This window comes from Gynurincola endophyticus, from assembly GCF_003991195.1.
Classification (GTDB): Bacteria; Bacteroidota; Bacteroidia; order Chitinophagales; family Chitinophagaceae; genus Gynurincola; species Gynurincola endophyticus.
This window is the reverse complement of sequence record NZ_RCWL01000004.1, coordinates 115343-173013: the sequence shown is the minus strand read 5'-3', so window position 1 is coordinate 173013 and position 57671 is coordinate 115343. Positions and strand designations below refer to the sequence as shown.

46 protein-coding genes (2 of these 46 running past the window's edge) are annotated in these 57671 nt (G+C 37.6%); 35 read left to right on the top strand and 11 right to left on the bottom strand.

Annotated elements, in window-relative coordinates:
• The 3 genes from D9O48_RS09695 to D9O48_RS09685 all read right to left on the bottom strand — a co-directional run.
• Nucleotides 1-514, bottom strand: partial view of a DUF4199 domain-containing protein gene (locus tag D9O48_RS09695; protein WP_126972771.1) — the 5' portion only. Its footprint begins 65 nt before the window's first position; the window shows 514 of its 579 coding nt (coding positions 1-514); it begins with the start codon at nt 512-514; its stop codon lies off the left edge, out of view.
• 9 nt (nt 515-523) lie between these two features.
• Nucleotides 524-1789, bottom strand: a complete 1266-nt coding sequence (locus D9O48_RS09690; protein WP_126972770.1) for a dihydroorotase — start codon at nt 1787-1789, stop codon at nt 524-526.
• A gap of 98 nt (nt 1790-1887) precedes the next feature.
• Nucleotides 1888-2754 (bottom strand): alpha/beta hydrolase, encoded by an 867-nt coding sequence (locus D9O48_RS09685; protein WP_126972769.1) that lies wholly within the window; start codon nt 2752-2754, stop codon nt 1888-1890.
• Between the two features lie 63 nt (nt 2755-2817).
• Here D9O48_RS09685 and D9O48_RS09680 point away from each other — a divergent pair, with 63 nt between their 5' ends.
• On the top strand, nt 2818-3570 hold the full coding sequence (locus D9O48_RS09680) for a Rossmann-like and DUF2520 domain-containing protein (RefSeq protein ID WP_126972768.1): 753 nt from the start codon (nt 2818-2820) through the stop codon (nt 3568-3570).
• Here D9O48_RS09680 and D9O48_RS09675 read toward each other — a convergent pair.
• Complete coding sequence (locus D9O48_RS09675) at nt 3567-4910, bottom strand: oligosaccharide flippase family protein (RefSeq protein ID WP_126972767.1); 1344 nt, start codon at nt 4908-4910, stop codon at nt 3567-3569. The two genes, D9O48_RS09680 and D9O48_RS09675, sit on opposite strands and share 4 nt — an antisense overlap.
• A gap of 75 nt (nt 4911-4985) precedes the next feature.
• Here D9O48_RS09675 and D9O48_RS09670 point away from each other — a divergent pair, with 75 nt between their 5' ends.
• The 7 genes from D9O48_RS09670 to creD all read left to right on the top strand — a co-directional run bounded on the left by D9O48_RS09670 (nt 4986) and on the right by creD (nt 14186).
• Nucleotides 4986-6053 (top strand): glucokinase, encoded by a 1068-nt coding sequence (locus tag D9O48_RS09670; RefSeq protein ID WP_126972766.1) that lies wholly within the window; start codon nt 4986-4988, stop codon nt 6051-6053.
• 91 nt (nt 6054-6144) lie between these two features.
• On the top strand, nt 6145-8274 hold the full coding sequence (locus D9O48_RS09665; RefSeq protein WP_126972765.1) for a carboxy terminal-processing peptidase: 2130 nt from the start codon (nt 6145-6147) through the stop codon (nt 8272-8274).
• A gap of 115 nt (nt 8275-8389) precedes the next feature.
• A complete protein-coding gene (locus D9O48_RS09660) occupies nt 8390-10939 on the top strand; it encodes an outer membrane beta-barrel protein (protein WP_126972764.1) in 2550 nt (849 codons plus the stop codon).
• Between the two features lie 281 nt (nt 10940-11220).
• A complete protein-coding gene (locus D9O48_RS09655) occupies nt 11221-11790 on the top strand; it encodes a nitroreductase family protein (protein WP_126972763.1) in 570 nt (189 codons plus the stop codon).
• Between the two features lie 82 nt (nt 11791-11872).
• A complete protein-coding gene (locus D9O48_RS09650; protein ID WP_126972762.1) occupies nt 11873-12472 on the top strand; it encodes a hypothetical protein in 600 nt (199 codons plus the stop codon).
• Nucleotides 12469-12768, top strand: a complete 300-nt coding sequence (locus tag D9O48_RS09645; RefSeq protein WP_126972761.1) for a winged helix-turn-helix domain-containing protein — start codon at nt 12469-12471, stop codon at nt 12766-12768. Before D9O48_RS09650 ends, D9O48_RS09645 begins: the two co-directional genes overlap by 4 nt.
• A gap of 20 nt (nt 12769-12788) precedes the next feature.
• The gene (gene creD / locus D9O48_RS09640; RefSeq protein ID WP_126972760.1) at nt 12789-14186 is read left to right on the top strand and encodes a cell envelope integrity protein CreD; all 1398 of its coding nucleotides are present in this window, start codon (nt 12789-12791) and stop codon (nt 14184-14186) included.
• Between the two features lie 87 nt (nt 14187-14273).
• Here creD and D9O48_RS09635 read toward each other — a convergent pair whose 3' ends face one another.
• Both D9O48_RS09635 and D9O48_RS09630 read right to left on the bottom strand, forming a co-directional pair.
• Nucleotides 14274-14936 (bottom strand): gluconate 2-dehydrogenase subunit 3 family protein, encoded by a 663-nt coding sequence (locus tag D9O48_RS09635; protein WP_126972759.1) that lies wholly within the window; start codon nt 14934-14936, stop codon nt 14274-14276.
• Between the two features lie 20 nt (nt 14937-14956).
• Nucleotides 14957-16699, bottom strand: a complete 1743-nt coding sequence (locus tag D9O48_RS09630; RefSeq protein WP_126972758.1) for a GMC oxidoreductase — start codon at nt 16697-16699, stop codon at nt 14957-14959.
• Nucleotides 16700-17030: 331 nt separating this feature from the next.
• Between D9O48_RS09630 and D9O48_RS09625 the strand changes: the two genes are divergently transcribed.
• Nucleotides 17031-18137 carry a DmpA family aminopeptidase gene (locus D9O48_RS09625; RefSeq protein WP_126972757.1) on the top strand — a complete coding sequence of 369 codons (1107 nt, stop codon included), beginning with the start codon at nt 17031-17033 and terminating at the stop codon, nt 18135-18137.
• 23 nt (nt 18138-18160) lie between these two features.
• Nucleotides 18161-18988, top strand: a complete 828-nt coding sequence (locus D9O48_RS09620; RefSeq protein ID WP_126972756.1) for an aminotransferase class IV — start codon at nt 18161-18163, stop codon at nt 18986-18988.
• A 24-nt stretch (nt 18989-19012) separates the two neighbouring features.
• Here D9O48_RS09620 and D9O48_RS09615 read toward each other — a convergent pair whose 3' ends face one another.
• On the bottom strand, nt 19013-20287 hold the full coding sequence (locus tag D9O48_RS09615) for a thioredoxin family protein (protein ID WP_126972755.1): 1275 nt from the start codon (nt 20285-20287) through the stop codon (nt 19013-19015).
• A gap of 434 nt (nt 20288-20721) precedes the next feature.
• On the opposite strand from D9O48_RS09615, the gene D9O48_RS09610 reads away from it, so the two are divergent.
• The 5 genes from D9O48_RS09610 (at nt 20722) to D9O48_RS09590 (ending at nt 28420) form a co-directional block, all read left to right on the top strand.
• The gene (locus D9O48_RS09610) at nt 20722-21720 is read left to right on the top strand and encodes a sensor histidine kinase (RefSeq protein WP_126972754.1); all 999 of its coding nucleotides are present in this window, start codon (nt 20722-20724) and stop codon (nt 21718-21720) included.
• Nucleotides 21717-22475 (top strand): LytR/AlgR family response regulator transcription factor, encoded by a 759-nt coding sequence (locus D9O48_RS09605; protein ID WP_126972753.1) that lies wholly within the window; start codon nt 21717-21719, stop codon nt 22473-22475. Before D9O48_RS09610 ends, D9O48_RS09605 begins: the two co-directional genes overlap by 4 nt.
• Nucleotides 22476-22748: 273 nt before the next feature.
• Nucleotides 22749-23891 carry an efflux RND transporter periplasmic adaptor subunit gene (locus tag D9O48_RS09600; RefSeq protein WP_126972752.1) on the top strand — a complete coding sequence of 381 codons (1143 nt, stop codon included), beginning with the start codon at nt 22749-22751 and terminating at the stop codon, nt 23889-23891.
• Between the two features lie 16 nt (nt 23892-23907).
• On the top strand, nt 23908-27048 hold the full coding sequence (locus tag D9O48_RS09595) for an efflux RND transporter permease subunit (protein WP_126972751.1): 3141 nt from the start codon (nt 23908-23910) through the stop codon (nt 27046-27048).
• Nucleotides 27035-28420, top strand: a complete 1386-nt coding sequence (locus D9O48_RS09590; RefSeq protein ID WP_126972750.1) for an efflux transporter outer membrane subunit — start codon at nt 27035-27037, stop codon at nt 28418-28420. The genes D9O48_RS09595 and D9O48_RS09590 overlap by 14 nt, the downstream gene beginning before the upstream one ends.
• 238 nt (nt 28421-28658) lie before the next feature.
• On the opposite strand, the gene D9O48_RS09585 is transcribed toward D9O48_RS09590, so the two are convergent.
• Complete coding sequence (locus tag D9O48_RS09585) at nt 28659-29549, bottom strand: alpha/beta hydrolase fold domain-containing protein (RefSeq protein WP_126972749.1); 891 nt, start codon at nt 29547-29549, stop codon at nt 28659-28661.
• A 116-nt stretch (nt 29550-29665) separates the two neighbouring features.
• Complete coding sequence (locus tag D9O48_RS09580) at nt 29666-30880, bottom strand: TIGR03435 family protein (RefSeq protein WP_126972748.1); 1215 nt, start codon at nt 30878-30880, stop codon at nt 29666-29668.
• A 115-nt stretch (nt 30881-30995) separates the two neighbouring features.
• Here D9O48_RS09580 and D9O48_RS09575 point away from each other — a divergent pair, with 115 nt between their 5' ends.
• The 5 genes from D9O48_RS09575 to D9O48_RS09555 all read left to right on the top strand — a co-directional run bounded on the left by D9O48_RS09575 (nt 30996) and on the right by D9O48_RS09555 (nt 36624).
• Nucleotides 30996-32492, top strand: coding sequence for a sensor histidine kinase (locus tag D9O48_RS09575; RefSeq protein WP_126972747.1), 1497 nt, complete (start codon nt 30996-30998; stop codon nt 32490-32492).
• On the top strand, nt 32489-33178 hold the full coding sequence (locus D9O48_RS09570; RefSeq protein WP_126972746.1) for a response regulator transcription factor: 690 nt from the start codon (nt 32489-32491) through the stop codon (nt 33176-33178). The genes D9O48_RS09575 and D9O48_RS09570 overlap by 4 nt, the downstream gene beginning before the upstream one ends.
• Nucleotides 33179-33421: 243 nt before the next feature.
• Nucleotides 33422-33874, top strand: coding sequence for a GNAT family N-acetyltransferase (locus D9O48_RS09565; protein WP_126972745.1), 453 nt, complete (start codon nt 33422-33424; stop codon nt 33872-33874).
• A gap of 133 nt (nt 33875-34007) precedes the next feature.
• Nucleotides 34008-35531, top strand: coding sequence for an ArnT family glycosyltransferase (locus D9O48_RS09560; RefSeq protein WP_126972744.1), 1524 nt, complete (start codon nt 34008-34010; stop codon nt 35529-35531).
• Nucleotides 35532-35667: 136 nt separating this feature from the next.
• Nucleotides 35668-36624, top strand: coding sequence for a hypothetical protein (locus tag D9O48_RS09555; protein WP_126972743.1), 957 nt, complete (start codon nt 35668-35670; stop codon nt 36622-36624).
• A gap of 30 nt (nt 36625-36654) precedes the next feature.
• On the opposite strand, the gene D9O48_RS09550 is transcribed toward D9O48_RS09555, so the two are convergent.
• Complete coding sequence (locus D9O48_RS09550; protein WP_126972742.1) at nt 36655-37023, bottom strand: Fur family transcriptional regulator; 369 nt, start codon at nt 37021-37023, stop codon at nt 36655-36657.
• A 290-nt stretch (nt 37024-37313) separates the two neighbouring features.
• Here D9O48_RS09550 and D9O48_RS09545 point away from each other — a divergent pair, with 290 nt between their 5' ends.
• The 6 genes from D9O48_RS09545 (at nt 37314) to D9O48_RS09520 (ending at nt 42528) form a co-directional block, all read left to right on the top strand.
• Nucleotides 37314-38714, top strand: a complete 1401-nt coding sequence (locus tag D9O48_RS09545; protein ID WP_126972741.1) for an alkaline phosphatase — start codon at nt 37314-37316, stop codon at nt 38712-38714.
• A gap of 21 nt (nt 38715-38735) precedes the next feature.
• Nucleotides 38736-39362 (top strand): ABC transporter ATP-binding protein, encoded by a 627-nt coding sequence (locus D9O48_RS09540; protein WP_126972740.1) that lies wholly within the window; start codon nt 38736-38738, stop codon nt 39360-39362.
• Nucleotides 39359-40573, top strand: coding sequence for an ABC transporter permease (locus tag D9O48_RS09535; protein WP_126972739.1), 1215 nt, complete (start codon nt 39359-39361; stop codon nt 40571-40573). The genes D9O48_RS09540 and D9O48_RS09535 overlap by 4 nt, the downstream gene beginning before the upstream one ends.
• Nucleotides 40566-41159, top strand: coding sequence for a hypothetical protein (locus D9O48_RS09530; RefSeq protein ID WP_126972738.1), 594 nt, complete (start codon nt 40566-40568; stop codon nt 41157-41159). The genes D9O48_RS09535 and D9O48_RS09530 overlap by 8 nt, the downstream gene beginning before the upstream one ends.
• A gap of 68 nt (nt 41160-41227) precedes the next feature.
• Nucleotides 41228-41569, top strand: coding sequence for a MerC domain-containing protein (locus D9O48_RS09525; protein WP_126972737.1), 342 nt, complete (start codon nt 41228-41230; stop codon nt 41567-41569).
• A gap of 44 nt (nt 41570-41613) precedes the next feature.
• Nucleotides 41614-42528 (top strand): NAD(P)/FAD-dependent oxidoreductase, encoded by a 915-nt coding sequence (locus D9O48_RS09520; protein WP_126972736.1) that lies wholly within the window; start codon nt 41614-41616, stop codon nt 42526-42528.
• Nucleotides 42529-42624: 96 nt separating this feature from the next.
• On the opposite strand, the gene D9O48_RS09515 is transcribed toward D9O48_RS09520, so the two are convergent.
• Entirely contained in the window at nt 42625-44349 is a 1725-nt protein-coding gene (locus D9O48_RS09515; RefSeq protein WP_126972735.1) for a hypothetical protein, read from the bottom strand.
• Nucleotides 44350-44652: 303 nt separating this feature from the next.
• Between D9O48_RS09515 and D9O48_RS09510 the strand changes: the two genes are divergently transcribed.
• The 9 genes from D9O48_RS09510 to D9O48_RS09470 all read left to right on the top strand — a co-directional run.
• The gene (locus tag D9O48_RS09510) at nt 44653-45207 is read left to right on the top strand and encodes an RNA polymerase sigma factor (RefSeq protein WP_126972734.1); all 555 of its coding nucleotides are present in this window, start codon (nt 44653-44655) and stop codon (nt 45205-45207) included.
• A gap of 122 nt (nt 45208-45329) precedes the next feature.
• Nucleotides 45330-46418 (top strand): FecR family protein, encoded by a 1089-nt coding sequence (locus tag D9O48_RS09505; protein ID WP_126972733.1) that lies wholly within the window; start codon nt 45330-45332, stop codon nt 46416-46418.
• A gap of 345 nt (nt 46419-46763) precedes the next feature.
• Nucleotides 46764-50090 (top strand): TonB-dependent receptor domain-containing protein, encoded by a 3327-nt coding sequence (locus D9O48_RS09500; protein WP_199750544.1) that lies wholly within the window; start codon nt 46764-46766, stop codon nt 50088-50090.
• A 56-nt stretch (nt 50091-50146) separates the two neighbouring features.
• Nucleotides 50147-51862 (top strand): DUF4397 domain-containing protein, encoded by a 1716-nt coding sequence (locus D9O48_RS09495; RefSeq protein WP_126972731.1) that lies wholly within the window; start codon nt 50147-50149, stop codon nt 51860-51862.
• 59 nt (nt 51863-51921) lie between these two features.
• Nucleotides 51922-53133: a hypothetical protein gene (locus D9O48_RS09490; protein WP_126972730.1), complete on the top strand. Its 1212-nt coding sequence runs from the start codon at nt 51922-51924 to the stop codon at nt 53131-53133.
• A gap of 13 nt (nt 53134-53146) precedes the next feature.
• On the top strand, nt 53147-54286 hold the full coding sequence (locus tag D9O48_RS09485; protein ID WP_126972729.1) for a fasciclin domain-containing protein: 1140 nt from the start codon (nt 53147-53149) through the stop codon (nt 54284-54286).
• A gap of 34 nt (nt 54287-54320) precedes the next feature.
• The gene (locus D9O48_RS09480; RefSeq protein WP_126972728.1) at nt 54321-55634 is read left to right on the top strand and encodes a fasciclin domain-containing protein; all 1314 of its coding nucleotides are present in this window, start codon (nt 54321-54323) and stop codon (nt 55632-55634) included.
• Between the two features lies 1 nt (nt 55635).
• The gene (locus tag D9O48_RS09475; protein ID WP_126972727.1) at nt 55636-56628 is read left to right on the top strand and encodes a fasciclin domain-containing protein; all 993 of its coding nucleotides are present in this window, start codon (nt 55636-55638) and stop codon (nt 56626-56628) included.
• Between the two features lie 33 nt (nt 56629-56661).
• Nucleotides 56662-57671, top strand: partial view of a TonB-dependent receptor gene (locus D9O48_RS09470; protein WP_126972726.1) — the start only. The gene runs 2287 nt beyond the window's last position; only the first 1010 of its 3297 coding nucleotides appear in the window; it begins with the start codon at nt 56662-56664; the stop codon falls past the right edge of the window.

The window sequence follows — 57671 nt, the reverse complement described above, 5'->3', positions numbered from 1 at the left end:
ATGCCACAATCATTCCCATACCGAATCCTACTAACACTTTATTCCAGGTATAGCCATTATGTTTAGTCATATCTTCGGTCAGCTTCTCAATTTCTGATTCAGCTACACCATATTTTCTAAGGCTCTCTTCATAAAGAGATGCAGTTTTTACACTTACATTGTAGGCAAAATCCGGATCAATATGGTTCATCAAAATATAGTGTGAAAGGTAAACGATCAATGACCCGATTACTACAGTTCCAAAAATATATTTCAATGCTGTGTTAAAGAACAGGTGGCCGTCGTTGAGCTTTTTGATTTGTAATGCAGCAACAACGCCGATTACGTATAAAGCGACTGTCCATGAAAAGTTTAATGCTACATTAAACCAGGTGTTAACTCCGCCGATATACATGATAACCGTAACCACAATGCCAATAATACCACCAATTAATCCGTATAAAGGAATGCTTACATTACCAGTTTTAATTTCAATTGACTCTGGTAAGTGGATGTTAGTGTTGTTTTCTGCCATAAGTTAATCTTAAGAATGAATGATTGTATGGTGCCCGTTAATAATCCCCAGCACTTTTCCTTTGAGTGTTTTATTAAGGAAGGGCGTGTTGAGTGATTTTGAGTACAAACTGTTTTTGGTTACTGTTACTTCTTCTTCAGGGTCGAACAATGTTATGGAGGCTGTTGCCCCCACCTGAATAGAAGGTAATGTAATTTTTAACAATTCTGCAGGACGGGTAGATAATAAATATACTAATCTTTCCATAGATAATTCAGGAACAGCCGTACGAATTACACTAAAAGCTGTTTCCAGACCAATCATCCCCGGTTTGGCATATTCAAATTCTAGTACCTTACTGTCAAACTCATGCGGTTGGTGGTGAGTGGTAATACAATCAACAGTACCGTCTAACAGCGCTTTTTTCAGTTCGTCTACCATCGATTGTGGGCGTAACGGTGGGTAAACTTTTAAATTACTATCGTAATTGATTAAGTTTTCTTCGTTCAGGTATAAATGGTAAGGAGTTACCGAACAGGTAATGCCGGCACCACTTTGTTTCGCTCTTCTTATATATTCTAATGATTTTGGAGAAGTTACGCCGGTAAAGTGTAGTTTGGCTTCTGCATAACGTGCCAGTTTTATGTCTCTTGCAACCAGTAATTCTTCGGCCATTACAGGTTTTCCCGGAAAACCGAGCCGGGTAGAGACAACACCTTCGTGCATCTGTCCCTGCGCACCAATACTGGTATCGTCAGGTATCTGAATGACAGGTACATCAATTGCTTTTACGTATTGTAGTGCTTTTACTAATAAGCCGGCATTTTGAATCGGATGTATACCGTCTGTAAAAGCCACTGCGCCTGCTTTATGCATATCATACATTTCAGCCAGTTCCTTACCGTCAGCTTTCTGTGTAACAGCACCTAACGGGTAAATATTTACGGGAAGTGTAGCCGATTTGTTTTTGATATAATCTACCTGGGTTTTATTATCCACTACCGGTTTGGTATTGGGTACTATCGCTACGTGTATAAATCCGCCGGCTGCAGCTGCGGCAGCACCTGTTTCAAGCGTTTCTTTATACTCATAACCCGGATCTCCCATTTGAGCGAATAAATCTACCCAACCGGTTGAAACATGTAAATTTTTTCCCTGGATAACTGTTGCGTCTGCAACGTCTAAATGATCGGCAATTTGTTGGATTTTGCCATTTTCAATATAAATATCCTGAATCTTACCATGCAATGGTGAAGATGGATCAATAATGCTAGCCTGTTGAATTAACACCTTCATCGTCTAAAAAAGTTGAGCGAAGATAAGCTTTTTAAGGAGAACCGCCTATCCTGATAAGTTACAAAATATTATTGCAAATGTATAGTTTTAATATTTTATTAGTTATAAGTCACTTTACTAAAGTCCAAAAAACTCAAAACTTCTGAACAAATAGCATTTTCTTTATATATTCTGGAGTGCCCGAGGCCTTTGGTAGGATAGAAGCGGATATTTTCATAGCCTTTGTCAATGACTTTTAGGGCATCCGGAAATGGTGTAACCGGGTCTTCTTCATCGTGAAACCAATAAACAGGACCTTTCACTTTATCAATTACCTGTGTAATAGAAATTTCATGTAACTCTACTTGTGCTTTTTGCCAGATAAGCTCTTTCATTTTATCCTTTACCTGCGTACTCAATCCGAAATAATTCACAAACAGGTCTAGCTGGGTTTGACTCTCTGTTGCAGGAGCCAGTAATACGGTTTTTATTTTATGGTTATCAGGGAGATCTTTTAGTACGAGCATACTGGCTAATCCTCCCAGCGAATGAGCAATTATACCATCTACCGTTCCATATTGTTCAAAATAAGTTCTGATCGCATTGGAATAGCTGACTGCATTGATTCTTCTACCCGTAGAAGCACCATGGGCCGGCGCATCAAAAGTGATCACTTCGTATCCTTTTTCAATGAGCGGTTCTATAAGATGACTGAATTTTTTTGAACTGCTCGAAAACCCGTGTACGAGTAGTATTCTGACAGCAGCACCGGTGTTCCAGCGATATCCGTGGATAGTTTCCTGTTCAGATTGAAAACGAAAAGTAGTTGCAGCTGAAAAAATTTCAGGAGTAGGTAAATTTTTGGTCGGTACAGGTGTACAAAACAAATCAAATGCTTTCTGAGCAGCTCTTTCGGTAGACAGGCCCGCCAGCATCTTTAAACGATATTTTACAATATCTGTAAGCACTTTCTGTTTAAGCTTCATTCTTTCCGTTTTTCTTCTGTAATTTACACCTGAAACTTAAAATTGTTCAATAGAATTTTACACATGCAGGTAGTAATTGTTGGTACGGGAAATGTTGCTTCGGTAATGACTAAAGCATTATTGACCGCCGGTCATACGGTGCTGCAGGTAGCAGGTAGAAACGAAACCGAATTACGCTTACTCTGCGAACCACTGGGTTTGTCGTATACCAGTGAATGGACAAACATTGATAAGACGGCACAGATTTACATAATTGCTGTTGCAGATCAAGCGGTTGCGTCAGTTGCATCACAATTGAAACTTCCCGGAGCACTGGTGGTGCATACTGCAGGTAGTGTACCTGAAAGTGTGCTGACCATAGCTTCGGAACATACCGGTGTTTTTTATCCTTTACAATCTGTCAGAAAAGAAATTGACCGTATACCTGCCTTTAGCCTTTTAATACATGCTGCCTTTCCGAACGATGAAAAACTACTGCAGGAACTGGCTGCATCTATTGCTGAAAAAGTAATGATTGCTGACGATGAACAACGGGGATATTATCATCTGGCTGCAGTGATTGCTAATAATTTTTCAAATCACCTTTATTGTGTTGCAGATAAGTTTTGTCACGAACATGGTATAGAATTCAAAGCCCTTTTACCTATGCTTAAAGAACAGGTATTAAGACTTGAAACAATGCCTCCTTCACAGTTGCAAACAGGGCCGGCTATACGAAATGATGAGGCCACTATTCAAAAACACCTCAATTTATTACAGAATTCTGATAAAGAGATGTACGAATGGTTTACGGCTGCTATCCGGCAGAAACACTAACGTTTCAGTATTTTATTGAATATGATTTTATAGGTTTGAAACATGTAGATAAAAATATTTTTTGTTTCAACATGAACATGTTTCTTTAGTACCAGCATCATAATAATAAAAATGATGATATTGTTTACCACGGTAGCGTACGCAGCACCCTCACCCCCGAAGCGGTTCAGTGCAAAATAAGTGAGCCCCAGGTTGATCGCCATAAACAGCAGGTTCGTATAAAAGTTGAGTGCCGGTTTACCAATTGCGTCAAGCGTAGAGCCGTACTGGTAACTGATCGGACGAACAATGCCGAATAAAATAGTAATTTGTAAGATATAGATGGCAGAATAATAATTGGTATCTGCAAGAATATAAATAACGAATTTCGGAAAAATAAAAATAAAGAGTGATAGAGGAACAATTACTGCCAGGATAGTACCCACCATTCTTTCAAAATAATACTTTACCTGTCCGATTCCTTTTTCTTCAATCGCCGTAACATTTTTGGGAAAAAGTACATCCGCTGCTGCCAGCGAAGGAACATCCATCATATTATTGATCCGCGAAACTAAATTATAATTGGCTACCCAATAGCTGGAAGAGGCTGCTCCCAGTGCATTTGCTGTAATATACTGGTCGAAATTCCGGCTGATATTGGCAAAGAGATTTGTTCCGAAAATGAACTTTCCGAACTGAAACATGTTAATTACGATGTTTTTGTTCCATACAAATCCCTTTATCCGGTAAGGTTGTACCTGGAAATACAAAATAATTGTTCCTAATAACAGAGAAACTATTTGCAGATATACCAGATTTAACACGGTAAACTGTTGTGGAAAGAAGAAATATAGTATCAGAATTCCACCGAAAAAGAAACCTTGTCTGGCAAAATAAGCCCAGAATATTTTTGAGAAGGCAAAATTGGCCTGTAACAGTATTTCAAAATGGTTAAAGGGAATGAGTAAAATTAAAAACAGTACACTGATATGTAAGAGTGTGTCGATTCCGGGTGATTGGATGAAAGTTGCAATCCATTTAGAAGCGACAGTGAATAAGAGAATACCTAAAAGTGTTGTAACTATGTTAATAAGCAGGGCGGCGGATTGAACAGCTTTTTGGTTTTGAGCATATTGTTGTAATCCCATAAATTTGATAGTCGGATTGCGTAAAAGCCCTTGCTTGATCGTTTCGAATAAAGTGATCGTGGTAAGATATAAACCCCATTCAGAATAGTCTGTTTTGGTAAACCCACGTAAGATGAGCATTAATGCAAAAGCGCCGAATACAAATAGTGATCCTCTTTGCAGTACGGTATAAAACAATGAATTAATCCAAAAAGATGATTTCAGCTTGTTCAATCTGGTATATTTATATGAATACAGTTATTAGTTTTCGCTAAGATTTAGAATAAACGAAATCGAACAATTTTAAGTATGAGTAATATCATTGCCTATTCAGATTCGTTATTCAACTTCGATTGGATATACGAAAATAATCAAGAAAATCGAACTTCCTATTTTATTGCCGGTGATTTGGGGGGTACCAAGTGTTTGTTGGCGGTTTTTAAGAAGGAAGGAAACCGGATTGAACGCATTCAGGAACAAAAATATGCCAGTAATGACTTTGCCGGTATTAACGATATAATCAGTGATTTTATACAGTTGTTGAAAGTAAAACCAACTCAATTAGTACTGGGTATTGCCGGGCCGATCATTAATCAGTCGGTACAAATGACCAACTTGAACTGGGAGTTTAGTGCCACTTCATTAAAAGAAACCTTCGGTTTTGATGAAGTTCACCTGTTAAATGACCTGGAAGCCGCTGCGTATGGCCTGGCGGCACTAAAAGAGGAAGATCTGGTACCGTTACAGCTTGTGAAAGGAGATAAAGTACCGGGAAACATGGCTATCCTTGCCCCGGGAACAGGCTTGGGAATGGCCGGTTTGTATTGGAACGGCTCAGCTTATCATCCTTTTTCAACAGAGGGTGGACATGCTTTATACAGCCCGTCGCAAACTTTTGACCAGCATTTCTGGTCTTTATTGCAGGAGAAATACGGCCTGGTATCATGGGAACATGTATTGCAGGGGAACGGTATTTTCGAAATGTATAAATTTTTGTTACAGATCTCAAAAGATAAACCGGATCCGGCTTTTCATGAGAAAGTAATGGCATCCGATGACCCCACTCCAATAATAAGCGAAGCCGGCGTATGGAAAACAGATAAATTAGCATCTATTACTATGCAATATTATTGTATGAACCTGTTTGCCTGTCTGACAAATGTGGCTTTGCAGTTTAAAGCTACCGGTGGGGTGTTTTTAGGAGGGGGAATTCCACCTAAAATATTACCGGTACTGTCTCAAATGGCTTTATCTCAACCTTTTTTAAGACACCCAAATATGGATCAACTTTTGCAGAAAATACCTGTATGGGTAATCAGAAATGAGGAAACCGCTTTAAACGGAGCAGCTGTTTATGCAAGTTGGGTGAAAAAATGATGATTGGTATTGACAGATTCATAAAATTGTCTAATTTGTAGTCGAATTCCTTATCCTGGATTAAATAGGTTTTATAATCAACGTGCTGAAGATGAATAAGAAAGCCAATATTTTGTTAAGAAAATTTTGTTGTCTGATTTTGTGTGTAACGAGTTTAAATCTTTATTCACAAAATCCGAATATTACTTCGCATTTTGATATTGTTTTTCACCGGGTGAGTTACCTGCTGCAAAATCTCCATTATAATATTAAAGAAGTGGATGATGATTTCTCCAGTGAGATCTTAACAGCCTATTTAAACGGGTTAGATGCCCCCAAATTATTTTTTATTGCCAAAGACAGTGCTGAATTCGAAGAATACCGGTATCGTTTAGATGATGAGATGCTGGGTGAACCTGTATTAAGATATAAAGTCATTAATGAAAAATATATTCAACGGCTCAATGAAATTGACAGTTTGTTGAATGGCTTGCTGGCAAAACCTTTCAAGTTTACCAAAAAGCAGTCGATTGATCTTAATTATGAGAATGTACCTTTTGCTGCAAACGAAAAAGTTCGTCTGGAACGTTGGCAGAACATTCTGAAATATAAAGTACTTGTAACCTATAACGATTATCTCACCATCGATTATAAAGACTCTGCTGTTAACGGTAAGGTTCGCAAAAAACTGGAGGCAAAAGCCCGCGAATCTGTATTGAAAATTGAAACCCGTAACATTAAAAACCTCTTAAAGATTACCACAGAACAAGAGGCGTTTCAAAACTACGTGAACACCATCACGAATTTATATGATCCGCATACTGCTTATTTTTTACCGGTAGATACCCGTAGCTTTCAGGAAGGGATGAGCGGTATTTATTATGGTATTGGTGCTTTACTGACCGAGTCGGAAGGCCGTGTTTCAATTAAAGAATTAATGATCGGTGGCCCGGCATGGAAAAATGGTCAGGTAGAAGTGGGGGATGTATTTGTGAAGGTACAGGAAGAAAACGGTGAAGAAATTGATGTGGCTGGAATGTCGTCTTCCGAATTAATCAGATTAACACGTGGGGCAAAAGGATCTAAATTCACTATTACATTCAGAGCTAATAACCAAACCTTAAAAACTGTAACACTTATCAGAGAAGCACTACAGCTGGAAGATACCTTTGTAAAATCGGCAGTGATTGAATCAAACGGTATTAAAACAGGATATATCACTTTTCCTAAATTCTATACCTCCTTTGATGAAGATCATGGAAGAAGCTGTACTGAAGATGTAGCTAAAGAAGTTTTGAAACTGAAAGCAGAAGGCGTTACCAGTATTATTCTTGATATACGTGGTAATGTAGGTGGAAGTTTAGGTGAAGTAATTGATATGGTGGGGTTATTTGTTGATGAAGGTCCGGTAGTATTGGTGAATAACACCTGGAATGCTACCAGCGTAGGTAAAATGAGGCCCAATACAAAAATCTGGAGTGGACCTTTGGTAGTATTAGTTAATGAAACCAGTGCTTCTGCATCTGAAATTTTTGCTGCTGCTATACAGGATTATAAAAGAGGAGTGATTGTTGGTAGTTCTTCTACTTTCGGTAAAGGTACCGTACAACGCTCTATCAATATTAATCATCAGTTACAGGGATATGAGAATATTGACCTCGGAACAATTCACCTGACAGTACAAAAGTATTACAGAATAACCGGTAAGTCTACCCAATTAAAAGGAGTTGCTTCCGATATTATATTACCCGGCTTGTATCAACCCTATGATGTACAGGAAAAAAGCTACAAAACAGCTTTGAAGTGGGATACGCTGAATCCGGTAGATTATCAAATTAACAGAACTTTAGCAACAACTGTTGATGATGTGATTTATAAAGGGCGCGACCTAATGAAAAATGATTTGATACTTGATTCTATTCAAAATAAAATAGATTGGTTAACAGATCTGGGAGATGTTGTAAGTCTTAATATCAAATCTTATCAAACCATTGAGGAAAGTAGAAAAAATACAGTAAAATTCATCCGCGACAGACTGAAACTTCCGAGCTTGCTCGAAGTGAAAAACAGTCAGTATTTTCAATCTCACTATGAAGAGATGGAGAACTTCAAAAAAGAAACCAACCGTTTCTGGTTAAGTAATCTGCAGTCTGATTTATATCTGAAGAAGACAGTTGATATCGCCAGAGTATTGGAGTTATCATGGCCTGCTGAAAATAAAACTGCAGCCAGAATAAATTAATTTTCATTGTATCCCACCTTTTTGCAACTATTATCGTCTATTTAACGGAAACCGTTATTTATGTGCTTTAATGTTAAAAAAATATTAAAGCTTGATTGGTGAAAAAATTAAATGGATGAAATATTTAGGGTTATTTATTGCTTGTTTTACAATTTTTCAGGTTCAGTCATTCGCGCAACCTACCGGCGAATCTCAGGGTAGAATTATTGGAAAGGTAACTTCAAATAATGGCAATGTTGAAGCTGCTTCTGTGTATTTGTATTTAATCAGAGAAAATGACAACGAAAGTTTAGCAGGAGGAAAGCTTACTAATAAACAAGGTGAATTTGATATAGCAGGACTTACTTTCGGAAAACAATATCGTTTAGAAATTACAGGTATAGGATTTAAAGTATATGAACAAGTATTTACTTTCACAGCTCCCAGAGATGGCGAAGTAACAGTTGATCTTGGTAAAATTCAGGTAACTGCCGAAGCCGATTTTCTGGATGTAGTTACTGTAACCGGACAAAAGAATGCGTTACAAATGGGTATCGACCGTAAAACGTTTGATGTTGCAAAGAGTCTGAACTCTACCGGTGGTACTGCTGTTGATATCATGCGTAATATTCCTTCAGTAAGTGTAGACGTAGACGGAAATGTAACATTAAGAAGAAATTCACCACAAATCTTTGTTGATGGTCGTCCAACCATTCTTACTTTAGATCAGATTCCTGCCGATAATATCGAGCGTGTTGAGTTAATTACGAATCCTTCAGCAAAATTTGATGCAGCCAGTTCTGGTGGTGTGATTAATGTTATTCTGAAAAAAGATAAAAAATTAGGACTGAACGGTAACCTTACTTTAGGCACAGGTATACCTAAGAATAATAATGCAAACCTTAGCTTAAATTGGAGAGAAGGTAAATTCAACTTCTTTGTTAATGGAAGTTATAATAACTCTTACGCTGAGCCGGAAGGAAAATCTTTCCGTATTAATAAATCAAACGGTACTACAACCGATTATTATAATCAGAACTCTATTTCAGAAAGAGATAATACTTTTCAGTCAATACGTTTTGGTGCCGACTATTATATTGATAATAATAATATCCTGACTTTATCTCAAAGCTTCACAAAAGGAACTTTTGAAAGTAATCAGACACAACAACAGGAATGGCTGGATGCAGGTCATACGCTTACCAGAACCGGACAACGATATACAATTGGTGAAAACGGTTTTAACAGAAGCAGTACCCGATTAAACTATGAAAGAAAGTTCTCCGGAAACGGTAGAAAATTAACAGCTGATATCACCTACAATAATGGCGGCGGAAATAATTTCTCTGAAATTACAAATAGTAATTTCGCAGCTGATGGTAGTCCGTTAGCCGTTACTCCATTGGTAAGAAATAATGGTAAGAGTACCAATAATCAGGTTACTTTTCAAACAGATTACGAAACCTCTATCGGTGATTACGGTAAATTAGAAACTGGTGCCAGAATTTATATTGATGATCAGAAAAGTGTTTTTGAATCATTTTCTGTAGCCAATGGTGTAAGTACTAAATTACCATTGAGTAACAATATCGCTTATACTGAAAAAGTATATGCAGGTTATGCTACTTATGGTAACGAGCTTCCTGATATGGCTATTAAATACCAGGTTGGTTTAAGAGCTGAATATTCACGATTCGATGGTAGAATGGTGGATAGTAACAGAACATTCGGTTATGAGTTGCCTACTAAACTGTCGAACATCATGGATGGTTTGTATCCTTCATTGTTCTTAACAAAAACACTTGGAAACGGTGACGAATTACAGCTGAACTTTTCAAGAAGAGTACGTCGTCCGAACTTCTGGCAAATCAACCCGTTTGTGGATATCAGTGACGCCGTAAACATCCGTAAAGGTACACCGGGGCTGAAACCTATGTTCACGAATTCATTTGAGTTGAACTATAACAAAGTATATGATAAAGGGAATATGCTGGCGACAGTATATTATAGATCTACTACTAACTATATTACAATGTTCGCTGATACAATCAGCCCTGAATTGTTTGAGGAACTGAAAGACGCAAACATTGAACCTACTGCGATCGTAAACGAATTTATCAACGGTAACAGCCGAAATCGTTGGGGTACTGAATTGGTTTTACAACACAGATTCAGTGATAATTTTGATATTACTCCATCAGTAAACTTCCAGTATACCATGGTATCGGCGTCTACTGAAAAAATGAATCTGAGCAATGAAGGATTTAACTGGGATGGTAAAATTATTGCTAACTACCGCTTTCCTCATAAAGCCGGAATGTTGAAGAGCTTGTCGGTACAAGGTTTGGCCGAGTATGAAAGTCCTGAAGTAACCCCTCAGGGTAGAAGAAAGGAAGTGTACGTAGCTAACCTGGCTTTAAGAAAGCAGTTTATGAAAAATAACAGAGCTACTTTAACTTTTGCAGTGAATGATATTTTCAATACCGACCGTAGAGGAATGATTTACGATACCCCATTCTATTATCAGGATTCTTATAACAGAAGAAACGTAAGAAACTTCCGATTGACTTTCAACTATAAATTTGGTAAAGCAGACTTCTCTTTATTTAAAAGAAATGACAGAAAAGGCGGAGAAAGAGACGATGATCGCGGAGATTTCATGAGTGGCGGAGGTCCTGGTAAATAAGATTTCAAATGTATTAAAGAGCCCTGACATCAGTCAGGGCTCTTTTCTTTTAACAAACTCTATTGATGTTTTATACTTACGAAATCAGAACAGCTAAATTTCTACTATGTTTGGCAGATGAATTTTTTCCGCTGATTTGCGCAGATAAGTTATCGTGAATGTTAAATGTAGTTCAGCGAAGATTTAAATAGACGCTGAGATCTGCAACAGATTATTTATTTTTGAAAGATCAAGAACAGACGATACTGATTATTATCAACTGTTGTTTAAAACAAAATTTTATGTCTGCAAACTGGATAAATGATTTAATACATAACAGAAGAAGTGTGTTTTCAAAACAATTTGCTATTGATGATCCTGTAGATGATGTTATCGTGCAACAATTGTTAGAGAATGCGAACTGGGCGCCTACGCATAAATTAACAGAGCCCTGGAGATTTAAGGTATATAGTGGAGACGGACTAAAAGAGTTTACGAATACACATGTAAAAGCATATGAAACGTTAGCCGGAGAACGTTTTTCTGAGGCTAAGCTGGAAAAAATTAAACAGCCGCTTACCTGTTCACATATGATTGTAGTTGCGATGAAGCGACACGAATCTGTACCATTTATCGAAGAAGTAGCTGCGGTAGCCTGTGCGGTACAGAATATGCACCTCACAGCTCAGGCATACGGAATAGGAGCTTACTGGAGTACCGGTGGAGTCTGTTTGTGGGAGGGCGCCGCCCAGAAATTTGGGTTTGAAGCCGACCATCAACTACTTGGATTCTTTTACGTTGGTAATGTTGCTGTTCCGTCTCCAAAAGGTAAGCGTGGGGCAATAGAAGAAAAAGTGCTGTGGATCAAATAATTAAGTAGCCTGTAAAAAAATGTTCAAAAAAAATTTGCAGGCTATCTTTTTTCTTATTTACTTTGAATTTCAAAGTACTTTTATGAATAAGGATAAAGCAATACAAGATTTAAGAGAAATAACCAATATCATCGATAAGTCGAAGCGTTATACTTCGATATCTGGCATTTCGGTGGTAGCGGCAGGTTTTATCGCATTGGTTGGTACTTATTTTTCGCTGGGCATTTTGAAAGATGAAATCGGCCCTTTTGCACCGGCTGAAAAAGAGTTGTTGCTGGTTAGTATAGCAGCAGCTATTCTGGTGTTATCGTTGATTGTTATGTTTTCAATGAGTGCGTATAAATCACAAAAAACAGGAGAGAAGTTGTGGAACGAAAAAGCTAAAAAATGTGTTTCAGCTTTTTTTTATCCGATCGCAACCGGTGGCCTGTTAGCTTTCATGTCTTATTATTATCATTTCTATGATTTTATACCCAGTTCACAATTAATTTTTTACGGCCTTGCATGTATTGCAGGCAGTCCGTTCTCTTTTAAAGAGTTTAAAGTTCTCGGAATTCTCTGTTTGATTTTAGGAGTCATTTCCTTAGTACATTTTCCATACAATTATGTTTACTGGGCTGCAGGATTTGGTGTGTTGAATATTGTTTATGGTTTTTATATACATTTTAAATACGAGAAGTGAGTAACGATTTACTATTATATAACAAAATTTTTGAGAATAAGATCCGGTTACAGATAATGAGTGTTTTAGTGAGTAATGATGCATGCGACTTTAATTCACTGAAAGATTTACTGGATGTGACGGATGGTAATCTCGCGTCTAATATAAAGGTGTTGGAAAAAGAAGAGTATATCTCCGTTACCAAATCTTTTGTTGGAAAAAAGCCCCATACCCTGTATGCCCGAACGGAAAAGGGGATAGAAGCTTTTAAGAATCACTTAAAAGCATTGGAATATTTCATTAAACAATCAAAGTAATTACATTTAAACCCAAGGTTATGTTAGCCAACATACAACAGAAAATAAAAGAATCACTCATTGTAAAGCTGTTACTTATTCTTATTCTTTTATTACTCTTATTAATTCCATTAAACTTTGTGCATGATTTATTACGCGAACGTTATCGAACCAATGACGAAGTTTCTGCTGAACTTACCAGTTCATGGGGCGAAGCTCAGCTGATCAACGGACCGGTAATGATTGTTCCCTATGAAAAAACGGTAAAAACTGTTTCAACAGATAATAAAGATAAAATCATTGAGCGGAAAGAAGTAGACTTTCTGCATATTCTTCCTAAAACACTCCATGTTAATAGTTCAATTCATTCGGAAGTTTTAAAAAGAAGCATTTATCAGGCAGTTGTTTATCAATCAAAAAATAACTTGTCGGGTAGTTTTGCCGCCATCGATTTATACAAGCAAATTGAATTGAAAGGCGATGATAGAATACTGACCGATGAAATTGAAATAGTATTGAATGTTGCTGATATAAGAGGTGTAAAATCTTTACCAGTGTTAAAAATTAATGGTAACGATTATAAACTCACACTGCGCAAAAAGGAAAGTAAAGCAGAAAATTTTCTGCTTACCAGCAGAGTTCAGGTAGCTGATTTACTGACAAGTGGTTTTCAATTCGAACTGGTGATGGATCTAAGTGGCAGCAGAAGTTTTAATATCAATCCTCTGGCTGAAGATAATACGATCATGGTAACCAGTAACTGGAGCACACCTAGTTTTAAAGGTTCTCATCTGACGCTCGATAAAGAAATTAGCAATGATGGATTTACTGCTAACTGGAACATCTCCAATGTGCTAAGTGAAGTTCCTCCGGTTTTTGCAGACGGGTCTTTTGTGTCTGACCTGTATACGTATTCATCTTCTGATGTAGGATTGGCCGGTTATGGCCAGGCTTCCTATCAGAAAAACAATTCTTTTGTTACCATTCAGTTTTTTGATCAGATGAATAATTATACGAAGTCAGAAAAAATTACCAAGTATGCAGTGTTGGTGATTATTTTAACATTCACGAGTATTTTCTTCAGCGAAATATATTCTAAAGTACGGGTACATATTGTTAACTATTTATTGATTGGTCTGGGTGTGATTATATTTTACCTGCTGTTATTATCAATCAGTGAGTTCTTGAGCTTTAATGTATCTTATCTGATTGCTTCAGTTGCTACGATTGCATTGATTACTAATTTTATCAGATTGCTCGTTCGGCAGAGAAAAGTGGTATTATCAGTAGGATTAGTATTATCAATATTATATCTGTTCTTATTCATCCTTATACAAATCAAGGAGCAGGCGCTGTTAGTGGGCTCGATCGGTTTATTCTTTATCCTTGCGCTTCTGATGAATTTTTCAGCCAGATTCAAGTTGGGAAGCAGGGAGTGAAATTCTTAATTATTATTAAAGGTGAATAGTTATAATAACAAGGCCCCGACATTGCCGGGGCCTTGTTATATGTGATCGCATGTGGCACTAAACATCGTATTTAGCACATTCGTTTAATTCTTTTTCAGTATAGGAGAGGCCGTATTGTGCTAACACATCGTCGGGTACCCCATTCCATTTATTGGGTTTATTACCTGCATAGCCAAGATCTTTTACTCCTATTTCAGAAGTGAAAAACCCGGTAGCGGTTAAATCTCTCATTTTATTAAAGAAAGCTACGCCTTGTTGCATTTCAGGCTTTGCTTTATTAGGATACGCAATCTGGTCAACCATTGCGATTTGCTCCTTTGCAGAACAGTCTGCAAAAGTTTTACCATAGGTTTTAAGCATTTGCATGTCGAGCCATCTTAAGCCACCTCTCATCGGTATCTGATGAGCCGGCATATCTTTAACTATGAACTCAATAAAGTCTGGAACACCAGCGTCAGAAGCACTACCACTCACATCGTCTTTCGGAATGATAATATCTCCTAATACCGTAATGGTTTTCATTTCGTGTGGCGTAAAAAAGGTTTCAGACATCAGTTGGCTGTCACGCTTCTTTTCTTCCTCCATTCTGTCAAACTTGAATGCAGGTTGTTTTTCTACATTCGCATGTTTTGGCGTATCCTCATTATTACAAGCGTTTACAAAAAAACCTGTCGCCAATGAGCCTAATGCAATCGCTTTTATCGATTTTCTTCTGTCCATTTTCTGATAATTTTGTATGCTTATAAATTTTGTTTTTTCATTTGATCCATGATATATTCAGAAGCTCTCATGGAGAGTGCAAGAATCGTCCAGGTAATATTTTTGTCAGCCTGTGATACAAACTGCGCACCGTCTACGCAAAACAGGTTTTTACAATCATGTGCCTGGCTCCACTTATTCAGTGCTGATTTACGGGCATCATTACCCATACGAACCGTTCCTGCTTCGTGGATGATTTTTCCGGGATTTTCAAGTCCGTAGCTGTTAGCTGCTGTTCCATCACCGCCCCAGGTTACAATAGCACCCATTTCATGCATCATTTCGAGGAAGGTTTCCTGCATGTGCCTGGCTTGTTTTACTTCATGATCGCTCCATTTCACATTAAACTTCAATACCGGAATACCCCATTGGTCTACTACATTACTATCAATAGCACAATAATTTGACTCTAAAGGAATCGCTTCACCACGTCCGGCCATACCCACCGAAGCTCCGTAGAAGAAACGGATGTCTTCTTTCAGGCTGGCACCATATCCACCGGCTTCTTTTACCTGGCCTCTTACCGGATGTTTTCCGTTCATTCCCTGAATACCCATACCAAAGCCATACGCAGGTTGTGACATACCACCCCAATATTCAATGTGGTAACCTCTTGGAAAGTCGAGTTTTTTATTATCTAACCACCATGGAGTATATACGTGCATACCGCCAACACCGTCTTCATTGTAGCGCTTACGGTCAAAAAGATGCGGTAAGTAACCACCTAAAGCAACACCGGTAGAATCATGCAGGTATTTACCTACTACGTCGCTGTTATTAGCCAAACCGTTCGGATGACGTGCACTTTTTGAGTTGAGTAATAAACGAGCCGATTCACAGGCGCTCGCTGCAACAATAACGACTCTGCCGTTTACCTGGTATTCCTGTAAGTCGGTTTTATCTACGTATGAAACACCCACTGCCAGCCCTTCACTATTCGTAATAACCTCTCTTGCCATTGCATTGACAACAATGTCAAGATTTCCGGTAGCAATGGCGGGTCTGATCAATGCGTTGGATGAACTGAAGTCGGCATCCTGATAAGAACAGGCACGATTACACTGTCCGCAGAAAATACATTCTCCTCTTTCTTCATTTATTTTTTTAGTAAGAATCGCCATTCTTGAAGGAACCACCGGAATGCCAAGGCCCTTTCCGGCATTCTTAATCATTAACTCATGTAATCTGGGTTTCGGAGGAGGCAGAAAATGACCGTCTGGTTCATTATCCAGCCCTTCATTGGTACCGAATACACCAATTAGTTTATCTACACGGTCGTAATAGGGTTTGATTTCATCGTAAGTGATCGGCCAATCATCACCTAAACCATCGATTGATTTACGCTTAAAGTCTTTGGGGCCCCAACGTAAAGCAATTCTTCCCCAGTGATTGGTACGTCCGCCTACCATTCTCGCTCTCCACCAGTCCCATTCGGTTCCTCTTTCTTTGGTATAGGGTTCGCCGTCAATTTCCCAACCCCAATAACAGGCATCAAAATCTCCAAATGGTCTGAATTTAGTGGAAGCACCGCGTCTGGGAGAATCCCACGGATTTTTAAATTGAGTAACGTTGGTTTTCGGATCGTACATCGCACCGGCCTCCAACACACACACTTTTAATCCTGATTTTGCTAACATGTAAGCCGCCATTCCTCCACCTGCACCTGAACCCACAATTACGGCATCGTACTGTTTACTGTTCTTTTTAATTTGAATGTCTCCCATATGGTTTAGTTATCTACAAAGTGTAATATATGCTTTCTGTTTAGATTTTCGACCAACAAATTAACACATTTTCTTTCAACTAAAACCTTTTAGCATAAAAAAATCTCATTTTAACCGGTTTAGATAAGGAAATGCTTGCAAAAGGTAGGTCTTTACCTGCTTTTCGGGCGAAAAGAAAATTCTCTTAACGATTATTTTATACACCGGAGATAGTACTATTTTATCCGGATTATATTTTTTAAACATACCATCACTGTACAAAATTTCTGTAACAATTATTGTTAGTGAACAGGATTCGCTAACTTCAATATTCATTGAACCAGCTAAACTCATGAGAAAGTTATTGTTATTCTTCTTTTTAGGATCCTCGTTTGCCATACAGGCGCAGAACAGGATTCGTGATTGGGGACTTCAACCGGGTATTTTACCCACCGGAAAATGGAATGCCATTACAGATGTTAAGGGGGTTAAAATAGGACATGTAACCCTTTCCAAAGATTCTGTTCAAACCGGTGTAACTGCTATTTTACCCCACAGCGGTAATTTGTTTCAACAAAAAGTTCCGGCGGCTATTTATATCGGCAACGGGTTCGGTAAACTGGCTGGTTACTCGCAGGTAAAAGAACTGGGAAATATTGAAACTCCCATAATATTAACCAATACACTTTCGGTTGCTGCGGGGCTGGAAGGATTAATCAGGCATACGTTCAGTTATCCCGAAAATAAAAATGTTGCATCAGTAAATGGTGTAGTGGGTGAAACGAATGACGGACAAATCAATGATATACGTGGTTTGCATGTTAAGCCCGAACATGTGTTGGCTGCTATTCAAAAAGCCGATACAGGTAAAGTAGCAGAAGGAAACGTAGGTGCCGGTACAGGTACTATCGGGTTCGGCTACAAAGCCGGTATTGGTACTTCTTCGCGAAAATTACCTGAAGCACTCGGCGGATATACAGTAGGAGTGATTGTGCAAACTAATTTTGGTGGTGTGCTGATGGTAGACGGTTTACCTGTAGGGGAACATTTAAAGCAACACGTTTTCAGTAATGTTCTAAATGATTCAGGCGACGGTTCCTGTATGATTGTAATAGCTACAGATGCACCCGTGGATGCACGAAATCTGGAACGTATGGCAAAACGGGCTATGCTAGGTCTGGCCAGAACAGGCGGCATTGCTACCAACGGATCCGGTGATTATGTAATAGCTTTTTCAACTTATGAAGGTAACCGCATCCAACACAACATTGAGCAACCAACAGCTGCGAATACGTTATTGTCGAACGAAGTTATCTCTCCTTTGTTCCTCGCTACAGTTGAGGCAACTGAAGAAGCCATTCTCAATTCGCTGACTGCCGCTAAACCGGTAAAAGACCGCCGGGGCAGAACAGTACCTGTATTAGATGCAGCTATCATTAAAAAATTGATGAAAAAGTAATTTCCACTTCCAAATACAACACTATGTTCGCCTATATTATCGATAAAATAGTTCCTTATACAGATTCAACTATACATATCAGTGACCTGGCATTGCAAAGAGGTTATGGTATTTTTGATTTTTTCAGAGTAAGAAATAAGAAACCGTTGTTTCTGGAAGATCACCTCGACCGTTTTTATGCATCTGCCGGAAAAATGTTGCTACAGTCGCCGGTAGATAGAAATGAGTTGACAGATATTATTATCACACTGGTAGAAAAAAACAACTTGTCAGATGCCGGAGTAAAAGTTTTATTAACCGGTGGATATGCTGAAGACGGATATACGATCACACAACCGAACCTGATCGTAGTAGTACAGCCTTTTAAATACCCTTCTGAGCAACAATTGCAAAGTGGTGTAAAAATTATTACTGTCAATTTCAGAAAGGAACTTCCCGATATTAAAACGATTAATTATCAGAAAGCAATCATGATGACCCCTGCAGTGAAAGCAGCGAACGCAGTAGATCTGGTTTATCATCATGACGGTATTATTTCCGAGTTGCCCAGATGTAATTTTTTCATAGTAACACAAGAGGATGTTATCAAAACTCCCGATCAGCAGATACTGCTGGGTGTTACCAGAAAGAAAGTTTTGCAGTTGGCAAGAAAAAAATATAAAGTGGAGGAATGTTCCATTACGCTGAATGATGTATACAATGCTAAAGAAGCTTTTTTTACCAGCAGTACCAAACGTATTGTACCGGTGGTGAAAGTTGATGATTATATGATCGGAAGCGGAAAACCCGGAAAAATAACCCTTGATTTATTGAGCGGATTGATTCAGCACGAAGATGAAGTATTAAGATAATCAAAGCCTCCGGCAGGAGGCTTTTTAATTTATACTTACTGATGGATGAAATATATTTTCATAGTTTTTGCTGAATGATCTTGTAATAAAACTATTGACAAATATTTTATTCTTTTGATAAATGTCTTGCGCTTTCTTGTACCATTCAGAAAAAGTTGATTTCTTTTGTTGAAAAGAATAGGGGAATTGTTCTTTGTATAATAAAACAAGCTCACTGATTTCTTCAAATGTTCTTTCTGTTTCAGATAAGAATGATTTTAAGTAACTACTGTATATGTTTGACTTTTCAATTTCCTCTTTGGTTTTGTCAGGAAATTTAACAGACAGTGCCTTTTGGAAAGTTAACTGATCGTAATGTTCAAGTGTATCGGTATTGGTGTAACTGTTGATGAAAAAAACTGCAAGGTCTATGAATGCAGCACTATCCTGAGATCGTGCATAGTATCTCAGCGTAAGAAAATCACGTTCTCTGTTTTGAGTGAAAGTATAATCTTCTGCCAGGTGATTGAGTTGAATAATTTTATTTTTTAATGCGGTGTCTCTTGCTTCTCCTGATAAATCAATTTGTTCCAGTACTTTGTTTCTGATCGTATTCCATGCGCTCATCAGTTCTTTTGATTTGACCGGATATTTTTTGTATTCGCTTAACAAAGAGCTGGCTAATAAACCTTCAGGTTCTATAGCTCCAACAAGATTTCTTAACAGAAATGTCAGCTCATTGTTTTTGTCATTGGTTTTTATCGTTTGTTGAAGATAATTTTCTATGACGGCGGCATTTGGCTGGTTCACTGTACCGAGAAATTCTATATACTCTTTTAAAAAAGTAATGTCATTTTTTTTATGGAGGTATTGTTGCCGGTAAAATTCTGCATTGATTCCGTTTTTATTCTTTTTAATAGCGCTTTCTGCTACTTCTATGAACTTTTTTGTGTTCATTGCTCCAATACTTACCTGTACCAATTCTCCTTTTACATTTAAGAATAAATAAGTGGGGTAGGCGTTGACGTGATAGTTTTTGGTAAATTCTATACCGAAGTTTTTTTCAGCGTCTATTTTTACACTATAAAAATTTTTGTTAAGATGGAGAATGGTAAGTGTATCACGAAAAGTATTTTGATCCATCCATTTACAGGGGCCGCACCATTCTGTATATACATCTACAAAAATCATTTTGTTTTGCCTGCGGGCATTCTCTATAACTTGTTGCCAGGAGGTAGAACTAACATCAAAAGCCGGTTGTTGCGCCTGTATAGGCGTTAATACTATTGCAAGCAATGAAAGAAGCAGGTATTTTCTCATGCGTTACGTTTTGATAAGGTGAACAGGCAAATGGTTGTTATAGTGCAGCAAACAGCCGGCCCCTTCTTATAGGATGTAGCAGCCGGCGATTTCCATAAAATTCAGGCGGAAAAACTCTAAATAAGTTTTTTTACTATTTGATTGATTATCATTGATTTAGTTTTTTTTTATGGTATTAACCACAGTAAATTCTTAACTCTTAATTATTAATTCTTTAGTTTGTGCCCTCCACGCTTCAGTACCCAATTTCTACATTTCAGAAAAACATTTTGAAATACCTCAATAACTAACTTTAGTTTTGCAGTTTAGCATCAGGCACTAAACAGTTAAAAGATATTATTTTGCTCAGTTGGCGTGAAAGTATATTAGAAAATAAATGGAAGCGGATCGTATTTCCGCTCTTGGCATTCGTGGTGTTAAACGTGGTAAGTTTTATGATGGACCCGTTTGACTCTTACTGGATGAATATACTGGAGCAGCCCATCTGGTACCTTTTGCTTGATTCGGGTATTACACTACTATTCTGTATTATCGTATCAGAGATATGCATTTATGTGGGTAACCAGCTCAACCGTTATATTCCATGGAAAGACCAGCCCGGAAAACGGTTGATTATTGAAGTGACCTGTGTCATTATTCTCGTGTGGATATTGAGTTTTTTCTTTAGCTATCTTTTTGCTTTTACCTGTGGTAGTGAGGCGATTCAGTCAGATACTCCTGAAATGCTCAGAAAACAAGCTGTAAGTGAAATGCAGTGGTTTGTTTTAAGTACCATTGTAAGCCTGATGCTCGTAGGAATCAACACCGGTAGCTTTCTGATCAGAAACTGGAAAAATGAGGCTGTAAGAGCTGCTGAAATGAATCAATACGCTATTGAGGCTGAGCTTAGAGCTTTGAAGTTGCAAATAGACCCGCATTTTGTATTTAATAACCTCAGTGTACTCTCTGAGCTGATTCTGGAAGATCAGAAAGCCGGACATGAATTTGCAGAAAACTTCTCCAGAATTTACCGCTATATTTTAGTGAATTCAAAAAAAGACCTCACTTCACTCGAAGAAGAATTAAAATTCCTGAATGCCTATATAAAGCTCATTAAACACCGTTTCGGTAATCGCGTAGAATTCAGCATTAATGTTAATACCGATGTGGTTACCAATGGAATTCCCCCGTTAACGCTTCAGTTGTTGGTAGAAAACGCACTGAAACACAATAAAACTGTAAAAACAAATCCACTTAAAATTTATATATATACCAATGCTCAGAATGAACTGGTGGTAGAGAATACACTGGCGCCTATCGGCAATCCGCTGAATTCTTCCAAGTTCGGACTCAGTAATATCCAGGATCGATATGCACTCTTAACCCTGAATGAACCCCAGATTATCCGTGATGAACAGATATTTAAAGTTATTTTACCTTTAATTAAGTTATGAGTTATACAGTAGTTATCATTGAAGACGAAAAACCTAATGCTGATAGGTTAAAGCGATTGCTTTATGAAATTAATCCTGAAGTACATATATTGGCAGTTCTGGAAAGTATTTCAGAATCGGTAAACTGGTTTCAGTGTAACAAAACACCTGACTTAATTATGCTGGATATCCAGCTTTCTGACGGATTGAGTTTTGAGATTTTCGAAAAAGTAACGATCCAAAGTCCTGTGGTATTCACCACGGCTTACGACGAGTACGCGATCAAAGCATTTAAATATAATGGCATTGATTACCTTTTAAAACCCGTTGAGCTGGATGATTTACGTGGCGCTATTGGTAAACTTGAATATTGTTGTGAAGCACAGGAACAACCTGTTTCTTTAGCGGGTTTAATGGATTTCTTCAAACCGAAAGACTATAGAAGCAGGTTTTTACTTTCTTTTAAAGACGGTTACAAAACTTTACTGGTCAACGATGTTCTGTATTTTTATGTAGACCTGAAAATTACCCGTGCCCGCCTGTTAGATGGTACGGAAGAAATTATTCCCCTCACATTGGAAGAACTTGAACAACAACTGGATCCTAAAGTTTTTTTCAGAGCCAACCGCCAGTTTATTGTAGGTATTAACTCTATTCAGCATATCCATAATTACTTTAACGGCAAATTGAAGGTCAGTATAAAAAATGACACTTCTGTAGAAATTATTGTAAGCCGCGAAAAAGCCAATCAGTTAAAGCATTGGATGGACTTCTGATTTATGCCTCATTATTAGCTTCACTTCTACTATGTTTGGAAAATTGAAAGTGTATAATAACTCTTTATAACTGAATACGACAAACAATATCAGTTCAACAACTGCGTGGCCATTATTAATTCTCAATTCTCCATTTGCGATTCCCTGTCAACCAGGCCCGGTATTAAACCACTATTTTTACAGTTCAGTTTTGATTTTTACCGTTTGAGTAAAACTTCATTCAATACGGAAAGTTTAAATATTACATTTGTACGCATTGCAAAAAAGAATGAAATGAATAGAAATACATTGACGAAATCATCGTGGAAAAGTGTGATAGCATTTGGCTTTATTATTACAACACTGATTACGGCCTGCGGAGATGGCGGTAATCAGGCTTCAAGTTATCAAGAGCAATCGGTTGTTGTTGAAACAATCATTGTGACAGCTGAAAACTTACCTTTTGAAAGATCATATCCTACCCAGATTGAGGGCAAGGTAAATATTGAATTAAGGCCGCAGGTGAGTGGCTACATCGAAACAATTTATGTGGATGAAGGCGCTTTTGTAAAAGCAGGTCAGCCCATTTTTAAAATTAATGCCAGTGTATATCAGGAACAGAAAAATACTGCGCTTGCTGCATTGAGTGCGGCTAATGCACAGTTACAAAATGCTCAGCTTGAATTAGAAAAGTATCAAAAGCTTACCGAGCGGAAAATCGTTTCTGACTTTCAATACCAGAAAGCAAAGGCAGCCTATGAATCAGCAACAGCCAATATTGAACAACAAAAAGCATTGGTTGCTTCTGCTGATTTAAATATTGGTTTTTCTACTGTTAAAGCTCCGGTGAGTGGTTATGTTGGACGAATTCCTAACAGAATCGGTGCATTGGTGAGTCCGGCAGATGCTCAGGCATTAACTACTCTTTCTCAGGTAGATGTCGTATATGCTTATTTCTCCATTCCGGAAGTTCAGATTCTGGATATGGTGGCTACCCGTAAAGGAAACAGCCTGATAGAAAAACTGAAAAATTACGGAACTATTTCTTTGAGATTAGCGAATGGAACCGTATATGAAAAAACAGGTAAAATTGATATAGTTGACGGGCAGTACGATAAAGGAACAGCCTCCATTCCGGTACGTGCATCATTTGCCAATCCGAATGGAATTCTTCGTTCGGGTAATACCGGAAAGATATTGTTGACGGATACTTTAACACAGGTGGTAAAAATTCCGGTATTAGCAACTGTAGATATTCAGGATAAAGTATTTATCGGAATAGTAAATGATAGTAATGTAGTAACAAGAATGCCATTAAAAGATTATGTGAAATCAGGTGATTATTACCTGGTAAAAAGTGGAATTGAACCAGGAACCAGAATAGTTTCTACCGAACTGGCTAAAGTTCCGGAAAAGGCAACAGTTACAATAAAATAAAATTGACAAACAGACGATGTTAAAGAAAATAATAGAGCGGCCCGTATTGGCAACCGTAATATCAATTTTATTGGTATTACTCGGAATTGTAGGAATTATTCGTATTCCGATGACACAGTTTCCGGAAATTGCTCCGCCTACAGTATATGTTTACGGTGTATATCCGGGAGGTAACAGCGAAAGTGTTTTAAGAGGTGTTATTACTCCTCTGGAAGAAGCTATTAACGGGGTAGAGGACATGCAATACATGACCTCTAATTCATCGAATGACGGTAGCTTTTCTATTACCATTATTTTTAAGCAGAATGTTGACCCTGATCAGGCAGCTGTTAACGTGCAGAACCGTGTGGCACAGGCCAACAGTCAGCTTCCACAGGAAGTATTGCGTTTAGGGGTGAATACGACCAAGCAACAAACCAGTAATATTGCCATTCTCAGTATTAAGAGTACCAAACCTGAACAGTTTGATGAAGCCTTTTTACAGAACTATGCCAACATTAATCTGGTTCCTCAGCTTAAAAGAATTCCGGGAGTGGGTAATATCAATCTGTTCGGCGAAAAAAACTATTCGATCAGAGTATGGCTTGATCCGGTAAAACTTGCTAATAATAATATACTTCCTTCTGATGTAGAAAATGCAATTTACAATAACAGCTTTGAATCATCGCCCGGAAGGTTCGGTGAAGAATCTGATGCGCCACTTCAATACGTATTAAAGTATAAAGGTAAACTCAATAATCCTGAAGCTTTTGAACGAATTGTGATTAAGTCTAGCCCGAATGGTAGCATTTTAAGATTAACCGATGTTGCCCGGATTGAGTTTGGAGTTTCAACTTATGCTACAGATACCGAAGCTGACGGATTACCTGCTATTGCTTTCAGTGTAGTACAGGCAAGTGGTTCGAATGCCAATGAAATTGCCGTAGAAGTAATGAAGGTAATGGAACAATTTCAGGCTGATGCTCCTGATGGGGTGGAGTATTTCGTATTACAAAACGTAAAAGAAAAGATGGATGCCTCGATTAATCAGATGAAAAGTACACTGATTGAAGCATTTATTCTGGTATTTATAGTTGTATTTATATTTCTGCAGGATTTCAGATCTACCATCATTCCTGCAATTGCCGTTCCGGTATCAATTATCGGTACATTCTTCTTTATGTACCTGATCGGATTTACCGTAAACGTATTAACCTTATTTGCTTTAGTGCTGGCTATTGGAATTGTAGTAGACGATGCCATTGTGGTAGTGGAGGCTGTACACGCAAAAATGTCGGCCACGCGCGATCAAGCACTCAAGGCCACCGTGTCTACGATGGGAGAAATCAGCAGTGCGATCGTTTCAATTACGCTTGTTATGTCGGCGGTATTTTTACCAGTAGGATTTATGGAAGGACCGGCAGGTATTTTTTATAAACAGTTCTCCTACACACTGGCTATTGCTATTCTTATTTCAGCGGTGAATGCATTAACACTGAGCCCGGCCTTATGTGCCTTACTGTTAAAAAATCATGAGGCAGATGAACATAGCACAAAAAAAGGCTTTGGTGCCCGTTTTGCCAGCGCATTTAATACTTCATTCGACCGTTTCACCGGAAAGTATATCAAAGTTCTGAGTGTGTTAGGTAAAAGAATCTGGTTAACCATGGGAGGGTTAGTGGCAGTTTCTTTAGCGGCATTCTTCCTGATGCAAAATTCTCAGAAAGGATTTATTCCTGCTGAGGATGATAGTTTCCTCACTTATGTAGTAACCATGCAGGTTGGTACGAACATTCAGTATACACAGGCTGAAATGGATACGATCAGAAATGTGATTCAATCAATACCGGAAGTAGAAAGTATCAATGTGATTACAGGTTTTAATATATTCAGTTATTCTACTTCACCGAATACGGGGCTTGCGTTTATTAAGTTGAAAAAACCGTCAGAAAGAACACAGGTAAAAGACATTGATGAACTGTTGATGATGGTGCAGGAAGAGGTAACCAAAAAAACAAAAGCTGAATTCTTAATCTTCAGAGCTCCGGCAGTAGAAGGTTTTGGTACGGTAGGTGGTGTTGAGTTTGTGATTCAGGACCGTACGGGAGGAAGTGTTGAACAGTTAGGTGAAATTACTTATAATGTAATTAACGAATTGAATCAGCAACCCGAGCTGGCCGGCGTATTCACCATGTTCAGAAGCGATTATCCGCAATATGAAGTAATTATTGATGAAGATAAAGCTGAATTACTGGGTACAAATCCGAGAGAAATTATGACTGCCATGCAGTTATATCTGGGAGGGTCGCAAACAACGGATTTTATCCGTTTTGGTAAACTGTACCGTGTAAATCTGAAAGCTGACGCTGATTACCGGAAAGACGAAAGTACGCTCGATAATATCATGATCAGAAATAATAAGAATCAGATGATTCCGATCAGTACACTGGTAACATTGAAAAAGGTGTACGGACCTGAAGTAATTAACCGGTTTAACCTGTTCAATAGTATCACGGTAAATGCGAATGCTGCTGCTGGTATCAGTACCGGTAAAGCGATGGAGATTATCGACAAAGTATTGGCTGAGCATCTGCCTAAAGGATATGGTTACGAGTATGCAGGGTTGAGCAGGGAAGAACGTAGTGCAGGAATGCAGATGGTATTCATTTTCGGTTTGAGCATTATTTTCGTTTACTTCCTGCTGGCAGCACAGTATGAGAGTTATTTGTTACCGCTGGCTGTTATGTTATCACTGCCAACAGGTATTCTGGGTGTATACATTGCTACCGGTGTAATGGGTATAGACAATAACATCTATGTTCAGATTTCATTGGTGATGCTGGTAGGGTTATTGGCGAAGAATGCGATTCTGATTGTGGAATTTGCCATTCAGCAACGAAAACTTGGTAAAACTATTTTTGATGCTGCAATGTCGGCTGCAAAATTACGCTTACGTCCGATTTTAATGACCTCCTTTGCTTTCATTGCCGGTTTGATTCCTTTAATGTTATCGAAAGGAGAAACTGCAATGGGTAACAGATCTATCAGTATCAGTGCTGCAGGTGGTATGTTGTCGGGTGTAATCATCGGTTTATTTATTATTCCGGTATTATTTATTGTTTTTCAGACATTACAAGAGAAAGTGTCTACCAAAAAAATCCAACATGAAGTGCATTAATATATTAGGGTGTATTATTATAATTACTGCCATCGCTCTGCAAAGTTGTGTGGTGGGGGAGAAGTATAAACGTCCTGAAATGAATTTACCTACTGCATATGAAGCAGACAGTTTAATACGGGTAGATACGATTCCGGCATATAAAACCTTTTTTGAAGATCCGTATTTAGTGAGTTTGTTAGATTCTGTTATTGTGAATAACCTGAATCTGAAAGTTGCCGAAGAAAATATACTGATTACAGAACAAACACTCAGACAGGTAAAACTGAATTATCTGCCTGATCTGAACCTTCAGCTGAATTTTGGTTTGCAAAGACTTTCTCAGAACAGCTTAACTGGTTCGTTTGTACAAAACCTGACCTTTAAAGATTTTACATTCGGGCCTACCTTGTCGTGGGAAATTGATTTGTGGGGCCGCATTAAAAAGCAGAAAGAAGAAGCGCTTGCAAACTATCTGAGTCAGGCAGAAGCAAGGAGAGGTATAAGAGTACAGTTAATCAAACAGGCTGCGCTGAGTTATTATTCTTTATTGAGTTTGGATGAACAACTTCAGATTGCGCAAAAGGTGGAAAGAACAATGGATTCAACGATGCAGATATTGCAAACTCAATATGAAGTAGGGGATGTTACATCGGTAGCTGTAAAACAGGCTGAAGCACAATTAGCTGAAACAAGATCATTGATTCCTGAAATAAAGGCCAGTATCCGTGCGCAGGAAATTGCGCTGAAAGTTCTTTCAGCCAATTACCCGGCAGCAGTATTGCGAGCTGATATATTTGAACCTTCTGCAAAGAAGTTTGATGCAGGCGTTCCTGCGGGCCTTTTAGGCAACCGCCCGGATGTGAACCAGGCCGAATACGCGCTGATTGCTGCCAATGCTCAATTAGGTATTGCTAAAACTAACTTTTATCCGACTGTTTCTATAACCGCACAAGGTGGGTTAAACAGTATTAAAGCTTCTGAATGGTTTAGTATACCATCTTCTTTGTTTGCAAATGCGATCGGTGGATTAACTCAACCTTTGTTCAATAAAAAACGCATCAAAGCCGCCTACGAACAGGCAAAACATCAAAGAGAAGCCAGCGTACATCAATTCAGAAATACTGTAGTAACAGCTGTGGGAGAAGTCAGTACAGAATTGAGCAACCTTGAATTAACTGAAACGCAAATGATCGAAATTACGAATAGAAGAAATGCCATTAGTGCTGCCGTTGACGAAGCGCTTTACGCTTATACAGTGGGTGAAATCAGCTATCTCGAAGTGTTAACCATACAACAAAGCTATTTTCAGGCTGAATTAGCTTATTCTGCTTTAAAACTGAAACAAATAGGTGCACTGATTAACTTATATGCTGCTATAGGCGGTGAATAATAATCTTTTGTTAGTTTGAAGCATTAAGGAATTATGGAAATAAAAGTTATTCGTTTCTAAATTTCTCCTATGTTTGAGAAAGGAATTTAAACATGAAGAAAATAAAGGTATAAAGGTAAAACAGTGCATAAGACAGTACTTCATTCGCTTTTCAACTTCATTCTCTTCATGTTTAAATTGTAATTAACAAATAGGATAAATCAAATCGGAAGAAGCTTCTTAATCTTAATGCTTCTTTTTAAACATTCAGCAACTGTATAATTTTCTTCATAGCCACTTTTGCTTCTTTCATGAATGGCAACAACGGCCATATATGCGGCATTCCTTTTCCTGTTACAACCGTGTAATTAATATTCTCTTTTTCCAGTTGTTTAATCATTAATAACTGATCAGGATAGGTAATGTCATTTTCTGCAATAAATAAAATCGTTTCTGGAAAATGATGAAATGATCCGACGATGGGAGACAGAAGCGGATCGTTCAGCTGATTGTTTTCCGCAGCCATCCGTTTGGCACTTAAAACACCCGCATGTGATAAAACAGCATCAGTTTGATCAATGACTGTAATTGCCGGATTCGTAAAAGCCGGATCCACTACCGGACAAATCAACAGCATTTTATCAGGTAATAATTTGTTTTGCTTAATTATTCTTTGGATGAGTGTAATAATCAAAGTACCTCCTGCTGAGTCTCCTACCAGAGTTATATCAGATGCTGCATACTGTTCTAACGCCCGTTCGTATACCTGATCGATATTCGCTGAAATTTCAGAGATGGTATGTTCCGGAGCTTTAGGGTAATCACACATCCATACATCATAATTGGTTTTTCCGGCAATTTGTTTCAAACTATCCCAATGATGTTGAGCAGGACCGTATACCAAGGCACCGCCATGTAAAAAAATCAACAGTCGGTTTGATGGTATCGGTTGTTTTACTTCTGTAATGGTAGTTTTTGATATTGTAAACCGGCGGGATCTGTCAGATCGGTTGAAGAAAGAATGCCCCGGAGAATGAATATCCTCCTTCCTCAGTTGTTTATAATTGATTGGGTTTTCGCTGAATATTTTCTTTAAACCTTTGAGTTTTATGACGAACAGGGTAATATAAAAACTGATGCTATGCTTCATTCTTTAAAACTACATTACAAATAATGATTACTATTTGTAATGTAGCGCTTATTATACTAATTCACAAGTTTCAGAGTGATAATATGCTTTTAAATTTTTATTAATAGAAATATAAGTTATCTGTAGTAATATATTACAGGCATCAACCGTGTTGTTTTTTCAACGCTCAATCCTAATTGCTCAATCGATTGCATGATGCCGGCTCTGTTTCTTTGTTCAACATTGGTTTTGATATCATAAAACCCGGTCAAACCTGTTTCATCTACCACCGGTAAACCTAGTTCATTCGACAGATATTCTTCTGCAAATTCTTTGAGGGTGTTTTTCGTGCCATCAAACCCTCTGCCGCTAAACCCAAACATACTTTCTTCAGCAGTAGATACCGGTATTTTAAATGAATCAGCATTTATTCGTTTTAATACATATACTTCAATTTCTTTTTGCTCTTGTCTTACTTTAATTGATAAGTGGTCATTTAACTTCTTTTTCAGTACATCGAGTAATTTTTCGTGGCTGTTTTCAGGAATTAATAAATCGAGACAATAGAGCGTATTTTTATTTTCATAATCAGAAATATCTTTTTCTGTTACTCCTTCATCATAAAACTCCTGTGCTTTATGCGATTTGATTTCATAAGCTGTTCTATATAACGAACGGATAGTAATGTTGTAATAGCTGATTCTTCTGTTCCCGTAAACTCCTTTTTTAGGCATACGCCCCATTGTTCGATGTCCTTTCAAATAACCGCGTAATGTAAAACTATGTTGTGTAAGACTATCAATTCCGAAAGGGTCATCTGTTTTGATAGCTGCTTCCCGAATACCGGCACTCATTTTAACAGGTTCACCCTTAAAGAGCTTATCCAGCAGCTGTTGATTAATAGAATCGGTTCTCACCAATGCTACCACTTTTTTATCAGGGCCAATGATGGCACTTTGTCCTACAAACGCGAAATTGAACATTTTATATAATGTGTAACTGGTATCGGTAGCCAGCCATATTTTCGACGGTTTATTTTTGAGGTATTTGTTTTTGCGTTCCTCATTATCGTCGGAGATAGCAATGATGCCTATTTTATCTGCATTGTTTTTTAATAATACCGATAATGAATCCATTTCCGGAATACAAGGGCTGCACCAGGTACCCCAAAAGTTGAGGATATAGTATTTAGAGCTCTTTTCTTTATGCAGGTTGAAGTCTCTCACCGGCGCATTGGATATATTGGTAATGAGTATGTCCGGAAAACGACTTCCTTGCGATAATACGGATTCCTGGGAATAGGAGAGTAGGGTAGTTAGCAATAAAACCATCCATAAAACACATTTCTTCATATCTTTTTATGCAAATTTCAGGGCTAATCAGGTACGGAAGTATTAAGATAACCTAATCTATGTTATCGTATGTTAAGCGAAGGAATAGAACAGGTTGAATCCTTAAATTTGTAAGATGGCTAAAAATACCCGGTTTTTGTTGGTAATCTGTCTGGTGTCGATTATTTCAGTGATCCTGTTGCAGTTTTACTGGGTGAATAATTATTACCGGGTATCGATATTCAATTTTGAGCGGGAAGTGAATCTGGCGTATGAAGATGCTATTAAGAAAGATTTCCAGCTACGCTGTGATACGATCGAGGAACTGCTGTTGGAGCAGTTAATGGATACCAACCAGTTTATCATAGAGAGTACGCGTTTCAAAGAAATTGCAATGGTCTTTAATGTGTATGATGCTAAAAACAGGAAAGATTATACCTCTTTCAGCAGAATCGAATTCAAAGACTCTTTAAGAAAGGACGACACGGCATATAAACGTCAGATAGCCAGAGCATATGCACACGCATTACGTTCAGAAGACCTGGAAAATCATGTGGTTTATTACCGGATACAGTCGTTGGGGCATTTTGTATCCGATAAAGTAAAGGAATACGGGTTTGATACCAATCGTTTGCGGCCTGTTTTCGACCGGTACCTGCGGCAGCGTAACATTTCTACACCTTATTATTTTTATACAAGACCGGCTGATAGTTTGCTGAATCATATCGACCAGAACGATTCACTCAAAAGTGCCGGATATGTTGTGACTAAATCGTTCACCACCTATAAATGGTGGAATCAGGACGAAAGGTACGTACGGGCAGTTTTTAATAATCCCGTAAATTTTGTAATCGGTGAAATGAAATGGGTACTGGCCGGGTCTTTATTGTTAATTATTCTGGTAGCTTTTTGTATCGGCTTACTGGTGCGGGCATTTTTGAATGAAAAGCGGTTGGGCCTGATTAAGAATGAATTCATCAATAACATTACACATGAATTGAAAACGCCAATTGCTACCGTTTCTGCTGCTGTTGAAGCGTTAGAAAACGAACAGGTAATCAGAGAACCCGAAAAAGTAAAACGTTATTTATATTATTCCAGTAATGAACTCAAAAGGCTCAGCAGACTGGTTGATAATATTCTGAATATTTCTTTATACGAAAAAACGAGTCTTAACATCTCAAAAGAAGAATTTTACGTAAATATTGTAGTAAGAGATGTGATGGAGCAATTAATATTGTCGTCGAACAAAAAAATAATGTATACTTTAACAAATGATGATCATGCCGATACAGTCAATGCCGATAAACAACTCTTTACACAGGCTGTCATGAATATTCTTGACAATGCGATTAAATATTCGCCAGAGAATGTTATCATAAATGTCCGTTGTTACAAAGAAGGAGATTTTTTCTGTATTTCCTGTACCGATAAGGGTATAGGCATACAATCAACTGCTGTAACACATGTTTTTGATAAGTTTTACAGAGTTCCGCAAAACGGGCATACTGTGAAAGGGCATGGTTTAGGGTTGAGTTATGTACAACAAATCGTAAAAGCACATGGCGGAAAAATTTCATTGAAAAGTATAGAAAATAAAGGAACCACCGTTATCTTATATTGGCCACTATGAGTTTAAATAAAGTATTGTTTGTAGAAGACGAGCTGTTTCTCGCTGAAATAGTAAAAGAAACACTCGAAACAAAATTGTTTGAAGTGACTCATGTCAGTACACTGAAAATGGCTTCGGCAATATTGAGTGAACAAGACTTTGATATTATTGTATTGGATGTGATGTTACCAGATGGAAATGGTTTCGACTGGTTAAAAAATATCCGTTCAGATGGTGTGACTTTACCCGTTATTTTTCTAACCTCCCGTTCTCAAACGGAAGATATTGTAAGAGGGTTTGAAGAAGGTGGTAATGATTACCTCAAAAAGCCATTCAGTATGGCTGAACTGGAAGTGCGCATGAAAGCCCTGTTGCGAAAAGAATATATACCAGTTCAAAGTAAAAATGATCAATACCAATGGAAAATTCGTTCCTATACATTTGCTTATCCTAGCGGAGAATTGATTGTTGATAATAAAGTGATACAACTAACATCCCGTGAAGCAGATATTTTGCAGTTGCTATTGCTTAATACCAATCAATCATTAAGCAGGAATGAACTGTTAGAACGATTCTGGGGAAATACCGATTACTTCTCCGGGAGAAGCCTGGATGTGTTTATCTCAAAATTGAGAAGATATCTGAAAACTGATGAACAGGTAAAAATTATTAACGTCAGAGGAATAGGCTATAAAATGGTTTATTAATTCAACGCGGTAGCTTTTATTGTCAGCGATCAGCAGGAAAGTAATAACAAATACATCTTTTAACGTTAATTGTGTATTTTTTAAAGAGATACATATGGTGATTATGTCTATTTGATAAATTGTATATTTTTTTGTATTTTATTAGAATAGGCCTTTTCATTTTATTCTTATATTAAGTTTGCCATACACCTGCATTATTTTTCCTTTCACCGAATTAAAGCATCTTTGTGCAAACTACCCGATATGCAACAGTCTGATTTTTCTATAAGAAGTTATTCCAATCAATACAAAACAGCCCTGTTACAGGTATGGGAAGCTTCTGTAATCGCTACTCATGAATTTTTGCGGCGTGAAGATTTCGAGTCGATCCGTGACATGTTACAATCTTTCGACTTCACACAGTTGCAGGTATTTTGCCTGTTTAACAATGATGAGCTGGCAGGTTTTATCGGCGTAGACGAAAAGCAGGTAGAAATGCTTTTCCTTTCACCCGGATACTTTGGACAGGGTTTGGGTAAAAAACTAATGGAATATGCAATAGAAGAGTTACACATTCATAAAGTAGATGTTAATGAACAGAATACCGCCGCAGTAGCCTTTTATAAACGGTTAGGCTTTATGGTATATCAAAGAACTGAAAAAGACGGAATGGGAATGAATTATCCGATCCTGAAAATGATTTTACCGGCAGATTAGGTGTCGGATAAACCGGCGTTGTTGCAGGTGTTTGGAATCTAAAAATTCTTTACTATATTTATGTCACTGCGTCCATAACTATAGCATATCCATCAACCGGATATGTCTATTTTTTTATGTATGAAATATACCAATGAATAAAAAGTATCTGATACTAGCCGGCTTTATCCTTTTCAAATTTATTCTACAATATAATCTGACAGATCCTGTTTATGATTTGCATAGAGATGAGTTTTTGCATCTCGATCAGGCTAATCATTTAGCATGGGGATATATGTCTGTGCCTCCGGTCACTTCATGGATTTCATGGGTGATAAAATTACTGGGGAATTCTATTTTCTGGATCAGGTTTTTCCCCGCATTATTCGGAGCACTTACTATGCTGGTAGTATGGAAAGCTATTGAGGAGCTGAAAGGTAATTTGTTTGCCCTCATTTTAGGAGCCGTTTGTATTACTTTCTCCGTATTACCTCGACTCAATCTTTTGTACCAGCCCAATTCATTGGATGTATTGGTATGGACCTTCTTTTACTATAGTTTTATTAAATATACCAATTCTAAAAATACTAAATGGCTATTTATAGCTGCTATAACTTTAGCACTCGGCTTTTTGAATAAATATAATGTAGTATTTCTACTTTTAGGTTTCTTGCCTGCTTTGCTATTAACAGAACAACGTAAGGTGTTTGCAGTACCTAAATTGTATGTAGCCGCATTATTGGGATTACTGATTGTATCTCCTAACCTTATCTGGCAATACCAGAATGATTTTCCGGTTTTTCAACATATGAAAGAATTGTCGGAAAGACAATTGGTACATGTGAAAAGATCAGGATTTCTCTCCAGTCAGTTGTTTTATTTTATCGGCTCCCTCTTTGTACTGATTTCGGCACTTATTGCTTTCATCTTATATAAGCCATTCAGGAAGTACCAATACTTTGCCTGGTCGTTTATTTTTACATTAGCAGTATTTTTATACTTTAGAGCGAAAGGGTACTATGCTATAGGTTTGTATCCCATCTATATAGCTTTCGGATCGGTGGCCTTGTCGGTATTGTTTAAAAAGAAATGGACACCCTTCTGGCAATCAGTCAGTATAGCCGTTCCGGTATTGTTTTTTATTCCGATTCTTGATGTATCTTATCCAAATAAAACACCTGAATACATTATTCAGCATACTGAAAAATATAAAGAATTAGGCCTGTTAAGATGGGAAGATGGTAAAGATCATTCACTACCGCAAGACTTTGCCGATATGCTCGGCTGGCGTGAACTGGCACATAAAGTAGACAGCCTCTATACAGCTATTGCTCCCTCCGGCAATACCCTGGTGCTTTGTGATAATTATGGACAGGTAGGTGCTATAAATTATTATACCAAAGCGGGTGTCAGAGCTCATTCTTTTAATGCTGACTATGTTAATTGGTTTGATCTGTCAAAACCCTATGTTAATCTGATCCGTGTCAAGGACTATGATCACGATAACAAAGAGCTACAAATAACTGCTCCTTATTTTGAAACAGCTATGTTGGTTGACTCAATTGCCAACCCATACGCCAGAGAATACAGAACCGGTATTTTCAGTTTTACCGAAGCCAAAATAGATATCAGGAAAAGAATTGAACAGGAAATTCAGGAGACTAAAAAAAGGGAGTAAGGATACAAAGAAAGCACCGGGCACTGAGAAATAATACAAAAATGACAAACAGGCTATTTTGTATTCAATCTTTTTAGCTACATTTCAGATGGTAAGCAGTAGCATAAACTGCTTCTGAACCGTAGCTCCATTATGTATGCGATATTTATATCTTTTTCTGTTAACGATTCTTTCATCATGCGCCACCATGATGAATACCAGGCATAATCAGATCGCTGTCAATACTACAGAACCCAGTAAAGTAATGTATAATGGCAGGCTTACGATGACACAGAACAATAAAACCTGGATTTTTGTGGAGCGTAGCAAAGAACCGCTGCAAATAACAGTTTCAACAGACAGTCTGGAAAAAGAAATTATTTTAAAACCCCGAAACTCATTTGCATTCTGGTCAAATATAGTATTCAATTATGGTATAGGAATGTTGGTAGATAAGAATAATCCAAAGCGGTATACTTATCCTAAAAATGTTTATGTAAACTCTTCAGACACTTTTCCCCGGATATTCAGAACTCCTGTAAAAAATATTTACAATAAAGGCGATTTTTTTGTGAATCTCTCGATTCCTCATGTTAATGCATTTCTTTTAAAACCTGAAGCTGAATCTTACAAAGCCAATGCAGGTTTTTGGGGTGTTGCTGTAGGCATGGATTATTATTATTCACCCAAACACTTTATCAATGCAAGTGCCTTTGGTATCATGGATATATTTATTCCGTTTCCGGCTCCGGTAACGTATGCGGGCGAACATGAATTTATGAGTTCGATGTATGTAGCTGCTTCTCACAATCATCAGATAAAAAACTTCACGATCGGTTACGGGTTGTCATATAGCCGTAATAGCTGGGATCTTCGGAATTATGGAAGATTGGATCCTCCTGAACCTTCCAGAGACCCTGTAAAAAAGGCACATAATGCCTGGGGATTTGTACTTCCCGTGTCTTATAAGTTTTACGAACAGCTGGGAGTTGGTTTAACCTACCGGCCTACGTTTTTCAGACCGGCATTGACGCAAAAATTTGCTTACGAGCATACCATCAGTCTGGATGTATCTTTCAGGTTTAAGTTGAGTAAAACCAGAAAAAACTCTTAACTATTAATTATCAATTCTTAATTATATTAATCAGCAGCAGTTAGGACATAACCCCGATAAAGTAAAATTCACTTCCTGCACTTTATACTTTTTAGGTACTTTATAAACAGGTTCTACTTCTTCCAGGCAGGTTACGGTGCCGCAGGAAGTACAGTTGAAATGGGCGTGATGGTCGTGGTGGTGATCGGTACAATCATGACAGGCAGCAAACTTTAAAACGCCGTTAATGTTAACGAACTTATGAATCTGACCTTCTTCTTCGAGTCTTTCAAGCACTCTGTAGATGGTAACGCGATTACACAATCCCTCGAGTTTAGCTTCAATTTCTGCATGCGAAAAAGCCTGATTAGAACTTTTAATCAGATTCAGAATTTCTGTTTTTGCTACGGTATTTCTCATAACAATAAATTAATTACTGCAACAATGTTGCAGTAATGGTCGTTTGTTTTATATTTGCAACAGTGTTGCAATAGATTTCAATTCTTTATAACATTGAAGTCAGCTATACTAATTATTAATTCATTGTTTGTCAATATTTTATAACTTTTTTGATCATACAAGTTACACTTTCTATCCTGATTCAATATTACAAAGTTACTGAAAGTTTATGGAGTGTAATCTGTTGAAAACCAGCTGTAAGTTATTCTATGAATTATTTTTAATTGATAATTATTCTGAAAATTTAGTTCATGCAAAGACGAGATTTATTAAAAAACAGTGCATTGGCACTCTTAGGAACGACGGTATGGGGCAGCAGTTCGTTTACTGCTTCACCTAAAAAGCAACCTTCGCAAACTGCAAAGAATATCATTTTTATGGTAAGTGACGGTATGAGTACCGGTACTTTAAACATGACGGATTTGTTTCTTCAAAGAAAGGAGGGCCGCAGAAGCCATTGGTTAAGTTTGTATGATGAAAATAAAGTAAGAAGGGCTTTAATGGATACGGCATCAGCCAACTCTCTGGTAACAGATTCTGCTGCTGCCAGTTCATCCTGGGGGGGAGGTGTTCGGGTGCCCAACGGATCGCTGAATGTAAATGCCGATGGCAGCTTCAATAAACCGATTCTGCAAAAGTTTAAGGAAAGTGGTAAATCTGTAGGATGTGTAACCACAGTTCCTATTACACATGCTACTCCGGCCGGATTTTGTGTAAACAATCATAAGCGCGGAGATATGAATGAAATTGCTTCTCAATATCTCGGTTTGCGATTTGATGTGATGATGGGAGGAGGTATAGAAAACTTTGTGTCTGAAAAAAGAAAAGACAAGCAGAACTTATTAGACCAATACCGGAAGAATAATTATCGCGTATTCACTGATAATTATCAGTTGAGTGCTTATCAATCTGATGCTGATCAGCCAGTACTCGGTTTGTTTCATGAAGACGGATTGCCTTACCAGTTAGATCTTCAGCAAAACGAAACACTTCGAAAAGAAATTCCCTCATTGAGCAAAATGACAGCTGCTGCTATTCAACAACTGAGTCGGAACAAAAACGGTTTTGTATTACAGGTAGAATCCGGAAAAGTTGATTGGGCCGCGCATGCCAACGACATCGGTGCATTAATTCACGAACAGGTTGCATTTGACGATGCCGTTAAAGTAGCTGTTGGCTTTGCCGAAAAAGATAAAAACACATTAGTCGTATTAACTACTGATCACGGTAATGCGAACCCGGGTTTATTCTATGGTTCAAAAGCTAATGACAATTTCGATAGAATATTTTCATTCCGGCATACAAATGACTGGATTTTAAACGGAATTACTCATCAAACATCTTCAAAACAACTCATCGAAAGAGTTGAGTATGCTCAAGGATGGAAATTGGATGATAACGAAGCAAAAGAACTGTTGAAACATTATTCATCACTAGATGAATCGGGTGTTTATAACCCTCGTAAACTTCCATTCAAATACCTTGCACAAGTACAAGAGAAATATACTTCAGTAGGATGGGGATCTATGGATCATTCAGCCGATTATGTAGAACTTGCTATGTACGGACCCGGCTCTGAAAAGTTGCAACCGTTTATAAAAAACTATGAATTACATAATTTTTTGTTGAAATCAGCCGAAGTAATGATTTAATAACTCTTATAAAAAAATGGTATGATTAGTACAAAAGAGTTGAGGTTTGCTTATAAGAATATGCCTTTTTTATTTCCGGATATTCACTGTAATTCCGGAGATACTTTGCTGATCACCGGTGCATCCGGAAAAGGGAAATCAACCTTTTTGCATTTGCTTTCCGGATTACTAAAACCCCATTCAGGAGCTGTTTATATAGATAATACGGATATCACTTTATTAAATACACAACAATCAGATCTTTTCCGCAGAAAAAATATTGGTATTGTTTTTCAGCAATCACATTATATAGCGTCTTTATCGCTTTGGGATAACCTGGTATTGTGCTCGCAATGGCCCGATAAAATGATAACTGCTGAAAGAGTTGAGATGGTATTGTCGCAGTTAAGGTTGATTAATCAGGCTTCTCAAAAGCCGGGTACACTTAGTGTAGGGCAACAGCAACGGTTATCTATTGCGAGAGCAGTACTAAACATGCCGTCTGTTTTATTGGCCGATGAGCCTACCTCCGGTTTAGATGATGCCAATTGTTACAGAGTCGCAGAAACATTGATATCCTTATCAAAAGATAACAATACCTCCTTGCTGATGGTAACACACGACCAACGGTTAAAAGATATTTTTCAAAGTAGAATAGAATTATTATGATGATAAAACTGGCATGGAATAACCTGCGATCAAAATCATTAAATACATTTCTTTGCTGGATGGCATTGTCTGTGAGTATAGGTATGATTTCAATGTTGCTGATTGTAGAATACAATTTTGAGAAGAATTATCTGCGCAATATTGAAGGGATTGATATGGTTTTAGGAGCGAAGGGCAGCCCGTTGCAGTTAATTTTGTCAGCAGTTTATCATATTGATCATCCAACGGGTAATATTTCTTACGAGGAAGCTGAAAAATGGGTGAAACATCCGCATATTGAAAAAGCAATCTCACTGGCTTACGGTGATTCATACGAAGGTATTTCTATTGTCGGATCTTCGGAAGAATTGTTGAATCATTATCAGGTAAATATTGAAACCGGAAAAGTTTTTTCAGAAAACTTTCAAGTAGTGGCAGGTGCTAAAGTGGCGCAAAAGCTAAAAATGAAACCCGGCGATTCTTTCTTCAGTACACATGGTAATGATTCAAATGGCGAAAAGCATACCCATCAGGCCTATACGGTAACCGGTATACTTGCAGCTTCAGGAACTGTTTTAGATAATCTTATTGTCAGTAATCTGGAAAGTGTATGGAATATACATGATCATGCCCATCATGAGCACCATGATGATGAAGAAGAACATGAACATGCTCATCATTCCATAAAAGAAATAACTGCTGTATTGATAAAGTTTAAAAATCCTATGGGACAGGTACAAATGCCCAGGATGATCAATGAACAGACTTCGATGATGGCAGCTGTTCCGGCAATTGAAATCAACCGCTTGTTTTCTCTATTTGGAGTTGGGATAAATGTATTACAACAGATAGGTACCGGGGTGATGTTGCTGGCCACTTTTATTGTATTTGTTACCTTATACAATTCACTGAAAGAAAGAAAATATGAGCTTGCTTTGATGAGAAGTGTTGGTATTACGCGTGAAAAGATTCTGTTATCTGTAATTGCGGAAAGTATGTTTTTGATAGTGGCAGGGTTGATAACTGGATTGTTAACCAGCAGGTTATTGTTATTGTCAATAACAGATAATGTTGCAGCATCTTATCAGATGGAGTGGAATCAATTATGGTGGTTAGTAGATGGTGAACACTGGTTAGTGGTTACAGTACTATTACTGGGGCTCCTGGCTGCACTCATTCCGGCAATTAAAGTGTGGACGATCAATATATCAAGAACATTAGCCAATGGATAAGTTAATAAAATACCTGCTATCAGGCACTGTTTTTTTTGTAATGATGTGCGTTGACTTTTCGAGCATGTGTAAACATGTTCGTTCAGCAGAAAAGGTAACTACGTTTGCTTACCGGCAGGATAAATATTATGGAGCGGGGAAGGAATTACGTGAACAGGCACAAAAGAAACTCACAGAAAAACTTATTGAGCTCGATGAGCGGGCTGTGAATATGAACTGGGAGCAGCTACTTGATTTAAGTTTTATTGCAAAATATAATAAGGAATATGATCTGGATCTGTTGTATCCGGTTTTTGGAAACAAGATCAAAAAATTGTCAGGAAAGAAAGTACAGATATCAGGTTATATGATTCCGCTCGATATAAAAGAAGGAATATATGCTATTTCTAAATTTACTTATGCTTCCTGCTTTTTTTGCGGTGGTGCAGGGGTGGAGTCGGTTATTTCGCTAAAGTTCAAAAATAAGCCCCGGAAATACCGTACGGACGAGTTTTGTACTATTCAAGGTATACTTGAATTAAATGATACAGATGTAAATGATTTTATCTATCTGTTCAAAGAAGCGGAGGAATTAAAAAATAAATAATCGCAACATTGTTGCTTTAATGATAATTTTATATATTTGCAACAATGTTGCATTTTAAACCTGAATGAATGAAAACAAAAAATCTGGATGTTATTGGCTTTTGGGCAGCCTTTCTTTGTCTTATCCATTGCCTGGTTTTTCCGTTGCTCGTGATTATCCCTATAGGTATCTCGCATAATCCATACATTGATCTGGCATTTCTGCTTGTTGGTACGGTCGTAGTAAAAAGAGTAACGAAAAATATGGAATCTAAAACACTGAAAATGATGTTTTGGACAGCTATTATGCTCATTGGTATTTCGGTGTTGATGGATTTGTTGTTTCATTTTCATTCACCGCTAATTTATATTGGTGCGGTATTGTTGATTATTGCTCATATTTTAAATTTCAGAAAACACAGGCATCTGTAGTATATAAAAAACTATGCGGATTATTAGTGATATAAATTGTATTTATGAAAAATTCTTTTGATGTAATTATTATAGGAGGAAGTTATGCCGGGCTATCAGCTGCAATGTCGTTAGGCCGGTCATTGCGGAAAGTACTGATCATTGATAGCGGCCTGCCCTGTAACAGACAAACCCCGCACTCTCATAATTTTATTACACAGGATGGAGAAACGCCGGCAGCAATTGCTGCAAAAGCATTGGAACAAGTATTAAAATATGATACTGTAAGCCTGATAAAAGATACGGTTATTAATGCTGCCGAAGTAAAGCGGATTTTTGAGATCAAGACATTAAATGGTAGTCGTTATACAAGTAAGAAATTGCTGATTGCTGCCGGTATCAGGGATATCCTCCCTTCGATACCCGGTTTAAAAGAGTGTTGGGGTATCTCGGTTATTCATTGCCCTTACTGCCATGGTTACGAGTTTAAAGGCCGGAAAAATAGTATTTTAATTAACCATGAAATGATATTTCATCTCGTTCCTATGATAAAAAATCTTACTGCTGAAGTAACTGTTTTAACCAATGGTGAAATTGAATTGTCAGAAGAACAAACCGGATTACTGTCTAAAAGCAATGTAAAGTTGATTAATCAACCGATTCATAATATTATTCATGAAAACGGCTCTTTAACGCATATCGTATTTGCTGCCGGAACAGTAGCTGCTTTGGATGCTTTGTACGTAAAAGCACCTTTTGAGCAGCATACAGAAGCTGCTGCACAATTAGGTTGTGATTTTACTGAACATGGGCATGTAAGCGTTGATAATATGCAAAAGACGTCTGTACCCGGTGTCTTTGCCTGTGGAGACTGTTCTTCTATGATGCGATCAGTTGCCACTGCAGTCTATACCGGTAATGTGGCCGGAGCTATGATCAATAAAGAACTTTGTGAAGAAGAGTTTAGTTTGTTTGGGTAATTCTCATGTGTTACTGTGTACCCGCAGAGTACTGTGGAAAAATGCCGGAGTAATTCCGGCATTTTTATTAAGTAATTCTGTAATGCATCTATTTTGTTAGAACTTATAAATATATCCTACTGCGATTGCAAAAGAGGTCTTTAACTTTGATACTGTAATTTGCTCCGGAAATTTATCGTATGCCTGGTTTTCTGAATATAAATTACTTTTTCTTTGAACATTTCCAGCCATTCCCAGCAAGTCAATACTCACCATATTTTTGTTCCGGCCTACCGAAAGTCCGCCCCCCATTGCCAATCTTACCTGTGGTGTGCTTGCTAAAGATATTGCAGGGCCAATAGTGAAATGAACACCTAGAAGATCTTTACAAAAATTTGTTATTTTCGTACCTACGTGTAGTAATGTTGCAAATCCAATCTCTCTATCCGCGCCTTCCGAATCTTCGTTTACAATTCTGAATTGGGAGGTCGTATCGGATGTAGCAAACTCCTGAACACTATAGATATCATTACGGAATGATTTTCCGGTGGCGTGATAAAATGCCCCTCCGATACCTACATAGTTTTTATTATGTGGAAATTCATAAACCACTGCGTATGTTTGACCGAATTCTGGTTTTTTAGGTACTATATCAATAGATAATTTACTCATGTCACCATTTAGTTGCATTGGTAGTGATGTGTATGAACGTGCACTGTTATTGTCGAGATGTATTATAGAAGACAGTAACTCAGCAGTCCTTTTTAAAGTTATTTTATCAATCATTGAATCTAATGCTGATTTCGTTTGAGAAAAATCTTTCATTATTTCTCCGTGCAATTTTTTGACTGCTGAATCTCTGTTATATATGGTTTCATATAATTTTGAGAAATCCAGATATGTCTTTTCAGTTTTTTTTACATTATTTAGAATTGTATGAGACCTGGCAGATATTTCTTTTGATTCTTCTAATATTTTATGTAATGAAACTAAATCTTTGTTTTCTATAAGTGGATTATCAGGTTTTTTGTATAACGACTGATAGTAATTGAGTCCGCGTAAGTAAACGTTGGTTATAAGCGTTTCTATTTTATCCTTTTCACTTTTCGAAAAATCTATCTGCGTGAGAAGCAAGTCTTTTGTTAAAGCTATCTGGTCTTTAACAATGCTTAGGCTGTCTGTGCTGTAAGCCGCCAATAATTGAATATTTTCATTAGATAATATAACTATTTTTTGTTCTAAAATATCTATTTCTGATAATAGATATTGTCTTTTAAGCGAATCTTGTTTTATTTTAACTGCTATTGATTCTATCTTAGATTTCAATCCTTTGTTTTGAGAACTGTCAATTAGGTTGCTAATAGAATCAAGTTCTCCCTTTTTTTGAATATTTCTATTTTTTAAATCACCTGCTTCTTGACTTTTTTTGCTTAGTTTAATTCTTTCTTTTTCTATTACATCTTCATTTTCGAATATTTTTTTTCCGGTAACAGACATTGTGCTCCTGATAATACCGGATGCAACTTTTTCTATTGCATCCAATCCCAGTAAATCTACAGTTGGGAATTGAATATCAGAAGATATAATACTATCTTTTTTGTTTATAATTACATTGTATAAGTTTAAATTAATATTGTCAATTGTAAGTATATAAGGATCGCCTTTTTTAATTCTGTTTTGAGGAAAACTGATTGATTTTGATTGAAAATCAAAATTGATAATATGTTCTGTAGTGTGTTTGGGTGCAGGTTCCGTAATTTTATCTTTTACATTTTGTGCGGTTATTGGTATAACAAAATATAATAATTCGTAGCCCAATAGCAGTGTAGTTTTAATGAACATGGTTGCGTAGTTTATTATGCTTAAATATAAGTAGTCGGAACGAATATAATTTCGCTTATGGATATCTTTTATATACAACTTATGTGTTAGAGGTATTTGTTTTTATTTTAAATCACTATTTATGGTTAATACATCCGTGGTAGTCTGAGATTCAAAAAGAAGAGTTGTCTCTGTTGATTAAGTTATTAAGTACGCATTTGTTTTATTTTTGCATAACAATTTCATAATATCTGAACTAATTACCTCATTACCTTTTATTTTACTTTTGTTGGAAACCCGAAATGCTGAAAAGAAGGTATTATTATGGTGAAGAATGAATACCAATATTTAACAGACCAGTCCCTGCTGTCTTTATGGAAAGAAGGCGACTATAAGGCATTCGACACCTTGTTTAAACGTTATTACGACGGCCTTTTCAGATATGCCTCAAAAAGTATCCCCGACCGTATGCTGGTAGAAGAGCTGGTAATGGATGTAATGATGCGTGTTTGGAAGAAAAGCGGCCAGATAGCTACTCCTCCCGGTTTTAAAGCCTATATTCTCCGGGCTTTGAAAAATGCAATTCTTAATCATTTCAGATCGAATATTCCCTCTACAGTTCCAATTGATGAGCACGCTGACGATTTTACGCTTCAGACAAATATTTCTGCAGATTCTAAAGTATTGCAGGAAGAAATCAAAGAAAAGTACCTGGCTGCGATTTCTTCCCTTTCTGATAAAAAGAAAGAAGTTTTTATACTCAGCAGAGAAGAAAATCTTTCCTATAAAGAAATAGCCCAGGTCTTAAATATATCTGTCAATACAGTTGAAAATTATATGTCGGCTTCTCTTTCCCATGTACGGGAGAAACTTAAATAATCTTTTGCTGCGAATGTTACCAAAATATTAAGTCCGAAAAATATTGGGTGGTAACTTTTCTATTTAGTGTTTATATAATTGAAGGGTTCAACTCTTTATTATTTAAATAGAAGATTTCTACATTGGAAACATTTAAACAAGAGCGGCTTCTCATCCGTAAAATGTTGGCGGGTGAACTGAACATGCTTGAAAAGTATGAGTTGTCAGAGATAATTGACAAGCCGTACTTTAAAGTATTGTTTGAAGAAATTTTAGATGAACAAGGCGGTGAGCTGGAGTTGTCTGACGAAAGTATTTCGTTAATGGCTGACAGAAAACTGGTTGAATTTTATCAACAGTTAGAAATGCAGGATGACTCGGTTTATATGAATGAAATAAACATGGTTAAACGGGTTAGCTTCTGGCGGAAATACAGATATTATGCAGCCTCGGTAGTGATTCTTATGGGATTAAGCGCCGTTAAACTGATTAACAATTATCAGCAACGTGAAAATTCAATCACGCTGGCCTCAGGTAACGAAGCTTCTACGAATGAATTTACGGATAATACCATTCAATTTACAGAATATATTAATGAGGGAAAACAACGTCTGAAAGTAAAACTGGAAGACGGTTCGGTTGTTACTCTCGGAAGAAAGAGTAAGCTTCGATATCCCCAGGGCTTTGACAAGGATAAACGTGACGTTTATCTGGAGGGCGAAGCTTTTTTTGAAGTGGAAAAAGATAAAACCAGGCCTTTTACTGTGATTACCGATGATATTCATACCCGTGTTTTAGGAACTTCTTTTAAGGTTTCTTCTTATCCAAACAGAGATATAGAGGTAGCTGTTGTAACAGGCAAAGTAAGTGTGAACAGCGTGCGTAACGATGTGTTGAAAAATATTGCCGTCATGTTGCCGGGAGATAAAATCAAATGGAATAATCAGTCGTTCACCAGAATGAAAATTGACCCGCAGGAAATATTGGGTTGGAAAAATGAACTGATGATCTTCAGGAAGCAGTCGTTGAAAGAAATCATGACACAGATTGGTTATCATTACGGAATGAAAGTGAATTTTATCAATGAAGGGTTTATGGAAGAAAAATTATCATTAACTATAAGCGAGCGAAGCTCCGTTCAAAAAACAATGAATATTTTATCTGTTACTGCAGGATTTGAATATTCTATAGACTCTATGTCTGGTAAACCTACAGCGATCATCATTAAATAATGAATATGTAAAAGAATTTAAAAAGCCTGCACTAATGCAGGCTCTTACAAAAGTTAACATTTAACCGTCATTCTGATTTCGCAGGTCAACAATGATTCGTTAAACGTGACAGGGCTTTTTATGCTCTATACTGATTAATTATCTGCCGTTAAGGCATAAATCAATAATACCAAAAGTATGCAAAAAGGATCATATTACTATCCTTCAAAGAAAAAATCAACCCCTGATACCAGTAGACAAAAGACAGGAAAGAGGATTTCATTTTTTTCAAAATTGTCGGTTGTTGCTTTATTCTTATGTTTTAGCATAAGTGGTAATGCACAAAACCTTAAACAGGTTGTTTCATTGAAACTTGATAGTGCTACTATTGATTATAGTATTCAGGAATTAGCCAGAAAAGCAAGTTTCAGGGTTTCTTTAAGAGAAAAATTATTAGAAGGGCAAACCAAAAGAATTTCATTCGATAAAGAATTAACAGTGGAAGAAGCTTTACAGTTAATTCTTCAGGGTACAGGATTGCAATATCGCATCGTAGAAGGATATTTGGTAATCGAAACAGCTGCGGTACGTGGTGTGGTAACCGGTCGTGTATTCGATGGGGATAAAGCTTTAACAGGTGTATCTGTAAATGTGAAGAACGGATCTGCAGGTACCGCCACCGATTTGAATGGCAATTTTTCTATCAAAGTACCTGAAAAAGGAGCCACTCTGGTATTCAGCTTCGTTGGCTATAAAACACAGGAACTTGCTGTTACACCTGCTTCGCATAGCCTGAAAATTGTATTAAAATCTACTACTGCTGTAATGGATGAAGTAACTGTACAGGCCCGCCGAAGAACAAATACGGAAGCCTCTGTACTGTTAGAGCGTAAAAAAGCAGCTATTGTACAAGATGCAATTTCTGCGGAACAAATTCTTAAAACTGGTAGTATTACCACTACGCAGGCATTGTCGAAAGTAGCCGGTGTTACGATTACAGATGATAAGTATGTGGCGGTACGTGGTTTGGGCGACAGAAGCGTAATCGGACAGTTGAACGGTGCACGTCTGGCTTCGTCAGATCCGGATAGAAGTGCAATTCCATTAGACCTTGTTCCTGCTTCATTATTAGATAACATCACCATCTATAAAACTGTTACTCCTGATAAACCGGCAGATGCTGCAGCCGGTATCGTCGAATTGAAAACCAAATCTGTTCCGGATGTACAGACTTTGGAAGTGATTGCACAAACTGGTTTTAATTCAAATATCGGTTTAGGTGGTAAATATAATAGCTTTTGGAATAGTAACATGGGTGCATTTGGTCATAAAATTAAAGATAAGAATCTTACCAGTGATTTCAGAAATCTTGCCCGTCAATACCCAAACGGATTGAGTAGTGTTCAGCAGATGGTAGCCAATAGTAATTATAGTCCGGATGCTTATAAAGAAGTAGCCCGTATTAATAATATCATGCAGTCTTTTGATCCGATCATGTCTACCCAATACAAAAAAGCCCCACAGAACCAGTTATATTCTGTTACTTATGGAAATAGCTTTGATGTATTTGGAAAACACAAAGTGGGTCTTATTCTGGGAGGAAACTATTATCGGCGCTATACAGATATTATCGGAGGTGATCTTACTCAGTACAGTATCTATCAAGGGGTGGTTACCGGTAATCCTGATGTTTACAGCCCAAGAAATATCCCCAACTATATCACGCCGAACAGTCTTTTTATGGGAAAGTATCAAACCTATAAAGAGAATACAGGAACAGAGGTTTTAAACTACGGAACCCTGGCTGGTTTAACTTACCGTTTCAATGCGCTTCATGAAATAAGTATGCAATACCTGGGCAGCTGGGGTGGAGAAAATACCGCTACAAACCTGTACGGTAAATACGAATATACGGGTCTTCCGGGAGAGGTTCATAGTACTACTTACTCTCTAAAGCAAACATTCAGAAACCTGAATACTTTTAATTTTCAGGGTGAACATAAACTTTCAACCAATGCTTATTCTCCAAGATTGAGTTATAACATTGCTACCTCTTCTTCTAATCAGAATGATCCCGACTTTCGTTTTGTAAATATAGCTGATTACAGGCCCCGTGGTGGTGGATGGTATACAAAACCGGTGGTAGATGGAAATTCAGGTTCCAGTGAATTTGTTTATTCTGAACACTTATATGCACTTACTTCTGGATATGTGAATGGCTTCGGTACATATGGTATTATTCAGGCTGAACCGAATGGCAGACGCTGGAGAAATTTATCTGAAAAAAATTATAACTATAAAGCAGATTTAACCATCCCTTTTAAATTTCTCGGACAAAAACAGGAATTCAAAACAGGAGTTAACTACTTGTTTCGCGACAGAATATTTGGAGAGAATCAGCTATTCTTACCAGGATCAAATTTCTCAGGTAATAAAGCATTACCCCTTTATACTGTTTCCGGTAATGTGAACCGATTGGTAGGTAGTGAAATAGTAGGAGTGAGATTAAATCCCGGACATGGAGAAGGAGGGATGCCCGTTGGTGGGTTCTTATATAATAGTCAGAAGTCGCCTAACAACTATACCGGTTATTTTGAAACAAATGCACTCTACGGGATGCTCGATTTAAAAATAAACGAGCGTTTACGCGTGGCAGGTGGAGTTCGTTTTGAAATGACTAATATAGGATCAGCAGTAGATACTGCAGGTGTGTTTTTAGATCCGTCTCTTACAGCACAATCGTCAGAAGGGAATGCCATTCCTTTAAATCCGATTAATCCTAACTCTGTTTATCAGGCAAATTACAAACCTTATTATTCAGTGAATGCTACTTATACCCTGAATGATAATATGAATTTCAGAGGAGCCTATAATACAACATTGGCCCGCCCTGAATTAAGAGAAATTACCAATGTGTTTGAATTTGACGCTTTTCAAATGGGTCTTGTAGTGGGTAATCCGAACCTGGTAAACCAACATACTCAAAACTTTGATTTCAGATGGGAATGGTTTCCAAACAGAGGTGAAGTAATCGCTGTTTCTGCTTTCGGAAAACGTATTCAGAATCAGTTGGTGAAAGTTTTCAGTTTGAAAACAGACGGACTGGCGGCTACTTATCCTGAGTTTCCTACCATCCAGTTTCAGAATGATCCAAATGTAGGTAAAGTGTGGGGTTTAGAATTTGAAGTGGTAAAAAATCTCGGTAACCTTTTCGATCCTTTAAAGAACTTCTTTTTGGGTACGAACCTTCTGATTGCTCAAAGTGAAATTAAAAAAACGGAAGAGCGTTATAATGCCAATCGTTCGTTAGACAGATATACTCCAAAAAACAGTCCATTGTTCGAACAGGCTCCTTACTCTATCAATGCCTGGTTAAATTATGATAACAAGAAAACAGGTACTGATCTTACCCTGACATTTAATATGGTAGGAGAGCGATTGGTGCAGATTAACCTGACTGGTGAACCGGATCTGTATACGCAACCTGTTCCATACCTCGACTTTGTATTTTCACAACGAATCGGAGACAGAATTCAGTTCAAAGGATACGCCAAGAATATGCTGAACCCGGCTATTAAAACAGTTTATGCGAATCCACAAACCGGTGGTAAATGGTATGGAAACGAGTATATCAACAGAAGCTTTAAAAGAGGTGCGGAGATTATGTTCGGTTTTACCTATAACATTTTTTAATCCATCACTATTGATCAGTGAAAAGATTTAGTACTGAAACTGTAAAAGAAATACAAATGAATAAAAGAAATCATTTTAATAAATTTTTAGGGCTGATTGTGCTGGCGGTTGCTCTATCATCTTGTCAGAAAGACAAGTTTGATATGACCACCGATAACCGGATGATAACTGATAATATGAAAAACTCCAACGTCAGAATCATTAACCTGGGTGGTTTCAACCAGGTAGTTGCAAACGGCGACAGTGTAACGAGTTTTTATATTGTACATCCTCAGACTCCTCAGGCCAGCTTTTCTCCCGGCACTCAGTACTTTCCTAAAAACGGACGTTTAGGCAGTACATGGACTGTTCCTCAACAGCTGTTTGATAATCAGGAAAAAGTTGAGCTGAAAATTCTTGACAGAAATTATTATAAACAAGCAGAACGTGACGAAATAATACAGGCGGAAAATGATTATCATAATCCGGTAGATTATTATTTGATGGTAGCCTCAAACTGGCAGGAAGGCCAACCTCAGAGTGTAAAAGTTCCGCGTGGTATTACAGCACCTGCAAAACCGGATCATTTTAAAATCAGAATTCTGAATCTATCAGCAAGAATTAAAGGAAACTTTGCTAACAGTAGCGGTAGTATGGAAGAATTACACGGAAATATCACCCTTGCTTATGCAGATGGTACAGCTGTTCATACCAGTACTACTTCAATAACCGCTGCAAATCCGGTTTCAGAATATATAGAAGTTCCTTATGGCACCTATCAGTTTAAAATACTAACTGATGATGGCAGGCAAATTCCGTCAGCTCAATACGAGCCAATGGGTTATGCCTATTCAATGATCGATCCTCCGACTTCTACAGTGGCAACCAGTCTCAGAACAACTTCTAATCTGGTATTTGCACCGCTAATGACTTATGAACCAGGAGGTATATATACTATCGTGGTAACACCTCAAAGATTTAATTACTATATTTCTGACATAGGTGAAGATGCTTTTCTTTATCAGAATTCATTCAGTATAATCAATGATAATTCTACTGAAGTGAATATGACTTATTGCAGAATTCAGGGTGTAAATGCGTTCAATAATGATGAGGTTAACTTCAAAGTGAATGGACATACTATCGGCAATCAGGTTAGTTTTGGGCATGCCAGTGAATATACGGCGGTAGTACAGGGCGATTATACAATTGAAGCTACGGATGCTTCCGGTAAAGTTATCGCTACTACTCATCATGTGTTAAGAGCTTCGATGAATTATTCTTTTTGGTTATATCCTTCTTCGAATGGAAACGCTCAGATTCTTACAGTTTCAAACGACCTTAGTGGAAAAAATTATATTGGTGCAATTGATGATGCCACTTATGGCCATTTCAAGTATACGTTTTTTAGTAGTTTAAGATTTTTGAATATGTCTCCGGATAATTCATACATCACTTTTACAAAAAATAATGGACAGCCGATGAGCCATACTGTTGCATCAAACCTACAGCCGGCATTACCAGTTTACGATAAACCATATCTTATTACCACCTATCCGGGGTCTGAATATGAAATTATGGTGTACAGGTCTGCACCTGATGTAATACCAGGTACCTGGGCAAGTGATATTACACCGGTATCTTCTGAGGATATAATTACAAGAAAAGAGTTATATACTAATCTGAACAGGGCATTGCCAGCACAAGATATAGGTGTATATACAATTGCTTTAATCGGCCGGAATAATTCTTCTGTTCCTGCCAGAATTATGATACTTAAACATAACAAATAATATCATTTAAAATAAGTTCCGGTAAAGTATGACTCTTTACCGGATTAAAACTAAAATACATGAACAATAAGTTTCTGATATTACTTTATAGTTTGTGGGCACTTGTGCTGGTTACCTCCGGTTGTACCAAAGTGGAATATACAAAGGTTGAAAATCCTGCTTACCTGCGCGTGTTTAATAACTTTAATTATGGTTTTACCCTGGGTGAAAAAGATGTTAAAGTTCCGTTTTTGTGTATGTTGATAAATCCGGAGTATGGTGCGGATGGTAAAATTAAAGGAGCAGAAATAGTTGGTGACTTTTTGGATATACGAAACAGTTATGCACCACCTTATCCCTCTCATATAGGTTCATCTACTTCAGTTAATAATCCGGAATATCCGGGAAAAGAAAATGTATTGGTTGCGCCAATTGTGAATGGATACGACTTGAGTAGCTGGGCACAGATTCCTTCTGGAAATTTAAGATTTGTTTTTTTGTACAGGCCTAAAAATGATATCCCTTACTTTCAGCTGGAAGGGCATTTAAAAGATGATATTATGCTGGATACCACTGTTTCATTAACCGCTTCTGAAGTGTATACCATGCACCTGCTGCAGAAAGATTTTCAAACAAAAGAAAACGGATTATTACTCAGGCAGGAAATATTTCATAAACTTCCGCTTTCAGATGAACTGGTGTATACAAATTTTTATAATTATTCGGCAAAAGGATTTGTTCAATCACCGGATGATGCCAAACCAAAAAATTTCAGAAATGGAAAATTTCAGTATGGTATACAAGACAAAATGGATATTTATCTCACTATTTATCCTGACGAAAATCTTTCTAACATGGGTTCTAATTACAGGAGTAATGCATTGAAAGGTTACAACGGTGTTTATCTTACCACGATTGAAAGAAACTCAACTTCTGATGCCGTTGCTCCGTATATAAACTTCCCGCTTTTTGCTAATCCGGCCGATGATAAAATTAAAACAGCCAGCTGGCAGAGCTTTGATTTCTTCAGGCCTGGAATCAACCCGACAAACAACACTTACTTTGGCGGTGATGTTAATACCGGTGGTAACTGGGCAGTGCTTAACTGCTATAGAAATGGCCAGGGTCTCACCGGAATAAACTCAGCTGGAACTTTACCTAACATGCTGGTGAGTATTCACTCCGGTACTTACAACCCAAGAACTTTTGCTACGGTAAATACGGTAGAAGTAGTGAATGGTGGAATTTACATGATGACCGTGCAAAGAAAATATCCTGCACCTTCTTATTAATAAGATTCTTCAAATGAATAAAACAGCGTATACGATGTTATCAAATCATAATAAATATAAAGTACAACGGCTACTGAATGGTTTGTTGCTGCTTTCCTTATCATTTTTGTACTCATGTAAACATGATGATTTACTCATTCCAAAACCTAATGAAAATATCAGACCGGCAGGTGATTTCATCAGAAATAATTTTGATTTTCAGCTTTTTTATGCGGCATTGGATTATACAGGTTTAGTGGATGAGCTGAATGCAGAAGGGTCCTTTACTGTTCTGGCACTAAACGACCGTGCATTTAAAGGAATGGGTATTCATACAAAAGAAAATATTTTGCATTTAAATAAGGATAGCCTGCGGGAAGCAATGCAATATCACATCATTAAAGAAAGAAGGCTGACTACTTCTTCTATTCCTACTAATGCTGTTGATGTAAGGTATGAAACATTATCTTCCTCAAGCCCCTATGCGTCGGCTATTACCGGCGACAGAAAATTTTACTTTAACGGATCTCAGCTGATTCGTACAAATATCGAATTGTCAAATGGTGTATTACATGTTTTAGATAAAATGTTACAATACCATAAAGGAAAAACTGTACAGGATTTTTTAGCCTCGCAACCCAATTACAGCATTTTCGTTGCAGGATTGAAAAAATTCGGATTGTGGAATGAATTATCTCAGCCTGGCCCTTTTACCATATTTCCTCCTGAAAATAATGCATTCATCAATAAAGGTATTACCCTTCAGATGATGGAAGATCTGAACGCTGATAATTATAATGGTAATAGATTACTGGGGCAGTATATAATTTATAATAATCATTTCTTTATTTCTGATCAATATTTGTTTTACAGGGTAGGAGGTGAGTATACGTATGCTCCCAATCTCAGAAATGACGACTGGTATGTTCATATCAATTGCATAAATGCTTACAGTGCTAATCCGGGTGATGCTCACTATACCAATTTTCCAACTTTTTCATTATGGAAACCACCGGTGGGGTCAACGCCTTTCGGAACCAGAATCGGACCCGAAATACAATCCAACAATAACGGAGTAATTCCGGCAATCGAAAATTATGACCGCTTATTTGAAAACGGCATTGTACATCACTTAACCGGTATTACAGCTGTTCCGCTGGATTTAATTAAGTAAGCTATTTTCAAATAATCGAATAGAATATCATTCAATGAAAAAGAATATAAAAAAATATCTGTCCGTTTTATTTTTGGGTTTAGCGTTGGCAGGATGTACCAAAAATGAATTTATGCCTCCGCCGGAGGGAGAACCGATCCCATATCAGCCAGAATCTAATCAAACACTTCACGAATTATTGGAAGCTTCTTCTTATCAGCTATTTTATAAGGCATTCCAACGAAGTAGTATGGATAGCATATTGTCAGGGAAATTTAAGTATACCTTACTGGTACCAACAGACGCAGCTTTACAGGCAGGAGGATATACCGCCTCACGTATAGATGCTATGACTGTTATACAGGCAGACAGCCTTGTAAAATTTTATACGCTTAGAGGTGTAATCAGTAAGGAGGCCCTTAGCCGTGTGTCAGGTAATCTCGCAAGTGCCTCATTTTTGAGCAACCCGAAATATGTTCAGACGCCTTATTTCTATGGAAATGAACAGCCGGGTAATACTCAGTTTGACGTTTACTTTTACCGGCATTACCTGTATATAGACCAGAATAAATTATTAATTAATGCTATACCGTCCGGAGATGCTGAGAAAGCGATTCCTGCCGTGAATGGATATATATGGCCAATTGATCAACTGGTAAGCTTACCGATTGAAGCCGACTTCTATAGTGTTGCCAGAATCGATCCGAGATTCAGTATGTTTTTTGAATTGCAAACCAGGGTTGATGAAATACACGACCTCACCTACAGAAGAATTTATGAAGAAAATTTCGGCTTTGACCCCGGTGGCTGGGGATGGATTGACTGGACCAGAGCCGAGTATGCCAGAATAAAATCATTTCAGACTTATAATGGCGACAAAATGAGTGTGTCAAGAGAAATGATGTTTATACCCGTAAATGAAGCTTTTTTAAAAGCAGGCTTTAACAGTGTTGAAGAAATCCTTCAAATGAATCAACGGAATGCTGCTGCACCCATTGTCGATTTTGATTACTGGGAGGTGACACTGGGTTTCCCTTCAGATTCTATTCTGTCGTTTCACTGGGATTTTGGAAGAGATAATTTGCCCAAAACACCCAGCGGTAAAGTGCAGGGCGGCATGGCTACCAATTTTTTTGTAAATGATTTAAGGGATGAATATCTGTATGATTACTCTGTTAATCATGCTTCAGGATACCCTCCTTATAAAATGCCTTTCACTTTCGGTAAAAACGAAGCAGGAAAAAGTACAGTAAAAGTGAAGAATTCAAATTTTCCTGAAGCCACTATTCTTGAAACCATTCATACAATTATGGGGCCCATTCACGTAGTTGACCGTTTACTTATTCCAAAAGACCTTAAAATCAATTAAGATGAAGTATAGAAAATTACTTTACCTCCCCTTATGTGGTATGCTTGCTATCAGTGGCTGTATCAAAAACACTGCTGATACAATGAGCAATTATGATAATAACAGAATAAATATGGTGGTTGCTGATAACTTTAATCTGTCTTCATTTAATGCTGCTTTACGTAGAAGTGCATTGGATCAGGATTTGCAAAAAGGAGCGGGCCCTTATACCGTATTAGCTCCTTCTGATATCGCATTTGGAGCAGCCGGTTATCCGAACGCAGTAAATGTACTTACTGCCAATGCAACAATAATTACACGTATTGCGAATTATCATACACTTGACGGTAAATACGAATTGAATAAACTCCCTTTTTTATTCAACCAGGAACTACGTTCACGCGGAGGTAAAATGTATGCTACTCATTGGATAAAAGGCCAGGATACCGTTCTTACCATTAACGGATCGAGAGTGGTAGCTAAAAATATTCCGGCTTCTAATGGATTGATTCAGGTTATTGATCGTGTTTTAACTCCTTATCTGCATAATAAATTAGGTGATGCCGTTGCCGCTGAGCACGAACTAACCCTTTTTACCCAGGCTTTGATTAGCTCAGGTATGCTGGCTGATATTAATGAAGCCGGCCCATTTACCATTTTTGCACCTGCTAACAATGCAATGATCGAAAGAGGCTATGCCAGCGTTCAACAAATTAAACAAACAGATATTCAGCAATTACGCGACCTGGTAAGTTATCATATTGTCAATGACAGACGTTTTATTTATGATTATATCTTAAGTGCCGGCTCCTCCAATGCATCAAAACAGGCAATGTTTAACGGTAATACCATCGATATCAAACTGGTACAGGATCCGGCAGCTCCTGGATCTTTCAGTACCATTAGCCTCAGAGGTATTGGTAATACATCAGATATAGCTGTATCTAAAAGAGATATACTTACCGGAAATGGTGTACTGCACATTATCAATGGTTCTTTGCGTCAGACACAATAAGGATAACGTATCAATGATTGTAAAATTTTAAAGATGAACAAATCAACCTATACAATATCGTTTATTCGATTGTATAAAAACACTATAAGATTATCTTTCTTCTTATCAATGCTGTTGCTGGGAACGCTTGCTTATGCACAGGAAACCAGTGGCTCTCTCAACGGACGTGTAAAAGACGTTTCGGGTAATAACCTATCTGGTGTCAGCATTACAGCAATACATACCGGAACTGCTACGAAATATACCGTTGCTACAGATGAAAGAGGATTGTATTCGATCAACAACATGCGTATCGGTGACGGATATACTATTACTGCTACCATGATTGGTAAACAAACCGAAACAAGAGAAAATATTGTTATCAGATTAGGTGGTAACCAGCAACTCGACTTTGTTCTTGCAGAAAGTGCAGCAGAATTAGGCGAAGTTGTTGTTACCGCTTCAAGAAAAGCCAGACAACGTGCAGATATTTATGGTGCCGGTAAAAATATCAGCGCTGAACAGGTGAGAAACACACCAACTATTACCAGAAGCCTGACCGATATTACCCGCCTTACACCACAAGGAAGCAAAGACAATAGTTTCGGTGGTACTAACTTTCGTTATAATAACGTAACAATCGATGGTGCCATCAATAATGACGCGATAGGGTTTAGTCCGTCGTTAGGTGGACAAACCGGTACTTCCGGTATGGCAGGTAGCAGCACCCGTACTAATTCTTTATCTCTGGATGCCATTGAAGATGTTCAGGTTTATCTGGCACCATTTGATGTGAAAATAGGAAACTTTACAGGAGGATCTGTCAACGCCGTTACCCGTAGCGGTAGTAATAAAGTAACCGGATCGGTATACGGATTCGGAAGAAATGCAGCTATGATCGGTAAAGACAGAAAAGGTTCTCTCGGAAAAATGGATAATGATTTTCATGATTACCAGGCAGGTTTCAGAGTCGGATTTCCCATTATTAAGAATAAATTATTCTTCTTTACCAATGAAGAAATTACAGGTAGAAAAGATCCTACTCAATTAATTGCAGGAATAGA

Excerpts from the sequence above, each read along its gene's own strand:
- D9O48_RS09690 (WP_126972770.1), bottom strand. The coding sequence starts at position 1,789 with ATGAAGGTGTTAATTCAACAGGCTAGCATTATTGATCCATCTTCACCA.
- D9O48_RS09685 (WP_126972769.1), bottom strand. The coding sequence starts at position 2,754 with ATGAAGCTTAAACAGAAAGTGCTTACAGATATTGTAAAATATCGTTTA.
- D9O48_RS09680 (WP_126972768.1), top strand. The coding sequence starts at position 2,818 with ATGCAGGTAGTAATTGTTGGTACGGGAAATGTTGCTTCGGTAATGACT.
- D9O48_RS09670 (WP_126972766.1), top strand. The coding sequence starts at position 4,986 with ATGAGTAATATCATTGCCTATTCAGATTCGTTATTCAACTTCGATTGG.
- D9O48_RS09665 (WP_126972765.1), top strand. The coding sequence starts at position 6,145 with ATGAATAAGAAAGCCAATATTTTGTTAAGAAAATTTTGTTGTCTGATT.
- D9O48_RS09660 (WP_126972764.1), top strand. The coding sequence starts at position 8,390 with ATGAAATATTTAGGGTTATTTATTGCTTGTTTTACAATTTTTCAGGTT.
- D9O48_RS09655 (WP_126972763.1), top strand. The coding sequence starts at position 11,221 with ATGTCTGCAAACTGGATAAATGATTTAATACATAACAGAAGAAGTGTG.
- D9O48_RS09650 (WP_126972762.1), top strand. The coding sequence starts at position 11,873 with ATGAATAAGGATAAAGCAATACAAGATTTAAGAGAAATAACCAATATC.
- creD (WP_126972760.1), top strand. The coding sequence starts at position 12,789 with ATGTTAGCCAACATACAACAGAAAATAAAAGAATCACTCATTGTAAAG.
- D9O48_RS09635 (WP_126972759.1), bottom strand. The coding sequence starts at position 14,936 with ATGGACAGAAGAAAATCGATAAAAGCGATTGCATTAGGCTCATTGGCG.
- D9O48_RS09630 (WP_126972758.1), bottom strand. The coding sequence starts at position 16,699 with ATGGGAGACATTCAAATTAAAAAGAACAGTAAACAGTACGATGCCGTA.
- D9O48_RS09625 (WP_126972757.1), top strand. The coding sequence starts at position 17,031 with ATGAGAAAGTTATTGTTATTCTTCTTTTTAGGATCCTCGTTTGCCATA.
- D9O48_RS09620 (WP_126972756.1), top strand. The coding sequence starts at position 18,161 with ATGTTCGCCTATATTATCGATAAAATAGTTCCTTATACAGATTCAACT.
- D9O48_RS09615 (WP_126972755.1), bottom strand. The coding sequence starts at position 20,287 with ATGAGAAAATACCTGCTTCTTTCATTGCTTGCAATAGTATTAACGCCT.
- D9O48_RS09610 (WP_126972754.1), top strand. The coding sequence starts at position 20,722 with ATGATGGACCCGTTTGACTCTTACTGGATGAATATACTGGAGCAGCCC.
- D9O48_RS09605 (WP_126972753.1), top strand. The coding sequence starts at position 21,717 with ATGAGTTATACAGTAGTTATCATTGAAGACGAAAAACCTAATGCTGAT.
- D9O48_RS09600 (WP_126972752.1), top strand. The coding sequence starts at position 22,749 with ATGAATAGAAATACATTGACGAAATCATCGTGGAAAAGTGTGATAGCA.
- D9O48_RS09595 (WP_126972751.1), top strand. The coding sequence starts at position 23,908 with ATGTTAAAGAAAATAATAGAGCGGCCCGTATTGGCAACCGTAATATCA.
- D9O48_RS09590 (WP_126972750.1), top strand. The coding sequence starts at position 27,035 with ATGAAGTGCATTAATATATTAGGGTGTATTATTATAATTACTGCCATC.
- D9O48_RS09585 (WP_126972749.1), bottom strand. The coding sequence starts at position 29,549 with ATGAAGCATAGCATCAGTTTTTATATTACCCTGTTCGTCATAAAACTC.
- D9O48_RS09580 (WP_126972748.1), bottom strand. The coding sequence starts at position 30,880 with ATGAAGAAATGTGTTTTATGGATGGTTTTATTGCTAACTACCCTACTC.
- D9O48_RS09575 (WP_126972747.1), top strand. The coding sequence starts at position 30,996 with ATGGCTAAAAATACCCGGTTTTTGTTGGTAATCTGTCTGGTGTCGATT.
- D9O48_RS09570 (WP_126972746.1), top strand. The coding sequence starts at position 32,489 with ATGAGTTTAAATAAAGTATTGTTTGTAGAAGACGAGCTGTTTCTCGCT.
- D9O48_RS09565 (WP_126972745.1), top strand. The coding sequence starts at position 33,422 with ATGCAACAGTCTGATTTTTCTATAAGAAGTTATTCCAATCAATACAAA.
- D9O48_RS09560 (WP_126972744.1), top strand. The coding sequence starts at position 34,008 with ATGAATAAAAAGTATCTGATACTAGCCGGCTTTATCCTTTTCAAATTT.
- D9O48_RS09555 (WP_126972743.1), top strand. The coding sequence starts at position 35,668 with ATGCGATATTTATATCTTTTTCTGTTAACGATTCTTTCATCATGCGCC.
- D9O48_RS09550 (WP_126972742.1), bottom strand. The coding sequence starts at position 37,023 with ATGAGAAATACCGTAGCAAAAACAGAAATTCTGAATCTGATTAAAAGT.
- D9O48_RS09545 (WP_126972741.1), top strand. The coding sequence starts at position 37,314 with ATGCAAAGACGAGATTTATTAAAAAACAGTGCATTGGCACTCTTAGGA.
- D9O48_RS09540 (WP_126972740.1), top strand. The coding sequence starts at position 38,736 with ATGATTAGTACAAAAGAGTTGAGGTTTGCTTATAAGAATATGCCTTTT.
- D9O48_RS09535 (WP_126972739.1), top strand. The coding sequence starts at position 39,359 with ATGATGATAAAACTGGCATGGAATAACCTGCGATCAAAATCATTAAAT.
- D9O48_RS09530 (WP_126972738.1), top strand. The coding sequence starts at position 40,566 with ATGGATAAGTTAATAAAATACCTGCTATCAGGCACTGTTTTTTTTGTA.
- D9O48_RS09525 (WP_126972737.1), top strand. The coding sequence starts at position 41,228 with ATGAAAACAAAAAATCTGGATGTTATTGGCTTTTGGGCAGCCTTTCTT.
- D9O48_RS09520 (WP_126972736.1), top strand. The coding sequence starts at position 41,614 with ATGAAAAATTCTTTTGATGTAATTATTATAGGAGGAAGTTATGCCGGG.
- D9O48_RS09515 (WP_126972735.1), bottom strand. The coding sequence starts at position 44,349 with ATGTTCATTAAAACTACACTGCTATTGGGCTACGAATTATTATATTTT.
- D9O48_RS09510 (WP_126972734.1), top strand. The coding sequence starts at position 44,653 with ATGGTGAAGAATGAATACCAATATTTAACAGACCAGTCCCTGCTGTCT.
- D9O48_RS09495 (WP_126972731.1), top strand. The coding sequence starts at position 50,147 with ATGAATAAAAGAAATCATTTTAATAAATTTTTAGGGCTGATTGTGCTG.
- D9O48_RS09490 (WP_126972730.1), top strand. The coding sequence starts at position 51,922 with ATGAACAATAAGTTTCTGATATTACTTTATAGTTTGTGGGCACTTGTG.
- D9O48_RS09485 (WP_126972729.1), top strand. The coding sequence starts at position 53,147 with ATGAATAAAACAGCGTATACGATGTTATCAAATCATAATAAATATAAA.
- D9O48_RS09480 (WP_126972728.1), top strand. The coding sequence starts at position 54,321 with ATGAAAAAGAATATAAAAAAATATCTGTCCGTTTTATTTTTGGGTTTA.
- D9O48_RS09475 (WP_126972727.1), top strand. The coding sequence starts at position 55,636 with ATGAAGTATAGAAAATTACTTTACCTCCCCTTATGTGGTATGCTTGCT.